Annotated in this window: 41 protein-coding genes and 1 tRNA gene (2 of these 42 cut by a window edge); 17 read left to right on the forward strand and 25 right to left on the reverse strand. The window is 71.5% G+C overall.

What is annotated here, in order from left to right; all coding sequences use genetic code 11:
* The 3 genes from ACIQGQ_RS29885 to ACIQGQ_RS29895 form a co-directional block, all read right to left on the reverse strand.
* Positions 1 to 866, reverse strand: the 5' end (the start) of a protein-coding gene (locus ACIQGQ_RS29885; protein WP_402401421.1) for a hypothetical protein. Its footprint begins 1,444 nt before the window's first position; 866 of the gene's 2,310 nt are visible here — the first part of the coding sequence; the start codon lies at positions 864 to 866; its stop codon lies off the left edge, out of view.
* Between the two features lie 3 nt (positions 867 to 869).
* Positions 870 to 941 (reverse strand) — tRNA-His (locus ACIQGQ_RS29890).
* A 99-nt stretch (positions 942 to 1,040) separates the two neighbouring features.
* Positions 1,041 to 2,210 carry a hypothetical protein gene (locus tag ACIQGQ_RS29895; protein WP_402401424.1) on the reverse strand — a complete coding sequence of 390 codons (1,170 nt, stop codon included), beginning with the start codon at positions 2,208 to 2,210 and terminating at the stop codon, positions 1,041 to 1,043.
* Between the two features lie 181 nt (positions 2,211 to 2,391).
* Here ACIQGQ_RS29895 and ACIQGQ_RS29900 point away from each other — a divergent pair, with 181 nt between their 5' ends.
* The gene (locus ACIQGQ_RS29900) at positions 2,392 to 2,958 is read left to right on the forward strand and encodes an O-methyltransferase (RefSeq protein WP_402401427.1); all 567 of its coding nucleotides are present in this window, start codon (positions 2,392 to 2,394) and stop codon (positions 2,956 to 2,958) included.
* Between the two features lie 12 nt (positions 2,959 to 2,970).
* On the opposite strand, the gene ACIQGQ_RS29905 is transcribed toward ACIQGQ_RS29900, so the two are convergent.
* Positions 2,971 to 3,564, reverse strand: a complete 594-nt coding sequence (locus ACIQGQ_RS29905; protein ID WP_402401431.1) for a CGNR zinc finger domain-containing protein — start codon at positions 3,562 to 3,564, stop codon at positions 2,971 to 2,973.
* 38 nt (positions 3,565 to 3,602) lie between these two features.
* On the opposite strand from ACIQGQ_RS29905, the gene ACIQGQ_RS29910 reads away from it, so the two are divergent.
* On the forward strand, positions 3,603 to 4,838 hold the full coding sequence (locus tag ACIQGQ_RS29910) for an MFS transporter (protein WP_402401434.1): 1,236 nt from the start codon (positions 3,603 to 3,605) through the stop codon (positions 4,836 to 4,838).
* Positions 4,839 to 4,871: 33 nt separating this feature from the next.
* Here the strand turns inward: ACIQGQ_RS29910 and ACIQGQ_RS29915 are convergent, their stop codons facing one another.
* From ACIQGQ_RS29915 to eccCa, 5 genes are all read right to left on the reverse strand, one after another.
* A complete protein-coding gene (locus tag ACIQGQ_RS29915; protein ID WP_402401437.1) occupies positions 4,872 to 5,690 on the reverse strand; it encodes a class I SAM-dependent methyltransferase in 819 nt (272 codons plus the stop codon).
* 48 nt (positions 5,691 to 5,738) lie between these two features.
* Positions 5,739 to 6,953, reverse strand: a complete 1,215-nt coding sequence (locus tag ACIQGQ_RS29920) for a S8 family serine peptidase (RefSeq protein ID WP_402401441.1) — start codon at positions 6,951 to 6,953, stop codon at positions 5,739 to 5,741.
* Positions 6,950 to 7,483, reverse strand: a complete 534-nt coding sequence (locus tag ACIQGQ_RS29925; protein WP_402401443.1) for a hypothetical protein — start codon at positions 7,481 to 7,483, stop codon at positions 6,950 to 6,952. The genes ACIQGQ_RS29920 and ACIQGQ_RS29925 overlap by 4 nt, the downstream gene beginning before the upstream one ends.
* Positions 7,480 to 10,767, reverse strand: coding sequence for an AAA family ATPase (locus ACIQGQ_RS29930; RefSeq protein ID WP_402401446.1), 3,288 nt, complete (start codon positions 10,765 to 10,767; stop codon positions 7,480 to 7,482). Before ACIQGQ_RS29930 ends, ACIQGQ_RS29925 begins: the two co-directional genes overlap by 4 nt.
* A gap of 142 nt (positions 10,768 to 10,909) precedes the next feature.
* On the reverse strand, positions 10,910 to 14,809 hold the full coding sequence (gene eccCa / locus ACIQGQ_RS29935) for a type VII secretion protein EccCa (RefSeq protein WP_402401449.1): 3,900 nt from the start codon (positions 14,807 to 14,809) through the stop codon (positions 10,910 to 10,912).
* Between the two features lie 212 nt (positions 14,810 to 15,021).
* Here eccCa and eccD point away from each other — a divergent pair, with 212 nt between their 5' ends.
* The 10 genes from eccD to ACIQGQ_RS29985 all read left to right on the forward strand — a co-directional run bounded on the left by eccD (position 15,022) and on the right by ACIQGQ_RS29985 (position 38,316).
* Positions 15,022 to 16,404 (forward strand): type VII secretion integral membrane protein EccD, encoded by a 1,383-nt coding sequence (gene eccD, locus ACIQGQ_RS29940; RefSeq protein WP_402401452.1) that lies wholly within the window; start codon positions 15,022 to 15,024, stop codon positions 16,402 to 16,404.
* 7 nt (positions 16,405 to 16,411) lie between these two features.
* On the forward strand, positions 16,412 to 17,902 hold the full coding sequence (gene eccB / locus ACIQGQ_RS29945; protein ID WP_402401455.1) for a type VII secretion protein EccB: 1,491 nt from the start codon (positions 16,412 to 16,414) through the stop codon (positions 17,900 to 17,902).
* A gap of 171 nt (positions 17,903 to 18,073) precedes the next feature.
* On the forward strand, positions 18,074 to 18,424 hold the full coding sequence (locus ACIQGQ_RS29950; RefSeq protein ID WP_402401458.1) for a hypothetical protein: 351 nt from the start codon (positions 18,074 to 18,076) through the stop codon (positions 18,422 to 18,424).
* A gap of 37 nt (positions 18,425 to 18,461) precedes the next feature.
* Complete coding sequence (locus ACIQGQ_RS29955) at positions 18,462 to 18,755, forward strand: hypothetical protein (protein ID WP_402401460.1); 294 nt, start codon at positions 18,462 to 18,464, stop codon at positions 18,753 to 18,755.
* A gap of 13 nt (positions 18,756 to 18,768) precedes the next feature.
* Positions 18,769 to 19,203 (forward strand): hypothetical protein, encoded by a 435-nt coding sequence (locus tag ACIQGQ_RS29960; RefSeq protein WP_402401463.1) that lies wholly within the window; start codon positions 18,769 to 18,771, stop codon positions 19,201 to 19,203.
* Positions 19,204 to 19,253: 50 nt separating this feature from the next.
* The gene (locus tag ACIQGQ_RS29965; RefSeq protein WP_402401466.1) at positions 19,254 to 21,227 is read left to right on the forward strand and encodes a hypothetical protein; all 1,974 of its coding nucleotides are present in this window, start codon (positions 19,254 to 19,256) and stop codon (positions 21,225 to 21,227) included.
* Positions 21,227 to 21,757: a YbaB/EbfC family nucleoid-associated protein gene (locus ACIQGQ_RS29970; protein WP_402401469.1), complete on the forward strand. Its 531-nt coding sequence runs from the start codon at positions 21,227 to 21,229 to the stop codon at positions 21,755 to 21,757. The genes ACIQGQ_RS29965 and ACIQGQ_RS29970 overlap by 1 nt, the downstream gene beginning before the upstream one ends.
* A complete protein-coding gene (locus ACIQGQ_RS29975) occupies positions 21,750 to 22,091 on the forward strand; it encodes a hypothetical protein (RefSeq protein ID WP_402401472.1) in 342 nt (113 codons plus the stop codon). The genes ACIQGQ_RS29970 and ACIQGQ_RS29975 overlap by 8 nt, the downstream gene beginning before the upstream one ends.
* A gap of 46 nt (positions 22,092 to 22,137) precedes the next feature.
* Positions 22,138 to 36,678 carry a hypothetical protein gene (locus ACIQGQ_RS29980; protein WP_402401475.1) on the forward strand — a complete coding sequence of 4,847 codons (14,541 nt, stop codon included), beginning with the start codon at positions 22,138 to 22,140 and terminating at the stop codon, positions 36,676 to 36,678.
* Positions 36,679 to 36,732: 54 nt separating this feature from the next.
* Positions 36,733 to 38,316, forward strand: coding sequence for a hypothetical protein (locus ACIQGQ_RS29985; RefSeq protein WP_402401478.1), 1,584 nt, complete (start codon positions 36,733 to 36,735; stop codon positions 38,314 to 38,316).
* Between the two features lie 81 nt (positions 38,317 to 38,397).
* On the opposite strand, the gene ACIQGQ_RS29990 is transcribed toward ACIQGQ_RS29985, so the two are convergent.
* From ACIQGQ_RS29990 to ACIQGQ_RS30010, 5 genes are all read right to left on the reverse strand, one after another.
* A complete protein-coding gene (locus ACIQGQ_RS29990) occupies positions 38,398 to 39,324 on the reverse strand; it encodes an RNA polymerase sigma-70 factor (RefSeq protein ID WP_402401481.1) in 927 nt (308 codons plus the stop codon).
* 56 nt (positions 39,325 to 39,380) lie between these two features.
* Positions 39,381 to 40,592 (reverse strand): NAD(P)/FAD-dependent oxidoreductase, encoded by a 1,212-nt coding sequence (locus ACIQGQ_RS29995; protein WP_402401483.1) that lies wholly within the window; start codon positions 40,590 to 40,592, stop codon positions 39,381 to 39,383.
* Positions 40,593 to 40,688: 96 nt separating this feature from the next.
* On the reverse strand, positions 40,689 to 41,081 hold the full coding sequence (locus ACIQGQ_RS30000) for a VOC family protein (RefSeq protein ID WP_402401486.1): 393 nt from the start codon (positions 41,079 to 41,081) through the stop codon (positions 40,689 to 40,691).
* 213 nt (positions 41,082 to 41,294) lie between these two features.
* A complete protein-coding gene (gene cpt, locus ACIQGQ_RS30005) occupies positions 41,295 to 41,828 on the reverse strand; it encodes a chloramphenicol phosphotransferase CPT (protein WP_402401489.1) in 534 nt (177 codons plus the stop codon).
* 153 nt (positions 41,829 to 41,981) lie between these two features.
* The gene (locus ACIQGQ_RS30010) at positions 41,982 to 42,635 is read right to left on the reverse strand and encodes a ScbR family autoregulator-binding transcription factor (RefSeq protein WP_402401492.1); all 654 of its coding nucleotides are present in this window, start codon (positions 42,633 to 42,635) and stop codon (positions 41,982 to 41,984) included.
* Between the two features lie 141 nt (positions 42,636 to 42,776).
* Between ACIQGQ_RS30010 and ACIQGQ_RS30015 the strand changes: the two genes are divergently transcribed.
* Complete coding sequence (locus tag ACIQGQ_RS30015) at positions 42,777 to 43,622, forward strand: NAD(P)H-binding protein (protein WP_402401495.1); 846 nt, start codon at positions 42,777 to 42,779, stop codon at positions 43,620 to 43,622.
* 131 nt (positions 43,623 to 43,753) lie between these two features.
* Here the strand turns inward: ACIQGQ_RS30015 and ACIQGQ_RS30020 are convergent, their stop codons facing one another.
* Complete coding sequence (locus ACIQGQ_RS30020) at positions 43,754 to 44,761, reverse strand: ScbA/BarX family gamma-butyrolactone biosynthesis protein (protein ID WP_402401497.1); 1,008 nt, start codon at positions 44,759 to 44,761, stop codon at positions 43,754 to 43,756.
* Positions 44,762 to 45,111: 350 nt separating this feature from the next.
* On the opposite strand from ACIQGQ_RS30020, the gene ACIQGQ_RS30025 reads away from it, so the two are divergent.
* Complete coding sequence (locus ACIQGQ_RS30025) at positions 45,112 to 45,753, forward strand: ScbR family autoregulator-binding transcription factor (RefSeq protein ID WP_402401500.1); 642 nt, start codon at positions 45,112 to 45,114, stop codon at positions 45,751 to 45,753.
* Positions 45,754 to 45,901: 148 nt separating this feature from the next.
* On the opposite strand, the gene ACIQGQ_RS30030 is transcribed toward ACIQGQ_RS30025, so the two are convergent.
* Positions 45,902 to 47,629: an ABC-F family ATP-binding cassette domain-containing protein gene (locus ACIQGQ_RS30030; RefSeq protein WP_402401502.1), complete on the reverse strand. Its 1,728-nt coding sequence runs from the start codon at positions 47,627 to 47,629 to the stop codon at positions 45,902 to 45,904.
* A 739-nt stretch (positions 47,630 to 48,368) separates the two neighbouring features.
* Between ACIQGQ_RS30030 and pip the strand changes: the two genes are divergently transcribed.
* Positions 48,369 to 49,328: a prolyl aminopeptidase gene (gene pip / locus ACIQGQ_RS30035; RefSeq protein ID WP_402401505.1), complete on the forward strand. Its 960-nt coding sequence runs from the start codon at positions 48,369 to 48,371 to the stop codon at positions 49,326 to 49,328.
* 25 nt (positions 49,329 to 49,353) lie between these two features.
* Here pip and ACIQGQ_RS30040 read toward each other — a convergent pair whose 3' ends face one another.
* Positions 49,354 to 50,196 (reverse strand): alpha/beta fold hydrolase, encoded by an 843-nt coding sequence (locus ACIQGQ_RS30040; RefSeq protein WP_402401508.1) that lies wholly within the window; start codon positions 50,194 to 50,196, stop codon positions 49,354 to 49,356.
* 80 nt (positions 50,197 to 50,276) lie between these two features.
* Between ACIQGQ_RS30040 and ACIQGQ_RS30045 the strand changes: the two genes are divergently transcribed.
* Positions 50,277 to 50,945, forward strand: coding sequence for a sigma-70 family RNA polymerase sigma factor (locus tag ACIQGQ_RS30045; RefSeq protein WP_402401511.1), 669 nt, complete (start codon positions 50,277 to 50,279; stop codon positions 50,943 to 50,945).
* 69 nt (positions 50,946 to 51,014) lie between these two features.
* Here the strand turns inward: ACIQGQ_RS30045 and ACIQGQ_RS30050 are convergent, their stop codons facing one another.
* From ACIQGQ_RS30050 to ACIQGQ_RS30070, 5 genes are all read right to left on the reverse strand, one after another.
* Positions 51,015 to 51,806, reverse strand: a complete 792-nt coding sequence (locus tag ACIQGQ_RS30050; RefSeq protein ID WP_402401514.1) for an ABC transporter permease — start codon at positions 51,804 to 51,806, stop codon at positions 51,015 to 51,017.
* Positions 51,806 to 52,831 carry an ATP-binding cassette domain-containing protein gene (locus ACIQGQ_RS30055; RefSeq protein ID WP_402401517.1) on the reverse strand — a complete coding sequence of 342 codons (1,026 nt, stop codon included), beginning with the start codon at positions 52,829 to 52,831 and terminating at the stop codon, positions 51,806 to 51,808. The genes ACIQGQ_RS30050 and ACIQGQ_RS30055 overlap by 1 nt, the downstream gene beginning before the upstream one ends.
* Positions 52,832 to 52,933: 102 nt before the next feature.
* A complete protein-coding gene (locus ACIQGQ_RS30060) occupies positions 52,934 to 53,824 on the reverse strand; it encodes a DUF4097 family beta strand repeat-containing protein (protein WP_402401520.1) in 891 nt (296 codons plus the stop codon).
* A gap of 245 nt (positions 53,825 to 54,069) precedes the next feature.
* A complete protein-coding gene (locus ACIQGQ_RS30065; protein ID WP_402401522.1) occupies positions 54,070 to 54,600 on the reverse strand; it encodes a hypothetical protein in 531 nt (176 codons plus the stop codon).
* 218 nt (positions 54,601 to 54,818) lie between these two features.
* Positions 54,819 to 55,172 (reverse strand): hypothetical protein, encoded by a 354-nt coding sequence (locus ACIQGQ_RS30070; protein ID WP_402401524.1) that lies wholly within the window; start codon positions 55,170 to 55,172, stop codon positions 54,819 to 54,821.
* A 160-nt stretch (positions 55,173 to 55,332) separates the two neighbouring features.
* Here ACIQGQ_RS30070 and ACIQGQ_RS30075 point away from each other — a divergent pair, with 160 nt between their 5' ends.
* Entirely contained in the window at positions 55,333 to 56,004 is a 672-nt protein-coding gene (locus ACIQGQ_RS30075) for a class I SAM-dependent DNA methyltransferase (protein ID WP_402401527.1), read from the forward strand.
* Here the strand turns inward: ACIQGQ_RS30075 and ACIQGQ_RS30080 are convergent.
* From ACIQGQ_RS30080 to ACIQGQ_RS30090, 3 genes are all read right to left on the reverse strand, one after another.
* Positions 55,980 to 56,516: a hypothetical protein gene (locus tag ACIQGQ_RS30080; RefSeq protein ID WP_402401529.1), complete on the reverse strand. Its 537-nt coding sequence runs from the start codon at positions 56,514 to 56,516 to the stop codon at positions 55,980 to 55,982. The two genes, ACIQGQ_RS30075 and ACIQGQ_RS30080, sit on opposite strands and share 25 nt — an antisense overlap.
* A 169-nt stretch (positions 56,517 to 56,685) precedes the next feature.
* Positions 56,686 to 57,450, reverse strand: a complete 765-nt coding sequence (locus tag ACIQGQ_RS30085; protein WP_402401531.1) for an SAM-dependent methyltransferase — start codon at positions 57,448 to 57,450, stop codon at positions 56,686 to 56,688.
* Positions 57,451 to 57,583: 133 nt separating this feature from the next.
* Positions 57,584 to 57,671: the 3' end of a hypothetical protein gene (locus tag ACIQGQ_RS30090; RefSeq protein ID WP_352279945.1), read on the reverse strand. Its footprint extends 449 nt past the window's final position; the window shows 88 of its 537 coding nt (coding positions 450–537); its start codon lies beyond the right edge, outside the window; the stop codon is at positions 57,584 to 57,586.

Genomic DNA, 57,671 nt, shown 5'->3' on the forward strand with positions numbered 1-57,671 from the left:
AGGATGCCCAGGTTCTCCTTCGGGTCGCGGTGCTTGGTGCAACGGGTGTGGGTGGCGGCCAACTGGCGGTAGCGCCGCAGGAGTTGGGTTCCCCGTTCCCGCCAGGCGTCGTCTGGGGCGCGGTCCAGCACGCGGCCGGAGCCCGCGGTCTCCAGCCAGTGCGACAGCAGCTCGTCCCCGAAGGGCTGCCAGACGGCCAGGGCCTCGCGCTGCGTCTCCACCGCGGCGTTGGGCCGCCGCGCGGACAGGGTGGACGCGGCGTCGCCGACCGTGTTCCGGTGGAGCGCCCGGACGTCCGGCGCGGGCAGCTCGGACGGGCGGGGCGTGAAGCGTAGTCGCCCGGCCCACGGCTCCAGCTCCTCGACGAGTTCCAGCGCGCCGGCCACGTCCCCGGCCCGTACCAGCCAGGCCACGGTCAGCAGCGCGGCCTCCTCGGGCACGGCGACCTCGTACCGTCCGCTGTCGAGCAGCGCGTACAGGCGTGCCAGCCCCGGTTCGGTGAGGCAGTACGCGAACAGGGCGCGACGCTCGGCGGGGATGCCCGCCAGGGCTATGGCTTCGTGCTCGTACGGCTGGAGCGGGCCTTCGGCGCTCGCCGCGGAGGTCGCGAAACCTCCCCGTACGACCTCCGGCGTCACCCACGCGGGCAGGTCCGCGACCGGGGTGCGCGAGCCGATGGCCAGGCGGCCGTCGGCCATCCCGTCGAGCACGGCCTGCCAGCGGCCGACCCGGTGCGCGGCACGCTCACGGGTGTTGGCCTCGTCGTGTGTCAGCCAGGTGAGGAAGGCTTTGGCCCGCATGGTCCCGGCGTAGCCCGAGGAGGGGGCCGGGGTCGAGGAGTGCTGCTGCTCAGCGTCGTCGTTCATAAGCCGACGTGGCAGGTTCCGCCCCTGCGCCCTCCGGGTCCATAGCCCGGTGCTCTGCTACTGAGCTACACGCCGATGGGGCATGACATTAGAACGCCGTATCGAACGCGGGCAACGGCTTTTCCGACCGGAGTGATGCGTCCAGCCGTCGGGTCCCACGCCCGACGAGGCGTTCTACGCGTCCGTCGCGTGGGTGGCGGGCGGGGTGGGGGCACCGCCCTGCGGGTGTTCGTTGCGGGCCGTGGCCCGCAGGAGGAGTGCGGCCACGGCTCCCGCCACCACCCCGAAGAGCAGGGCGGCCGGGACGTTGTTGCCCAGACCGGCCGCCAACTGCATCGGCCCCTGCCGGAAGTCCGCCCGGTCCACGGCCATCCGCAGGACCTGGCAGACCAGCAGCCCGAACACCGTCGCGCACACCGCTCCCGCCGCCATCGCCGGTACGGTGACCCGGGTGAGCAGCGAGGGAAGCCGCCTCAACGCCCACCACACCACGGCCAGCAGCAGCGCGTCGACGGCCCGGCGCAGCAGCCAGCCGCCGACCGGCGTGCCCGCCGGTCCCGACCACGCCCCGAGCAGAAGCCACTGGCGCAGCAGATCCCCCGGCTCGGCCAGTACCCCGATGCCCGGCGAGATCTCCTGGATGCGGGCGGTGACCGGCTGGTACGAGAGAACCACCAGCGACACCGCGACCACCAGGGTCCCGGCGGTGGCGGCCATGCGGGCGGAGCGCGCCGGGACCACCGTTCGCGCCGGTGGCTCGGCCTCCCGCGCGGTGATCCGGGCCAGGAGCACGGCCGCGCCCGCCGCGACCAGCGCGGTCACCACGACGATCTGCCGCCCGGAGGACATCGCCCCCGCCCACTGGGGCAGGAACCGGTAACTGCCGCGCCCCTGCGAGGCGATGAGCCAAGGGGCGGACACCGTCACCGCCAGCGTCCCGGCCACCAGACCCCAGGCCCACAGCGCGAGCGCCGTGGCCGGGGCCCGGCCGTTCACCGGCGGCAGCCTGCGGATCAGGAGCAGCGCCCCGGGCACGAAGAACACGAAGACCGCGGCGAACCGGATCTGCATCGCCGTCGTGTAGAGCGTGAGATAGCGGGAGCCGTCGCCCCCGGCCGTCCCGTCGAGCCCGCCGGACATCCCGGCGCCGAACCGGTACGCGGCCGGCGGGTCGTAGGACCAGGGAGTGAGCCAGTACCTCAGCTCGGTGGTGGTCCCACCACCGAGCACACCCGTGGTCCCCGGCAGCTCAAGAGCCTGCGCACTCGACCCCGCCCACCACAGGAGCGCCGTGAGGAGCAGCCCCGCGACCACCGCCGGTAGCGCCGCCTGCCGATACGTCATCTTCCGCCCCCGTAGCAACCGTTCATCGTGTGCGCCCCCGGACATGGAGCGTACGAGCCGCCGGTCACGTACGGATCACAGCCGCACCTCGACTTGTCCGGTTCCTCTCCGCCGGGGCATCGCGTGATGCGGCGAGCGAGTCGTATAGCGTCGTGCCCGACGACTACCGAGGGGGCTGCCCATGGCGGAACGTGTTGTGCCGGAGCGAGTGGTCGCGGCGGAGCGCATCGCCGCGGAGTTGGGTTTCACGAAGAGCTGCACCCGGGAGACGGGCAGGCTGCTCAGCACGGCCGCCGCCGCGAAGCCGCAGGGAGTCGTCGCGGAGAGCGGCACCGGAGCCGGGGTGGGCACCGCCTGGCTGCGCAGTGGACTCGGCACCGGCGCGTGCCTGATCACCGTGGAACGCGACGAGGAGCTGGCCCGCCGGGCCGCCGGTCTCTTCGCGGACGACGAAAGAGTCGGCGTGCTCACCGGGGACTGGCGGCTGCTCGAACGGCACGCCCCCTTCGACGTCTTCTTCTGCGACGGGGGTGGCAAACGGGACGACGGGCAGCGGGTGATCGAACTGCTCGCGCCCGGTGGCCTGCTCGTCATGGACGACTTCACCCCGTCGCCCCACTGGCCGCCCCGCTTCGAGGGCGAGGTGGACGAGCTGCGCCTCTTCTACCTCACGCATCCGGACCTGGAAGCCACCGAAGTGCTCACCACGCCGACGAGTTCGGCCGTCCTCGCGTCGCGGCGCCCGTAGGGCCTGGTGGCGTCAGCTCCCGTCGGGCCGCGGTGCCGCGCGGGAGCGGCGGTGGGCCGCCACGCGCTCGCGGGTGGCGCACCGGCGGGAGCAGTAGCGGCGCTCCGGCCCACTGCCCTGCCTGAGCAGGACGTTCCGGCAGGAGGCCGAGGCGCAGATCCTTCCGGGCGGCTGCTGCCGGTCCCAGACGAGGACCGCCAGGGCCACGCAGGACGAGGCGAGGAACCATTCGTCCCAGGGCGCGTCGTCGTCCCGGTCGAGATGGGGGTGCCAGGGCGTGGTGCTCCCGTGCGAGGTCAGCCGGAGCGGGCCGGTGTGGTCCCGCAGGAGGCGGTTGAGGACGGTGGCGGCCTCGTCGGTGCTCCCGGCGGCGAAGACCTCCCGCAGCAGAGCGGCGGCCGTGCGCATCCCGGCGACATCGTGAGCGGTGAGGCGGACGGGGTCCGCCTCACCGTGGGCGCGGAGCACGTCGGCGACCTCGGCCGGGTCGGGGGAGTCGCCGTCGAGCACGCTGACCAGCGCGGCCGTCCGCCGCGCCATGGCCAGCACGGAGTGCCGGGTGGACCAGTCGTCGACAGGAGGGAGCACCTCGGCAATGTAACGCATATTGCTGAGTTTTGAGTTACCTGAGTAACGTCCCCGCCATGTGGAAGCGTTACCCCCTCCGGCTGTACCTGGCCGGGGCGCTGGCGGCCCGCGCCGGTGACGAGATGTCGGGACCGGCACTGCTGCTGGTGGGCTTCACGGCGGCCGGATCGCCCGGTGACGCCTCCGCGTTGCTCGCGGGCATCACGATCGCCGCCGCGGTGGGCGGGCCGGTGCTCGGGGTGCTCCTCGACCGGGCGGAGCGGCCGGGGCGCCTGCTGGCCGTGGCCCTGGCGCTGTACGCGGCCGGTCTGGGGGCGGTGCTCGTGGCCCTGGGCCGGCTCCCGTTCGGTGTCACGGTCCTGATCGCGGCCTGCGCGGGACTGCTCGGGCCGGCGCTGTCGGGCGGGTGGACGGCGCAACTGCCCCGGGTGGCGGCGGGTGACCGCCTGCCCCGGGCGAACGCGCTGGACGCCATGACCTACGGCGCGGCGAGCCTGGTGGGCCCCGCGCTCGCGGGCGGCGCGGCGGAACTGCTGGGCGCGCCGATGGCCGTGGTGCTCGCCGCGGGGCTCATCGGGGCGGCGCTGCCGGCCGCGTGGCCGCTGCCCGCCGTCCCCGCCCGCAACGACCGGCCCCGGCCTGCGGCCCGTTCCGGGCGGAGGCTCCGGATCCGGTCGATCGGCGGCGAGACGGTCGCCGGGGCACGGGCCATCGCCGGGCGGCCGCAACTGGCCCGGGCCACCCTCGCCTCGGTCGTCTGCTGCGCGGCACAGGGCATGCTGGCGGTGTGCACCGCCCCGCTGGGCGAGCAGGTCCTCGGCGGTGCGGGACGCGGGGCGCTGCTGCTCGCCCTCGCGGCGGTCTCCGGGCTGGGCGCCAACGCCGTACTCGCACGGTTCCCGCACCGGGCCGCGCCCGCCACGGTGCTGGCGGCCGGTGCCCTGGCCCAGGCCGCGGCCCTGGCACTGGCGGCGTCGCTCCAGCCGGCCCTGCTGATCGTGGCGGCGCTCGTACTCGGGGCGGGCGAAGGCCCCCAGCTGACGGCTCTGTTCGCGATCCGTCACCGCGAGGCCCCGGAACGGCTGCGCGGCCAGATCTTCACCACCGGCGCCAGCCTGAAGATCACCGGATTCGCCCTGGGGGCCGCGGCCGCCGGGCCGCTCGCGCACTGGTCGCTCCCCGGCACGCTCCTGCTCGCCGCGAGCGCGTCGGTCCTCGGGGGCGCCCTGTCGAACGGGGGCGTACCGGGCATGTCACGTTCCACGAGGGCGCGCTCCCGGGAACATCCCTGACAGGTGTCCACGCGCGGGTCGGAGGGGCGGCGGTCAGGGGCGGCGCCCCCAGGCGGAGACCAGGGGAGCGGTGGCGAGGTCCAGGTCGCCGGAGGCCACGTTCGCCAGATGGCGGTCGATCTCCGCGTCGGTGGCGAGCCCTTCCGACACCAGCAGACCGCGGATCTGCCGTACGGTCGCGGCCTCCAGCACCGCGCAGGCGGGCGAGGTGATCGGGAAGTACGCATCGGCCTCGACGCCGGCCAGCCCCGCCTCGCGCAGCAGCCGGGGCAGCGTCCGCCCGTACGCGAGATCCGCGCCGCGCGCCGCCATCAGGGAACGGAAACCGGCCCGCAGCCGGTTCGCCAGCCGTTGCTCGGGGCCGGACTCGTCCGGGCACAGCAGCGGCTGCAGGCCGGGGTCGGCGTCCTCCAGGAGCAGCCGGCCACCGGGCCGCAGCGCCTGGACCATCCGGCGCAGCGCCTCGGCGCGGTCGGTGACGTGGACCAGGACGAGCCGGGCGTGGACGAGGTCGAAGCCGCCGGGCGGCGGCGGGTCGGCCGCCACGTCATGGCGGACCACCTCGACCACGCCGCCGACGTCCCCGGTCCACGACACGTCGATGTCGGTGGCGACCACCGCACCCGTCGGGCCGACCCGCTCGGCCAGCCCGAGCGGCACGGACGGGGAACCGGCACCGACCTCCCAGCACCGCATGCCGGTGGTGATGCCGAGCCGGTCGACATGCCGGAACGTCACCGGGTCGAACAGCTCGCTGAGGGCGCCGAAGCGGATCCCGGCCTCCGACTGCCGGTTGTCCAGCAGATATCCCTGGTCGGAGGGGGCGGGCTCAGCGGCGTCGTGGTCGGCCATGGGGCGATTCTGGCAGAGGGCGGGCGCCGCGCACCGGGCGGGCGGACGTCAGCCGGACTCCGGGGTTCCGGGGCGCCATCCCCGGCGGCGGCCCCGGGGCAGGGTGAACGCGACGAAACCCGTGACGAGGACGGCGACCCCGGCGGCGGAGGCGACGGCGACCGCCGTGGTCCGGCCGCCGTGCTCCGCGGGCGGCGGCATGCGCAGCGCGGCCGGGCCGGGCTGGGCCGGTGCGGCCGCGCCAGTGGCGAGGGGCGCGGTGACGGCCGCGACGGGGTCCACCGTGCCCGCGCCGACCAGCGCCTTCCCGGCCGGGATGTGGTAGGCCGTCGCGGTGAGCCGGTCGGTCAGCTGCGCGGGTGTCAGCTCAGGGTGCGCGGCGAGGGCGAGCGCGGCGGCCCCCGCGACGAAGGCGGTGGCCAGCTCGGCGCCGTCCCCCGTGAAGCTGCCCGTGCCACCGGGGCCGATGCTCATCACGGCAGTGCCGGGCGCCGCCAGGTCGGGCGCGGTACGGGGGGCGAGCCGCTGGTCGGGAACGCCTCCCGGCTCCAGCCCGGCCACGGCCAGGACGTCCGGCAGCGCCGCCGGGTAGGCGGCCGGTGCGGGCGTGTCCCCGGACCCGGTGAGCGATCTGTTCGAGGCGTACGCCGGGGCGATCACCAGCGCGCCGCTCCGCACCGCGCCGCGTACGGCCGCAGTGAGCGCCGGACCGCCCTTGGCCAGCGCGATCGGTACGGCGATGACGCGCGCGCGCCGGGCGACGGCCGCGTCGATCCCGGCGGCGACGCTGTTCGCGGTGGCGCTGCCGTCCGTGGCCGTGGCCCGGACCGCGACGATCCGGGCCTCCGGGGCGACCCCGGCGAAGCCAGTGCCGGAGCGCGGCGCGGCGGCGATCAGGCCCGCGACGAACGTACCGTGACCGATGCAGTCGGTTCCGGCCGCGTCCGACGCGGGCGTGACCCGGCCCGCCAGGGCCGGGCTGTTCCGGGCGTCCACGCCGGTGTCGACGACGGCGACGACGGCGCCCGCGCCACGGGTGGTCTCCCAGGCGCGGGACGGGGCGATGTACTGCTGCGGCCACGGGACATCGGCCGGGCGCTTCTTCGACGGCTTGACGCAGCCGCCGTCCCGCGGCGGGGCCGAGGAGATCCGGGGCAGCGCGGTGTCGGCGGCGGCCGGGGCGGAGGACACCGCGACGAGCGGCACCGCCACGGCCAGGGCGGCGGTCAGCAGCACAGGCACGGTTCGGGGCGGCCGGTTCATCGGGACGTACCCCCCTCCGTCGCCGGGGCCTCGGCCCTGCCGGGCGCCGCGGCCCCGGGGCGCGGGGCACGCCCCGGCGACGCACCGGGCGTCGTGGTACTCCGCCGGGCCGACGCACCGGGGGCGGGAGCCGCCGCGCCCGGGGCCGGCCGGGGCGCGGTGCGCTCCTGCCACGGGGACGGGGCACCGGACGCACCCGCCCTCGGACGGCGCGGGTCGCGCACCGGGGCGGAGCCGGACGGAGCGTCGACGGAACCCGACGGGGCGGCGGTGCCCCGGGAGCGGGGGGCGGCAGGGGGCTGCGCGCCGACCCTCGGGGTGACCTCGGCCCCGGGCACGCCGCCCACCTCGGACCCGGTGGTGGTCCGGGGCCGGGGCGCCGGCCGGACCGGCTCGGCCGCCTTCCGGGGCACCTCGACCGTCCCCTCGTCGAGCACCGCCCGGGGACAGGCGGGGTTGAACGCCTCGAAGCAGGTGGCACACCGGCCGGTGTCCCGGAGCCCGGCCGTCAGTTTGCGCTCGTCCGTCACGCCGTCACATCCTCGGGAAGCAGCAGCCGCAGCTGGTCCGTGTCCGCGTCCGGGAGGGACGCGAGCCGTCCGGCCTGGCGGGTCATCATCTGTTCGAGCACGGTGCGGGCGTAGCGCCCGTTCCCGAAGCTCGGGCCCCGGTCGACGCCGGCGAAGTGGCGGCGCAGCGCCTCCAGCGTGTCGGGCGCGCACACGTAGCCGTCCCGGGCGCTCTGCCGGTGCACGATCTCGACCAGCTCGTCCGCGTCGTACGAATCGAAGGTGACGGTGCGTCCGAACCGCGAGGCCAGGCCGGGGTTGGAGCCCAGGAAGCGGGCCATCTCGCCCTCGTAGCCCGCGGCCACCACGACCGTGTCGTCCCGGTGGTCCTCCATCAGCTTGAGGAGGGTGTCGACCGCCTCGCGCCCGAAGTCGGAGCCCGAACCGCCCTCGGGGGTGAGGGTGTACGCCTCGTCGATGAACAGCACCCCGCCCCGGGCCCGCGCGAACGTCTCCTTGGTGAGCTGCGCGGTGTGGCCCACGTAGCGGCCGACGAGATCGGCGCGGGAGACCTCCACCAGCTGGCCGCGCGGCAGCACCGACATCGCGCCCAGGAGCTCGCCGTACAGCCGCGCCACCGACGTCTTGCCGGTGCCGGGCGGGCCGGTGAAGACCAGGTGGTGGGCGACGGCCGGGGCGGGCAGCCCGGCGGCCTTGCGGCGGCGCGCCGCCGACACCAGGTTGACGACGTCGCGGACCTGCGCCTTGACCCCGTCCAGGCCGATCAGGCCGTCGAGTTCGGCGAGCAGAGCGGTGAGCCGGTCGGACCGGCCGTCCGCACCGCCCTCGCCCGCGACGGCGGCCGCTGCCTCCTCGCCGACATCGGTCGGGAGCAGGACGGTCAGGTCCTCCTCCGTGATGTCCGGGGACTCGGCGAGGCGGAACGCCTGGCGGTCCACCATCTCCTCGAACACCTTGCGGGCGGCGCGGGCGTTGCCGAACGACTCGTCCCGGTGCATCTGCTCGAAGTGATGGGTCAGCGCCCGCTCGGTGTCCTCGCGGAAGGTGAAGCGATTCTGCTCGCCCTGGCGCTTCACGATGGTGAGCAGCTCGTCCACGGAGTAGTTCTCGAACTCCAGCGTGCGGCTGAACCGGGAGCCCAGACCGGGGTTGGACTCCAGGAAGCTGTGCATCTGCCGCGAGTAGCCGGCGGCGATGACGACGACGTCCTCGCGGTGGTCCTCCATCAGCTTGACCAGGGTGTCGACGGCCTCCCGTCCGAAGTCGGGACCGCTGCCGCCGTCCGCGGTGAGGGTGTACGCCTCGTCGATGAACAGCACCCCGCCGAGGGCCTGCTCGAAGACCTCCGTGGTCTTGATGGCGGTGCCGCCGATGATCTTCGCGACGAGATCGGCGCGGGCCACCTCCACCAGATGCCCGGAACGCAGGACGCCGAGGGAGGCGAGGACCGAGCCGTAGAGCCGGGCGACCGTGGTCTTGCCGGTGCCGGGCGGACCGGCGAAGACCAGATGACGGGCGGTGGCCGGGACGGGCAGCCCCATCTCGCGGCGCCGCCGGGCCAGTTTGTTGAGGTTGACGAGCGTGGCGACCTGCTCCTTGACGGCCCGCAGCCCCACGAGCTCGTCGAGCCGGGCGAGCGGACCGGCCGGCCCCCCGCCCTCCGCGCCCTGGGCCTCCGGGGCGGCGGCACCGTCGCCCCGGAGGCCCAGGGCGTCGGGCTCGCCGTTGTCCTCGCTGGTCAGATCGTCCGCGGCGAGGCTGCCGCCCGGTGCGGTGTGGCGGACTCCGGCCCCGGTGTTGCCGGTGACGGTGCAGCCCGCGGCACGTACGGGGCGTTCGGTGGCGATCCGGATGCCGTCGGCCCTGCCGTCGGTGAACTCGCACTCGGTCAGCTCGGCGGTGGCACCCGTGCCGATGAGCGCGCCGTGGCTCCGGCTGCGCAGCACCCGGGCGCGGACGGCGGTCAGTCCGGCCCCGTCGTCGGTGACCGTGATGCCTTCGGCGCCGGAGTCCTCGATGAGGGTGTCGACGAGTTCGGGGGCGCACTTCCCGGCGGCCGCGAGTCCGGCGGCTCCGCTGCCCCGGACGGCGACGTCCTGGAAGGCGGGGCTCGCCCCGTCGATCCGGATGCCGCACTGCGCGGCGTCCTGGACCGTGGTCATCTCGATACGGCCGCGCGCCTCGTCGCGGGCGTGCAGCCCGTGGCCGCCGGCCTCGACGATCTCGACGTCCCGCAGCCGGGCCCGGTTGCCGCCGGTGAGGACGATGCCGTGGCCGCCCGCCCGGTGCACGGTCACCCGGTCGATGCGGGGCGCGCTGTCGGCGTCGAGGAGGATGCCCTCGGCCTTGCCGCCGGTGACGAGCGTGCGCTGGACGGTGGGCGCGGCGCTGCCCCGTACCAGGATCCCGGCGGCGAGCGAGTTCTCCACCAGGCAGTCGGAGAGGGTGCCGCGCGCCTGCTCGATCGCGACGATGCCGTTGCCGCCCGAGCCCCGGGCCTCCACGTTGTTGAGGGCGGGTGCGGTGGTGGCGGAGAGCAGCACCCCGTGGGTGGTGCTGTCGACGGCGGTGCAGCCGGTGAGGACGGGCAGCGCGGTCGAGGAGATGTGGAAGCCGATGGTGCAGCCGACGGCGTGCACGTCGGTGAGCCGGGTGGTGGCCTGCTCCTCCAGGGCGACCCCCGGCTTGGGGGTGCCGTCGACCGTGAGGCGCTCGACGGTGCCGCCCGCGCGTCCGTTGGCGAGGAGGCCGTTGCCCCGGGCGCCCCGGACCGCGCAGTCGCGGATCGACGGCGCGGAGTCGTCACCGAGCACCAGCCCGGAGCTGCCGAGGTCCTCGAAGACGCAGTCCTCGACGACGCTGGGTTCGGGGGAGAGGTCGACGAACCCGGCCCCCGACGGGTTGGTGACGACGCAGTCGCGCATGGCGAGGGAGCCGCGCTCGCGGGAGAGCAGCGCGGTCCACGAGTGGGCGTGCACCCGGCAGTTCTCCAGGGCCGCCTGGCCGCGCGGTACGTCGACGACGGGGGCGTCCTCGTCGCCGCCGCGCAGGATCAGCCCGGAGAGCTTGACGGCCTCGGCGACGACCTGCACGGCGCTGCCCGCGCGCGGGGATATCTCGGGCGGGTCGTCGGGGTCGTCGGCGACGATCGTGACCATCTTGGTGATGACCAGGCATTCGTCGTAGTGGCCGGGGCGGAGCCGGACCACACCTCCCGGGCGGGCGGCGGCGAGAGCCGACGCGATGCCCTGGTACGGGTCCGCGACGATGGTCTGGCGGGCCATGGCGTTCCTTTCTGCGTCGTCGTGGTCGGGCCCTTCGCCGTTGCCCCGGTGACCGGCCCCGCGACGGCCGCCCGCACCGTGGCGACGGTACGGGCGGCTCGGGTGCGCGGGGCCGAGTGGGCGGCGGGAGGGCGCCGGGCCGTCAGGACCGGTGTGCCGTCTGGATCTGCACCGTACGGCGGCGGGTGATGTACAGGCCCCGTCCCGCAGGCAGGATACGTGGCTTCGTACCGGCCACCACCTGCCCTTCCGCGGGTGGACAGCTCATCATCAGCACCGGGGTGTTGGCCTCGACCATGCGCCGCAGCAACTGGTCGGACATCATCGCCCGGCCGGAGCCGTTCGCGCTGCGGGCCACGACGATGTGCAGACCGATCTCGTCCGCCTGGGCGAGGAACTCGTGGAGCGGCCCGAACGGGTCGCCGCCGCTCATCCCGCCCGTGGAGACCAGCTCGTGGTCGTCGACGAGGAGGAAGAGACGGGGCCCGCTCCACCAGTCGCGCAGCCGCAGCCGGGCCGGGGCGATCTCCGGGCCGGGCACCCGGTCCTTCATCGCCCGCGCCACCCCGTCGACCATCTGCGCCAGCAGGTTGCCGCCGGTGGCGTAGCCCAGGCGGTGCGACTCGGGCACCGCCTCGGAGAGGCCGCGCCGGTAGTCGACGAGCACGACCCGGGCCTCGGCGGGGGAGTAGCGGGTACAGATCGCGTCGGCGACGTGGGCGAGCAGGTTCGACTTGCCGGACTCCACGTCACCGACGACCACCAGGTGCGGGTGCTCCTCGAAGTCGTGGTGGAACACGTCGAGCCGCTGGTCCTCCAGGCCGAGCGGGACACGCAGATCGCCGTCGGGGGCCGGGAGTTCGGCGGCCGGGAGGCTCATCGGGAGCATCCGGACCTTCGGCGCGGCCGGGCCGTCCCATCCGGCCGCGACCTCCCGTACGAGCGCGGCGACCCCGCCCGCGATGTTCTCCGTGTCAGGATCGCCGTCGTTGCGGGGGAGCGCGGTGAGGAAGTGCATCCGTTCGGCGGTCAGGCCCCGGCCCGGGATCGCCGGAACGGTCCCCGCCGCACGCATGTTGACCATCGAGTCCACCGGGTCGCCGAGCCGCAGCTCGAAACGGGTGCCCAACTGGTCGCGCAGGGCGGCCGAGATCTCCATCCAGCGGCCGGAGGCCACGATCAGGTGCACCCCGAAGTTGAGACCCCGGGAGGCGATCAGGTTGAAGGTGGGGGCGAGGTCCATGAAGTCCTGGCGGATGGTGTTCCAGCCGTCCACGACGAGGAAGACGTCGCCGTGCGCCTCGTCCGGGAACTCGCCGGCCGCCCGGCGGCGCCGGAAGTCGGCCATGGACTCCACGCCCCGCTCCGCGAAGAGGAGTTCGCGACGGGTGATGACCCCACTGACCTCGGCGATGGTACGGGCCATCCGCTCGGGGTCCAGACGCCCGGTGACACCGCCGACATGCGGCAGCCCGGTGAGCGAGGTGAGCGTGCCGCCGCCGAAGTCCAGGCAGTAGAACTGCACTTCGCGCGGGGTGTGGGTGAGCGCCAGCGCCGTGATGAGCGTACGGACCAGGGTGGACTTGCCGGACTGCGGACCGCCCGCGATCCCGACATGGCCGCCCGCTCCGGACAGATCGGCCACCAGCTCGTCGCGGCGCTGGTCGAAGGGGCGGTCGATGACACCGACCGGCACGGACAGGAACTTGTCCCGGGGCACGCCGGGCGGCGGCAGCAGGAGATCGAGCGTCGGGGGCTCGTCCAGCGGGGCCAGCCACACCTGGTGGGCGGGCGGTCCGGAGCGCTCCAGCTTGTCGACGGCGACGGTGAGCAGGCTCGGCCCGGAGGTGTTCTCCTCCTCCGGCTCGGTCTGCGGCTCCGTGTCCGGGGCGGCGGGCAGGTCGCGGGGCGGGACCCAGCCCGCCTCGAACGGCACCACCTGCCCGGCGACCACCGCCCGGCGCATCGCGGGACGGGAGGGCCGGTAGCGGCCCGACACGTAGGCGGCCTTGAAGCGGGTGAGCGAACCGACGTCGTTCTTCAGCAGGCCGCTGCCGGGCTGCGGCGGCAGCTCGTAGGCGTCCGGCACACCGAGCACCCCCCGGCTCTCCATCGCGGAGAAGGTGCGCAGCGCGATCCGGTAGGAGAGGTGCCCCTCCAGCTGGTTGATCCGGCCCTCGTCCAGCCGCTGCGAGGCGAGCAGCAGATGGACGGAGAGCGAACGGCCGAGCCGGCCGATCATCACGAAGAGGTCGAGGAAGTCGCGGTGCGCGGCCAGCAGCTCGCTGAACTCGTCGACCACGACGAACAGGGTGGGCAGCGGGGCGAGGTCGGCGCCGCCCGCCCGGGCCTCCTCGTACTCGCGGACGGACGAGTAGTTGCCGGCCTTGCGCAGCAGCTCCTGGCGGCGGACGAGTTCGCCGTGCAGGGCGTCCTTCATCCGCTCCACCAGCGCCGCCTCGTCGGCCAGGTTGGTGATGACGGCCGAGGTGTGCGGGAGCCGGTCCAGCCCCAGGAAGGTCGCGCCGCCCTTGAAGTCGGTGAGGACGAAGTTGAGCGTCTCGGAGGAGTGGGTGAGCGCCAGCGCGAGCACCAGGGTGCGCAGCAGCTCCGACTTGCCGGACCCGGTGGCACCGATCAGCATGCCGTGCGGGCCCATGCCGCCCTGCGCGGACTCCTTGAGGTCGAGATCGACGTGCGCGCCGTCCGAGCCGATGCCGATCGGCACCCGCATCCGCTCCGACGCGGCTCGGGGGCGGTGCAGTTCGGCCGCCTCGGTGGCGTGCAGATCGCGGATGCCGAGCAGGTCGGTGAGCTCCATGTCCTCCTGCAGCGGGCGTTCGGCCCGCGCCGCGGCGCCCAGCCGGAAGGGCGCGAGGACCGTGGCGAGGGCACGGGAGGCGTGCGGACCGAGCGCGTCCGGCCGGCCCAGCGCCGTCTCGGCCGGCTTGCCGTCCGGTGCGGTGGACAGCAGGGTCAGGGCGTCGGGCGCGACCCGCAGCCGCAGCGTGCCGCGCGTCTGGCAGGCGCCCTCCAGGGTCCCGCGGACATCGACGACGACCGTGTTCCGGTAGCCGGTCTCGGCGAGCCGGGCCCCGGGAGGCACGGACGCGGTGTCCAGGACGACGACGGTGAACGGCTCGTCGCGGCTCGGCTCCGCGCCGGGCTCGAACGCCGGCCGCCCGGCGAACTCCTCACCGAGCAGCGACTCCAGCTCCGAGACCGTCTCGGCCACCAGACGGGCCGGACCCGCTCCGTCGACATCGGCCTGGTGCTGTACGTGCGGCAGCCACTTCGCCCAGGACCAGGACGGCAGCGCGTCGCCGTCCGCGACCACGGCGATCGACAGGTCCTCCGGGGCGTGGGCCACCGCGAGCTGGGCGACCAGCGCCCGGGCAGCGGCCCGGGAGACCGCGCGGTGCTCGTCGGCGGAGACGAGCAGCACCCGGGCGAACGAGCGCAGCCGTACGGCCACCGGCTGGTCGCCGACCGTCGAGTAGGCGTGGATGAACCGGCGCAGGGCGTGCGCGGAGAGCGGCTCCAGGTCCTCGACCGGCTTGGTGGACAGCGGCAGGAGGGTGAGTGCGAGCTGCTGCTCACCGGTCCCGATCCGCGCCTCGCCGAAGTCGTCGTGGGTGGCGCGCCGTTCCCACAGGCGCCCGGTGCGGGCGACCGACCACAGGGCCCCGGGCAGCGGGTGGCGCCACTCCTGGGCCTGCCGCTGCTGCTCGACCACCTTGCGGATCCGGCGTCGGCTGGTCGTCAGGTACCGCAGGTAGTCCCGGCGTTCGGCGCGCAGCTTGCGCTTGCGGTCCCCGGCGGCCCGGAGGAACTGGGCGACCAGCATGCCGATGGCCGAGGCGCCCATCATGCCGACCGACACCCACATCAGCACCCCGTTGCCCTGGCCGGGCCGGATGAAGATGAGCACCATGCCGAGCGAGCTCAGCGCCATCGGCAGGTAGGTGATGATGCCGCCCATGGCACCCTGCGGCTCCGGCAGGGACGGCGGCTCCTGAAGCGTCAGTTCGCCCTCGGGCATGCGGGGACCGACCCGACGCGGGGGCCGCCGAAAAATGACCGTGCTCAAACCGGCTCCCGACTCGAAGTGTCGACGACTCGAAATCTGCGGCCCACACCGCCGATTTTCGGTTGGTCGCACGAACGTACAGTCATAACGAACTTCACGATAATGTGCACTCGTTCTCGGGTCGAATCCCGAACGGAAATACAGGCGGGAGTGAATCGCGCACCGTGGGCGACAAGACCGCCGGACTCTGCCGGATAACCGTCAGAAGTCCGGAGAAAACCTTCGAACTAGGCATACCCGTCGATGTTCCGCTCGCCGATCTGCTGCCGGTACTGGTCGAGTACGCCGGCGGGGACCTCGACGAACAGGGCCTGGAGCACGGCGGCTGGACCCTCCAACGGCTCGGTGCCGCACCCCTCGACGAGGAGCGCACCCCGGCCGAGGCGGAACTGCGCGACGGCGAGACCCTGTATCTGAGAGCTCGTCATGAAACGTTGCCGGAGGCCGACTTCGACGATCTGGTCGACGGCATCGGGGAGACCCTGCGGGCCCGGCCCGACACCTGGCGGCCCGAGCTGACACGCCGGCTGCTCATCGGATTCACCGTGACGGCGCTGGCCGCCGGGCTGATCACCGTGCTGCTGCCGGGCGCTGCGATGTGGCGGGCGGGCGCCGCCGGTGCCGTCGCCCTGCTGCTGGTGGCCGGCGGGCTGGCCGCCTCCCGGGCGGTCGGCGACGCCGGGGCCGGCGCGGCGCTCGGCGTACTGGCCGTTCCCTACCTGGCCGTCGCGGGCGCGCTGATCCCGGCCGCCGGGCACGGTGAGAACCTGCTCGGCCCGAGGCTGCTGGCCGGAGGCGCGGCCGGGGCCGGTGCCGCGATCATCGCGCTGGCCGCCGTCGGGGCGTTCGCCCCGCTCTTCCTCGGGGCGTTCGTGGTGGCCGTGTTCACCGCGGTGGCCGGTGCGGTCGCGCTGTCCGGGATGCCGATCGCCCAGGTGGCGGGGTGGCTGGCGGTCGTGGTCGTCCTCGCGGGCGGCTTCGTGCCCAGCCTGGCCTTCCGGTTCGCCGGTATGCGGATGCCGCCGCTGCCCTCCAACGCGGGCGAGCTCCAGGAGGGCATCGAGCCGTTCCCCGCCGCCCGGGTCCGCGAGCGCGCCGAGCTGGCCGACCGCTACCTGACCGGCATGTACGTGGCGCTCGGACTGCTGGCCGCGGCCTGCGAGACCGCGCTGCTCGCCACCGGCGGCGGCTGGACGGCCGAGCTGCTCGCCGTGGTGCTGAGCACGCTGCTGCTCCTGCACGTGCGCGTGGTCGGCGCCGTCCCGCACCGGCTCGCGACGGCGGTGCCGGGCGCGTACGGAATCGCCCTCGCGGGGGTGCTCCGCGCCATCGACCTGGGCCTTCCCGGGCGCCTGGAGATCACCGCGGCCTTCGCCGTGCTGGCCGCGGTCACCGCGATCGCCGCCTGGACCGTGCCGGGGCGACGGCTCGTCCCCTACTGGGGCCGGATCGCCGACCTCCTGCACACGCTCTGCGCGCTGGCGCTGCTGCCGCTCGCGGTGCTGCTCGCCGGGGTGTTCGGCGCTCTGCGCGGGATCAGGGGGTGAGGGGCTGATGGCGGTGCAGTCGCGCAAGGACCAGGTGCAGGCGCATCTGTACGTGATGGGCCGGCTCTCCAGCGGACTGCTGCGGGACGACCCCGACTCGCCCGACACCCCGACCGCGCGGACCTGGCGGGGTGTCCGCTGGGGGGCGCTGATCGTGGCGCTGGCCTGCGTGGTCACCGTGCTCTTCGGGCTGATCAAGCCGGGCGGAGGGACCTCCTGGCAGACGCCGGGCGCGCTGGTCGTGGTGAAGGAGACCGGTGCCCGTTACCTGAACGTCGGCGGGGTGCTGCACCCGGTGCTCAACCAGGCGTCCGCGCGGCTGGTCGCGGGCGGCCGGATGGCGGTGGAGGAGGTCGCGGAGGGCTCCATCGAGGACGCGCCGCGCGGTACCCCCATCGGGATCGTGGGTGCTCCGGACGGGCTGCCGCAGGCGCCCGGCGCCGGGGCCTGGGCGGTCTGCGCCGGTGTGCAGCCGTCCGGGCCGACGAGGACGAAGCCGCTGACCAGCGTGGTCGTGTCCGGTCCCGCGGACGCGGAGGACGGGCTCGGCTCCGACCGGGGCGTGCTGGTGACGGCTCCGGGGGAGGGGCGGCAACTGGTCTGGAACGGCCGCCGGTTCCGGATCGACACCGAGCACGGTACGGAGGCGGCGCTGGGCTGGGCGGGTGTCACGCCCGTACCGGTCGACGCGTCGTTCCTGACGGCGCTGGACGCGGGTCCGGGGATCGCCCCGCCGGAGATTCCCGGACGGGGGCGCCCGGGGCCGCGGCTGGCGGGTGAGGTCACCCGCGTCGGTCAGCTCTTCTCGGCCGGTGGACAGCACTATGTGCTGCGTACGGACGGGCTGGCCCCGCTGACCGGCCCGGCCCGCCGGCTGCTGCGCGGCGACCCGCGCACCCAGGAGCAGGCGTACGGCGGGAAGGCCGTGACCGAGCGCCCGGTGGGCCCGGCCGACCTGGCGGCCCACCAGGCGCCCGCGGCCGCGGCGCAGCAGCTGGCGGCGGGGCTGCCGGCCTCGGTGCCCCGGGTGTCGACGGTGGACCCGGCCCAGGAGCAGGTCTGCGTACGGGTGAAGCCGTCCTCCGGCGGCCACACGACGACGGTGTCCCTGCTGCCGTCGGACGGGGTCCCCGGCTCGCCGCCCGACCGGCAGCCGGGGGTGACGGCGGCGTGTGTGGCGGTGGACCGGATCTGGGTGCGCCCGGGAGCGGGGTCGCTGGTACGGGCCCGGTCCTCGGCGGGCACCGGCAACTCCCTTTATTTGGTGACGGATTCGGGCGTTTCCTATCCGGTGACAGCAGCGGGACTGAAACAGCTCGGGTATTCGGCGGGTGCCGCCGTGGATGTTCCGGGGCGATTGCTGAGCCTCCTGCCGAGTGGTCCGGTACTGGATCCTTCGGGGGTTTCGAGGAACGGAGTGGTGGACGCGGATGCCCGGGAGGAAGGGAAGGTTCCGCAGAAGAGAACACAACTCCGTGAACAATGCGGCGCGGGTTAGTGGGAGATGCTCAAGAAAAGCTCAAATAGCGGTGAACTACCCACCTCCACTGCTGACATCAATCTCATTGATCGGATAATCTCCCCGATGTAGATGGGGTTGGGGAGGACCCTGCGACGGATGGGTCGCGCCTTCCCGTAACCGATCAGGTTCCGACTGGAGGGACACAACGTGTCAGAGCTCGTCAAGGATGCTGCGGCGGCACGGAAGGCCATCGTCGCGCTCGACACCCACTTCGGCTTCATGAAGCAGGCCGGTGGCGCCGCCGAGAGCATCAGGAGCAACGTCGCGACGCACTACAGCACCTCGGACGGGTCGGCCGCGACCTTCCAGGACAAGTTCGCGACGTGGCAGCAGGGCTACACCAAGGCGATGGCGGCCGTCGACGACGTCTGGAACAAGCTGAACGAGCAGCAGAGCGTCCTCGACGCCGGTGAGCAGGCCGCTCTCCAGCACGCCAAGACCGGCTTCGAGGGCTCCGCCGTCTCCGACGGCATCACGAGCGTCCTCAACAACAACTGATCCGTCCTCATCCGTCGCAGGAAGAAAGGGGCACACCGTGTCCGGCGACATCCAGATCAACTGGGGCGGTCTCGGCGACGCCACCAACGACATGCAGCAGCTCACGGCGAATATGCGCAACGCGCTGGAGGAGCTGGTCGCGGGCGTCCAGGAACTCGCCAACACCGCCCAGGGCGATAGCGCCAACCAGTGGCGCGACGTGCAGACGAGGCTGAACACCTCGATCGACGAGATGGACAGCGCGTTCAACCAGGGCCACCAGACCCTGAACAACATGGGCAACACCCACCACGAGCATGACGGCCTCGGCGCCAAGCTCATGGCCGGCTGACGGAGGCTGACCCATGGCTGAGGACGGCGGCACCTACAAGATCTCGTCGGACTTCCTGCAGGGCTTCGCGCGGGACAGGATCAACGCCCAGTTCGTCGAGCAGTTCGACAAGCACCCGGACATCGTGCGGCTGCGGCTCTACGCCGCCGACGACTCCCTGCTCGCCGGCAACCCGAAGGCGAACATCCAGCAGACGGCGATGCTGCGGAAGAAGTTCAACTCCTTCGCCACGGGCATGGTGAAGCTCCTCGACGAGATGAAGGAAGGGATGCTGAAGCTCTCGGACAATCTGGTCGGCGTCGATCACATCACCCAGCAGGGCGAGCAGGACGCCAAGGACATCGCACTGCAGACGATGATGGACGACCTCAAGGTTCCGCTGAGCATCTTCGGTGGCAGTGGGGCCACCCAGTCGACCACGGAGAAGACGCCGACCACCGGCGTCTGATCCGTCGGGCGACACCGCGGTGGGGCAGGGCCGAGAGAAGGATTGACAGCATGGCGGTCACGAAGTGGGAAGAGGCTCTCGGCCTCGTCTCCGACCAGGAGGGCGGCCCGGTCGACCGGGCGGAGGTCACCAAGCTGAAGTGGCTCGGTGACACCTTCGTCGCTCCCCACCATCTGGAGGGGGTCGCGGGGACCGGTGGCGCGCCCGGTGGCTACGACCTGGGCTGGAACAAGCGCTGGTACAACGGCGCCTTCTACAACTACCAGGTCGGATTCAACGTCAGCGCCGACCTGAAGGACCCGCTGCCCCAGGACCAGGCGCTCTACAAGTGGCACTTCGGCGCCAGGGAACTCCTCGCCACTGCCCTCGGCGAAGTCGGCAACACCGTCTTCTCCCTGCACAGCTTCGACGACGCCAGCTGGACGGTCAAAGGCGTCCAGCGGTTCCTTGACGAGTGGTTCCACACCATCAAGGGCTGGTCCGAGGAGATCGACGTACCCGACTCCGAGATGCAGGGCACCGCCGCGGGGCAGTTCCGCAGCATGCTCATCGGGGTGGCGAACCAGTTCGGGAATCTGCACACCCAGATGACCAACCCGCGGGACTTCTCGAAGGAGATCGACGACGCCCGCCAGGAAGCCACCAGGCAGCTGCAGAGCCTGTACCAGGTGATCTTCGCCTACGGGACGGAGAACAACGCCTGGCCCTCCCAGATCCTGAGCGACCTCTTCCACGAGGAGTTCGCCGAGGGCGCCTACACGTTCGACAACGGTTGGCTGAAGACGTCGCTCGGCGACCCGCACGGGTCGGGATTCTGGGAGGCGTTCGAGGCCAAGGCCAAGCAGCGCTGGCTCGACCAGGTCGGCGCCAGCCTCGACGGCCCCGCCAGGGACGCGGGGAAGGCCATCGGCCTGGCCTACGGCCTGACCGAAGGAGCCATCCGGGTCCCGACCAAACCGCCCTGGGACGCCCCGGCCGGTGCCGACAAGGGCGGACTGAACCCGGACGGATCCACCACGTCCGACACCATCGCCGATCTGCTCAAGGGGCTGACGAACCCCACGGGCGACGACAAGGACCTGCCCGGCGGGGACAACACCGAACTCCAGAAAGAGGATTCGCCCGGAGCGTTCAGCGACGGCGACTCCTCCGGACAGAGCGGCCTGGACAAGGACGGCCCCGGCTCGACGCTCCAGGACCAGCTCAAGAACCTGAACGCCTCGGGCCCGGGGAGCTTCGGCACCGACAACGTCACGGGCAACGGCGGCTCCGGTCTCGGCAACAACGGCCTCGGCAACAACGGAACCGACACCGACCAGAACACCAGCGGCCCGGGCGCGTTCGGTTCCGGCGGCCTGATGAACATCCCGCCCGGCTCCGTCCTCAACAAGAACGGCACCGTCACCGGCCCGGACGGGAAGCTCCTCAAGAACTCCGACGGCTCCCTCTACAAGACGTCACCCGGAGCGTTCCAGCAACAGCAGAAGCAGCAGAGCCAGCAGGAGACGCTGCGCCGTCAGGCCGAGGCGGAGCAGAAGGCGTACCAGCAGCAGGCCAAGGAACAGCAGGAGGCGCAGCGGCGGGCCGAGCAGCAGCGGCGGGAGAACGAGAAGGCGCTGACCCGCATCCGCGAGACCTCCCGGCTCTCCAGCGACCACTCCGGGCTTCGCACCGGCGGCGAAGGCGGATCGCAGCAGAGCAAGGGCGTGTTCAAGGTCCGCAACCCCGACGGTACGTTCTCCGAGTACACGAGCGGCAAGGGCGGCAGGACCGGCGTCGGTGTCGAGCCGACCGGCAAGGTCCGGACCACCTCCGTCGACCCCAGTGCCAAGGTCGTCGAGGAGGCGGCCGGGACCGGGCGGCGCACCTCCTCCCAGTCGCCGATGATGCCGCCGCCCGGCGCGGGTGCGGGAGCCGGTGCGGGCGCCGGCCAGGACCAGCACCGGGAGCGGAAGAGCTACCTGGACGAGGACGAAGAGACGTGGGGCACCCAGGAGTGCACCACCACGGGAGTGATCGGCTGATGGGGTACCAGAGCGGCGGGACGGCCCGCGACAGCGGCGGCACACGCGACGGGGGTGACAACCGGTCCCCGATGTCCGCGCGCGAGCAGTTCGAGTCGATCCTCGGCTCGACGCTCCAGGAACAGTTCGGCGAGATGCAGCAGCAGGTCCGCGAGCACGCCGAGCGGCTCGCGGCGGTCCAGCGCGAGCTGGCCGCCCGTACCTCCACGGTGCGCTCCAAGGACCGCTCGGTCAGCGTCACGGTGGGCGCCCGGGGCGACGTCCGCGAGATCAAGTTCCACACCGAGGACTACCGGCAGATGGACCCGGTCCGTCTCGGGAAGACGCTGGTGGACCTCATCGGCAAGGCGCAGACCGAAAGCGGCGAGGCCGCGCGCGAGGCGTTCGAGCCCCTGCGCGGCAAGGGCGACGAGATGCGCCGTTCGATGCTGGCCGGCACCCCCGTCGAGGAGTTCCTGGCCCCGCTCCGCGAGATGGCGAAGGGCGCCGCGGAGGCGTCCGGGTCCCGGAGAGGGAAGCACGATGACTGAGGGGAACGAGCTGAAGGCCGGCGCCGCGACCTGGAAGGGCATCGACGAGTACGGGAAACTCGGCAAGACCCTCGCGGACACGCACGCCCACCTCGAATCCATCAACGGCCTCAACACGCGGGGCGGCGGCGACGGCCAGGACGACTCCTCGAAGCAGTACCTCGAAGTGATCGGGACGGGCATGCCGCCGCTCACCGACACCCTGAAGATGCTCGACTTCCTGATCACCCGGCTGGGCGAGGACGGTCAGGACGTGAAGAAGCTCTTCGCCGGCGCCGAGGACCTGGCCACCCAGATCGCCAAGGACTGGAAGGCGGCTGGAGGGGACCAGTGACGCGCACCACCACCGGCCCGGCTCCGGCGGAACGGGCGGGCTGCCCGTGCTGACCCCGTCGCCCGAGGCGCAGACGCTGCTCATGGTCTTCTCGGGCGAGAAGTGGCCCTCCATCAACGAGGACCTGCTGCGCGAGGCCGCCGGCTACTACGACAAGCTGATCGACGACTTCAAGGACCTGCAGACGTATCTCGTCGCCGTCCAGAACTATGTCGGTGAGAGCTTCTCCGGGCAGAGCGCGGAGGAGTTCCAGAAGTATGCCCAGTACCTGTCGGGTGGTGGCGACGCATCGATCCTGATGGCCTGCGCCGATCAGGCCAAGAACCTCGCCAAGATCGCCCGGGACACCGCCAACCAGGCCGAGTACTCGAAGTGGATGATCCTGGGCCAGGTCATCCAGCTGATGGCCGAAATGGCGTTCGAGGCGGCGGTGAGCTGGATTCCCGGCCTGAACGCGGCCGCGCATGCCAACACCGTCGCCGCGGAGATCACCCTCCGGATCGTGGCCCAGCAGATCATCAAGGCCCTGATCAAGAGCATCATGATCCACACCGCCATGAGTGTGGTGATCGGCGAGGCGATGGACGTCGCCATCCAGCTGATCCAGAAGGGCATGGGCAACCGCACCGAATGGGACCTGGACGCGACGAAGAGCGCTCTCGGGTTCGGCGCGTTGCAGGGCTTGTTCGGCGGCGTCTTCAGCCCGATCGGCGGTGCGCTCGGCAAGAAGATCGGCAACGCGATCGGCAGCGACGCAGCCAAGTGGCTCGGGTCGCAGATCGGCAAACACCTCGACGACCTGGGCGTCAAGACGGGCGCGAAGGCGGGTGCGAGCAAGGGGCTGGCGACCTCGCTGGGCAGCATCCTCGGCGGGACCGAGAGCGAGCTGGCCAAGAGTCTGAACAAGAGCGCCGGGAAGGCGGTCACCGACAGCTTCGTCGACAAGGTGGGCAACGCTTTCGCGAAGTACGGCTTCCACAACCTCCAGGGCGACGCGGCCCGCAGCCTCGGCAAGGCATGGGCGAGCTCGCTCAACAAGCACTGGGCGCCGGGTGCCGCCTCCGACGTGGTGTCCGGCAACATCGCCAAGGATCTGGCGGCGGCCGCCAAGACCCTGGCGAAGAACGGCGGCGCCCAGGTCGACGACGCCGCACTGAACGTGCTGTCGCACACCATCACCAAGGATCTGTCCACCTCGCTCAGCGCGAAGGAGATGTCCGAGGTACTGACCCGGACGCAGAAGTTCGGCTACGCGGCGGGCGTGTACGGGACGTCGACGTTCATCGACGCGGGTGCGCAGAACCTCGCCGAGGGCACGTACAACTCGATGACGCAGGGCGAGTTCACCACGAGCTGGCAGACGTTCGTCTCCGGCGTCGCGCCGACCATGTTCAGCCATGTGATGCGGCACACCGTCGTGCACCCGCTGCTCGCCCCGTCCAACTCCGCGTTCGCCAACTTGATCAAGGGCATCCAGAGCAAGTTCGAGACCCCCATCGGCATCCCGGCGGAACTCGGGCTGAACGGGGCGGGCAACGGTTCCCCGCCTGCGGCCGTGCCGAACGACACCGCTGTACCGCCCGTGCCGACCGCGGGTGACCTGGTGACCTCCACTTCGGACGACGGCCCCGTGGCGAAGGCCGACCCGGAGAGCAAGGCCGAGGAGTTCGAGGAGAAGCAGGAGCAGCAGTCCGCGATCCCGCCCGTCGCCCCGGTCGTGACGCAGACACCGACCGACACCTCGGCGACGAAGGTCACCGAGTCGCCCTCCACGACGACTCCAACGACTCCGACGAATACGGCGAACCAGCCGGGGACGTCCCGGACGGTCACACAGGTGCTGAACCAGTCACCGAGCACCACCCCCACCGTGGCCACGAACAACGCGGGTACGCCCCCGCCGGGACAGCACACCCAGCGCCGTACGGAGTCGAACCCACTCGGCCCCGACGCCAACAGCGTGCCGCACTACAGCGCGGTGAACCCCATCCCGACACAGTCGGACGAGGTCATCGAGCAGCACGCCGCCGTGATGCAGAACCTGATGGTGTCGACGGATCCGACCACGACGGCGTCCGACGACATCGACGGCGCGCCCGTCAACAACGAGGACAACGTCGCCGGAATCGACCGGACCGAGGTCGTCACCGGCGACGACACCACCGTCAGGATCGAGAACGAGCGGACCGAGGACCTGGACGAACAGGTCCAGGAGAGCACCCAGCAGGTCTCCGGAACGGACGACACCACCGCCACTCCGACCGTTGAGATAACCGACTCCGAGGGCAACAGCAAGACCCTGAAGATCCCCGGCTTCCTCGACGACGTCTCCACCTACGCCGAGGACGGTGAGCAAACCCCCTTCACGGGTGCGGTCGGGGGGCATCACGTCGTCCAGCTCACCCACGACAGGGACGCCAGGAAGCTCGCCGGCGAGCTGGCCGACACGGCCAAGGTGACCTTGAAGGACCCGTCGGAGCTCTCCTCCGCCCTGGCGCATCAGGCGAACACCTTCCTCGGCGACGGCCGCCGCTTCGTCGTCACGGAAGGCGGCCGGACACGGGAACTGCGCGTCAAGGCGGTCCCGGACCGGAACGGCTGGGAAGGCACCCCCGAGGACGCCGGCAAGCTGGACAGCATCGCGCGCAACCAGCAGACCGAGGGCTACTCCGTCTCCGATTCCAGCACCGTCCAGGCCGCGATCACCGCCGCGGTCACGGGCGGCGGAGCAACGGGCAAGGTGACGGTCGCGCCCGCGCTGGGGACGAGCCGGGACTCCAACCTCAACACCCAGCAGCTCTCCCAGCGGGAGACCCGCAGCCACGGCCCTTCCGTCAAGCTGACCACGAACGTGACGTACGAGCTGTCCCTCCATGACATTCCCACCCCTGGTTCCGACGCCGGCGGGAACACCTCCGTCGCCCCGGAGCCCATCAGGCACACCGTCTCGAAGGGCCTCACGGTCCAGGTTCCCGAGTCGCACACCACCAGCGAACGACCCGATCCGCGCAAGGACCGGGTGCCGCTCAAGTTCGAGACGAAGAACGGCGAGCGGGCGGACATCGAGCACACCGAGTCGTACTTCAACCTCGACCCGATGACCGACTGGGTACTCCAGCACACCGACTCGGCGATCGGCAGCGACAACTACAAGGCCGTCGTCAACCACTTCTCCGCCGAGCACTTCACCCAGATCGACGGCCGGGACCCCGTGCCTCCGCTGCGTCTGCACAACAAGGACGGCTCGGCGGCCGGCACCGTCACCATCGGGACCCCGAAGCCCAAACGCCACTGGGTGATCGACTCCGCGACCGACTTCGAACTGCGGGACACCAACCAGTTCGGCGAGAAGAACGAGAGCAGCACCACCAGGACCCACACCCTCGACATCTCGGCGTTCGCGGGCGGGACGACCGACCCCACCGGATACTCCGAGGCGTTCGCCTTTCCGCGGGCCCAGGCGGGTGGCGTCGTGGGCTACAACCACTCCTCCACCAACACGGCCAACTTCGGCGGCACCGCCGGAGCCAAGAACGCCGAGCGATCCCCGAAGGACGCCCGCACCGTACTCGTGATGCGTGAGTCGGACGTCACGGTGGAGACGCCGGACGGCAGGACCAAGAAGTTCACCGTCGGCAGCCTGGTGCGGATGCCGGTCGGCGAGGCCCAGCGGCTGGCCGGCTGGGACAACCAGGAACAGCTGCGCGTCGGCGAGAACGAGCCGAAGAAGCCCGCCTACTGGAACGCCGGGAACAGCGGCGACGGCAAGGTGACCATGCTCGGCCCCGGGCGGCCCGGCAGGATCAGATTCGGCACGGAGACGTCGGACCAGGCCCCACTGGACCGGAGCGCGTCGAATCAGGACGACTCGAACGGGAGCCACCCGAACGACAACACCCGGAGCGAGGACGACCAGAACGAGGCCGTCCCGGGCACGAACGCCGAGGAGCAGCCCCCCAACGCCGGGAACACACTGGAGAAGGACCCCCGCGAGGGGGAGATGAAGCTGGTCGATTCCCTCATCGACGACCTGAGGAAGGAGGATCCGACCCTTCCCCTCGCCACCCGGGACGAGGTGAAGAACGCCGACAGGCAGCGCAGCTGGTTCAACCGGATCTTCCGTCGCGGCGGGGCCTCCGTCATCGCGGTGTCGAACACCCGTTCCCTGATGGTCGCGGTCGCCAAACAGGGGATGGAACAGCGCATGCACCAGGCGGCTGCCCAGGAGGGGATCCGGGTGCAGCTGCGCGGCTCGTCGTTCACCCGGGAGCGCGGCTACACCCTGACGATCCGGGCCGATCTCGACCAGCCCACGTACGTCGGCAGCGCCCGCCGCACCACGACCCAGGCGTTCGGAGGAGGGGAGCGGCTCGACACCGCGCAGCAGGTCACGCACACCACGAGCGGCGGCGCGGAGGCTACGTTCACGGCCTTCCGGAACGAGAAGGACGCGTTCGGCGCACCTGTGGGCACCGGCTCCGGCGGCGTCAACGCGCGCGGCATGTACCGGTCCACGCGGCAGACGAAGTCCGGGGCGACGGCCACCCGCGAGGATCTGTTCGCGCCCGGTACGGGCACCGACTACTACGACTTCAGCGGCAACCTGACCTTCGAGCTGCAGCGCTCGTCCTTCCCGCAACCGTTGATCCAGGCGGTCACGCTGGGCGGCTGGCGGGCACTGGCGCGGTACGGCGACGCCTCGAAGTTCCCGGCGGTGAAGTGGCTCCACCAGAAGAGCGGGCTGGGCGGCATCGGTGAGACGCGGGAGGACGGGAGCAGATCCGTGTTCCTCACCCCGCACCCGATCGCCTTCACCTTCGGGGTGCCGGACGGCCTCTCGAAGACCGGTGAGATGCCGATGGCCGACCAGGATCTGATCGCCGGAAGAACCGAATCGTCAGTGCTGTCGGTGAACGAGGCACAGAAGGCGGACCAGATCTCCTCCAAGGGGCTCACCACCGTCACCCTCGCGGCCCGGTCCGACCAGACGCTCTTCGGCCGGGTGAACGATCTCATCAAGGAGACCTCCGGGAACGCCTGGCGGCTGACCGATGCGGGCGCGTTCATGTCGGAACGGGTCCGCCGGATCTTCGGACAGCACTCCTTCACCGCCCTCTCCGACCAGGTGTTCTCGCCGGGCGGCCACACCGTCGCGAATCTGCACGACAAGGGAACGCTGTCCGCGGGGGAGGAATCGCTCTCGGTCGCCGGCACCCGGCACAACCTGAAAGTCGTGGGCGAGTCGTTCACCGCGTCGCCCGAGACGAACACCGCTCTGGAGCAGGCGTTCGGCTTCAACAAGGGCGGAGCCGCGGGCGGCAGCTTCGGAACCAGCGGAGCGGGTGGCGCACTGCAGGGGGTCGGCGATGTGAACTTCAGCGGCCAGGGCGGTATGTCCAACAACTGGCTGCAGAAGATCCGGAGCTGGGGCACCAGCTCGTCCGTCACCTCCATGCGTGACCTCAACCAGGTGCTGGGCAGCGACCGTTGGGTCATGGTCGTCGCCGACACCGACTACCGGGTAGCGGCCCACCACAAACCCCTGGGCCTCTTCGGCCGGCCGTTCGGGAGTACCCGGGACGCCGAGACGCATGTGATCCGCAAGCCGGGCGGCTGGATCGGGCTGATGCGGGAGAGCGACGCCGTGAAGGCCGGACTCATCAAGGACGACCTGGGCGAGGGCCCCGAGGGCGCCCCCGGGAACGTGGAGTGGCAGGACCGTGAGGGCTTCGGCGACGCGAAGCGAGGCGATTTCGCGCACAACGCCCCGCAGGACGCCGACCAGGTGAAGAAGCTCAAGAAGGAGCTGCGGAAGGCCGGTGTGGCCGAGCAGACCCTGCACACGGTCAGCGGCATGGTGTCCGCCCGCTCCGGACGGTCGGCCATCCAGAGCGGCGACCCTCTGATCTCCCGCGGCCGCACGTCCGCGCTGACCCACGTCAAGAAGCTGAACATCCTGGGCAAGGACGTGACGATCAACGTCCAGCACCGGCGCCTCGCCCCTCCCAAGGTCGTCGACACCCTGTTCGCCGACCACGAGTTCGGGGCCGGGCGCAACACCGCCCAGGACGTTGCGCAGTCGACGACGACGTCCAACGCGCACTCCGTTAACGGCGGCGAGACGGTACGCGGCCCGGGTGGCGCCGGCGGTCTCAACGGAGCGGGCGGAGGCGGCCTCGGCGACACCCACTCCGCGACGGACTCCACCTCCGGGGTGGTCACCCAGGTCACCACCCTTCCCGGGGCCAAGGCGGTGATGGAGAACGAGTGGGAGACCGTCGTCACCGTCACCTACTCCGACGGCTCCCATGTCATCGAACCGGTGAAGTGGAAAGCCACCGTCACCACGTCGGAGTCGTACCTCTTCCTGGAGCCGAAGGCCGGGAGCGGCACGCCGCGGAGCACGAGCCTGCGGCCGGCCCCCGGTATAGCGGTGGCGAAGCCGGAGAAGGGCAAGGGCTTCACCGAGATCCTGGAAGAGACCGTGGACAAGAACGCCCCGTCGGCCCGCAAGGGCGACGGAGGACTCCACATCCACGAGGTCATCGGCGCCGAACAGGTGCAGAAGCTCGGCAAACTGCTCGTCGCCAGGTCCCGCAGCGACGACCGGAGCACCTACAATGACAACGAGGACCACAAGGAAGGCAAGGGCGACAAGGGCGACAGGCGCATCCGTGCCAGCGACACGGTGAAGCCCGGAAAGTCCGGGGCCGACGCGCTCGACGTCGCGCTGAACGACATATCGCTCACCGCTGCGCTCTCCTCGGGGCATGCCCAGAACGGTCAGCACACCGTTACCGTCAGCAACAACAGCATCGTCGGTGGCGTCGACACCACACTCGCGGTCGCCACACACCTCGACTTCACGTCCCCGAAGGTGCGCCGCCTCGCCGTCACCAGCCATATACGGTTCGACGACCTCACCGGCTCCGGCACGGGCGGCGAGCGCTCCGACACCACCAGCACGAACTCCGCAGGAGGCCCCGGCACCACCGAGACCGTGGCCAAGAACGGTGTCACCACCGCACCCGGCATCCCTGTCGTCGGCGTCAGCAACGCCAGCGGCGAGACGCACAAGCTCGGTCAGGCCGAGCAGTCCCGGCAGAACCTCAAACCTCCCGCCGGGCATGGACACCTCTACGCGGTCCCCGCCACCTTCCACCTGGCCGCAGGCTCCCAGCACCACGTCAAGAACAACGTCATGCACCTCCCGTCGAGCCCGCTGCAGTCCGGGACGACGGAGGCGACCGTACTCGTGTGGCTGAGCGACGAGCGGGTCAGGGAACTGGGGCTGCACGAGCTGACCGAGGACGAGAAGAACGCGGCCAAGGCGATGAAGCAGGCCGAGGAGGCGTGGGAGGCCAACTACAAGGAGTACTGGGAGCAGCGCCGCAGGACGAGAGAGCTGAAGGCCGAGGTGTCGGATCGCCTGGCGGTGCTGGACGCCGAGGCATCGGCGCGCCCGGAGGAGCCGGAAGCCGAGGCGTCGGCGCGGCGGACGGAGAAGGCGCGCCTGGAGAAGCTGGAGACCGAGGCGCTGGATCGCCTGGAGGCGCTGAAGAAGAAGGTCGCCGAGGCCGGTGACGAGTACATGCGCCTCCGCAACCTCACCGACCCGATGTTCCGCACCCCGAATTCCACGGCCGCGGAGCCCATCACGTTCAAGGAGGACGTCCGCCACGACCACGGCAAGCCGAAGGCCGAGGCCGACTTCAAGGAAGTCACAAGCGAGGACGGAACCCCGACCGCCATCACGATCGCCGGCACGACCCACCCGCTGACGGACGTCGAGAACGACGGCAACGGGTTCTTCAACGCGCTGGCGGAGGGGTACAGCCAGAGCGGGAAGGCGAACCTCCCGCAGGGCAACGGCATGGATCTCCGCCACGTTCTGGCCGAGAAACTGCGAGCCGAGGCGGACAACACGGCCGGGAACGGCGGGACGCCCACGAACGATCACTTCTCGGACCTGGCGAAATGGATGCTGCCCGACCTCACGGACGCGTTCGGCGAGGCCGACGTACGCGCGGCCGGACTGGACGCGCTCGTCGACGATCCGACGAGCATGGCCGGCAAGGAGTTCCGGGACCGCGGAGCCGTACCGCCGATGAAGGACGCGCTGACGGAGCAGCAGCGCCGGGAACTCACCTCGCGCTCGGCCGAACGGGAAGGCGACGGTGAGGACCGGGAGAAGGACCGCGGGACGCTGACCGGCCATGGCACCGCGGACTACTACCCGGCACTGGCGGCGGCCCTGTGGAAGGTACCGGTGACCGTGGCGAACGGCACGAGGCTGCACACCTTCATGCCGAACGGTGGTGAGGCGAGGCCCGAGGACGTGAAGGAAGGCGTCCTGCTGCACCTGAAGGACGGGAAGTACCGGCACGTCGACCGGAACGTGACCCTCACCATGCCTGACGAGACGATCCAGGAGGGCGTACCGGGGGAGACGGCCCCCGAGCTCACGAAACCGGAGATCCCGCAGCAGACCCAGACGGATCCCCAGGCGGAGACCAAGGCTCGGATCCAGCCCCCGCCGGAGAGCTCCGTCCCGGTTCACGGGTCCACCGAGACGAAGGAGACCACCGGCTCACTCGGTGACAGCACCCTCTCCCAGAACATCTTCGAGGCCCTCAGCTCCTCCGGAACCAGCTCCTCCGAAACCCCCGAACGCGACGCGGAACTCGATCATCTGGCTTCGCAGTTGGGACTCACGGAGAAGGCGGCGACCGACCTCGACCAGAATCTGAAGAGCCTGAGCATCTCCCGCGCGGACTGGTACGCCTTCGACGGCCACCTGGCCCGCAACGGCTCCTCGTTGTCCGCACTCGCCGCATCCGGCGGCGCGGCCCGCATCCGCGAAGCGGTCGTCGACTGGCTCGGCCGGCCCGTCCACACGCCGCCGCTCTCGGTCCTGCGCGCCGCGCACGCGTTCTGGGGAATGTCCCCGGACCACCTGGAACGGCTGCTGCGCGTCCATGAACTCCACGACGTCTCCGGCCTCGTGGAAGCGACCCAGAAGGGCACACCGCAGCCCACCGTCACCGAAGCCGCCCACCTCGTCGAGTGGTTCGCCACCCACCCCGACGCCATCGCGGAGCTCCGGGACCAGCAGGACGCCGAACGGCTCGCGGCCACGATGCACCACCTCGCCGTCACCGCACCGGACACTGCGACGCCCGACACCGCACCGGACACCGCGACGCCCGTCACTGCGACGCCCGACGAATCACCGCTCGCCGCGTTCCGCCGCTGGTCCGAGGAGAACGGGGACGTGCAACACCTGGCGCTCATCACCGACGAGCAACTGCGGGACGCGGTCGCACGCTGGAACCTCGAAACCCGCTACGGCCTCCGGGACCTCCCCGCCGACGTACACGCGCTTCTCCGGCTCGGCCAGGCGGCCGAGGCCGCGGGCACGACAACGCGGTTCCGTGAGAGCGTCGCCCACCACCTTGCCGAGGGGACCCTCGCGGACGCCGTGGAGCTCGCCGACACGATCGGAAACGACGCCGGTCTCCACGGAGTCGACGCGTTGGCGGACGCGCTGGGCACCGATGCCACCGCGCTGCGACCGTTCGGGAAGATGCTCGGCCGCCGTTTCGCCCAGCACGCCGGGGCACCCGACGGCATCCAGGCGACCGCTGACTCCTTCCGGACCGATCTCGCACACCACGGCTTCGGCACGGCCGACCTCACCATGCTCACCATGGAGGGGGCCGGACACACGAAGACCGACCCCATCGGGACCGAGGAACTCGGTTCCTTCGCCCGCTACCTCGCCCACCAGCGGCTGCTCGGAGCCACACCGCACGCGGCGATCCGAGGCTGGCGCGAACTGCCCACCGAGGAGGCGGCGGCCTACGTCGAGACCTGGCGCGGGAACGACACCGCGGCGGGGAGGTCCCTCGGCACCATCGACATCCGGCCCCCGAGCGAAGGGGAGTACCGGTTGCTCAACTACCTCGGCCCCAATGCGCTGCGGACCTTCCGGGTGGAGCGGGTGGAACTCCCCAACGGGGACATCCGGTCCGACATCGTCCTCCCCGTCAAGCTGCTCCACGAGCCCGGTCAGGAGCATCTCGCCGAAGCCGCCAGGAAGGTCGCCCAGACCGCTCTCGACCAGTACCTCAACGCCCCGCGCTACCGGCTCTCCAACGGCGATCTGCTCCATGTCTCGGTGGAGTTCACCGATGCCGACGTACCCGTGGAGCGCTGGCCGAACGGAGTGCTGAAGAGCCCTCAGGACGGCATCCACCTCGTCGACCTCGCCTACGGGCCCGGCGGCCGCATGGAGGCCCGGAGCTGGAAGCTGCCCAGCGACCACCTCTCCGTGTTCGCCCATGAGATGACCCACCTCCTCGGCCCGTGGGACTACTACCGGGAGCACGCGAACCTCCTGCGTCCGGTCTACACCGACCGGGCCCTGATGGGCGGTCCGGTGTTCGGCGACGCCTTCGGGAACGTCCCGGTGGGCTCGCTCCAGCCGCAGACCGGAAGACTCCACAACCAGCGGATGATGCCCCGCGACCTGAGCCTGCTCGGATCGGTGATCGAGAAGACCTGGAAGAGCTCCGGACACCCGGCCGCCCCGCACGACGGGCTGATCTCCAAGCTGCCGTTGAATGTCGCCGAAGAGGCCGTGCGGGGCAATCGGTCCACCGGCAAGGCCGGTCACCTGGCGCCCACCGGCAACGCCGGCCGCGTACGCCCCGAGCCGATCGGGGACATCAACCCCAACGGCACCTACCGCGCGTCCGGAGGCGGACCCGACAACGGGCCCCACATGATGTTCCCCGACCACTGGTCGCTGGAGGAGGTCACCGAAGCAGCCGTCCACGTCCACCGCGACCAGCTGCGGTACGGGAACATCGGCCCGGACGGCGCGTTCGAGGGCGTCCACCACGGGGTACGGATCCGTGGCCACGCGCGCCCCGACGGCACCATCACCCACTTCGAACCGTCGGAATGGCAGGGCGATCTGGCTCCCCGCCCGCTCGCCGATCCGGCCTTCGAGCCGAAGCCGAGGCCTTTCACCGAGACCGGGACCCCGGTCCCCACCAACCAGATGTGGGACTTCCTGGAGATCGGTGACCGGCTCAACCACACCGGCGGCCATGTGCGTCCCCGCTCCGAGATCGAACGGAACGACGACACACCTCCGTCCAGAAAGGCCGTGACCTACGACCTGTTCACCGACGAGACGTCCCGGGGCGGAGCCCGCCGAGGCGCCGCGTACGCCCTCGATCTCACCCAGCAGCCGCCGCACCAGAAGATCAGGTCCCACCTGACCTCCCCGGGGCCGGCCGTCGCCGTGGCCGACGGAGTGAGCGGCCTCAACACCCTCTTCCCGGACGGCTGGACCGGCTACGACCTGAACTACGCCATCGAGGCGGCCCACAGGAACGCCCTTGAATCCGGCGACTTCACGATGCTGCCGACCGGTGGCTACCTCTGGCACGGCTCCTCCTGGAGCGTGCCGGTGCACGGGCAGGTCCTCGACGGCCGGCACCAGTGGGTGCGGCCCTCCTGGGGCCAGCTGAAGCAGGCGTCGGAGGGAAGCCACTCGGTGCTGGCCCTCGCGGAAGGCATCGAGTTCCACACCGCCGACGGCGCCCACTACCGGATGGACCGCAGGCTGTACGAGAACGGCGAACAGGAGACCACTCTCCACCGCGTCCTGCATCTGTCGCCCGAGGACAGCGCGAGCATGAAGGCCGAGTCACTGCGGGGCACCTCGCTGATGGTCGGCTCCCTCCCCGGTCTCGGCCTGACCAGCGTCGTCATCGATGTCGGGGAGAGCGCCCCGGTGCCCGGCACCGGCGACGGACCGGAACACAGTGCCGACACGGACCTGTTCAACAGGGCGGAACCCGGGATGCGGGACGTCCGCTCCCTGCTCGGCCCCGGGTACGACATGATGACCCTGTCCGCCCCGCGCAACCTCACCGCGGACCAGTGGACCGGACCTCGCGCGACGGTCGACGAACAGGCCTGGCGCGCCCACCTCACCGCGGTAATCGACCGATACGGGCCGGACGCCCTGACCCACGAGCCCGGCGCCGACGCACTCGTACAGCTGCACACCGCCCAGAAGCTGGCACCGCACGCCGACCGCGCACACAGCGAGCGGCAACTGGTCGATGCCACCGGCCGACTGTTCCACGCGGGCGCCGGAGACGGCCTGACCGTCCCCGAGAGTCTGCGACGCGACTGGACGCCGGACCGCGTACGGCTGGCCGCACTCCAGTACTCCTCGCACGGCCGTCCCGTGGAGGGGCGGTCGAGCGCGGACACGCTGGTGACGGAGGCGTTTCCCGAGCCGGGCGTCCGCCTGGAGATCCGCCACGAGCTCGGCGACGACGGACAGTGGAAGATCGCCGACTACACGATCCAAACCCACGAGGGCACCGGAACGGAGCCGTTGTGGCAGCCCGACGAGAGCTTGGCGCAGGCGGCGGCCGACATGGGTGTCCACCCCGGGCACCTTGCCGTTCTCGGCACGGAACTGGGGCTGGGCCCCCAGGACCTGTCGAGTGCGGGGTCGCTCCTGCGCGGCCTCGGGGACCCGCACGCCGTCGTCCGGGAACTGCGGCTGATGTCCGAGAGCCTGGGTGCCGAGGACGCGAAGTCCCTGACGGAGCGGATGACCGCGTTCGGAATCGGCGCCGAGCACTGGTGGGACCTCGCCGCCCATCTGCAGTACTACGGGCACACCCTGCCCGAACTGATCGAAGCGGGACCCGGCAGCGGGCTCGACATCGCATGGCAGCAGCGCGAGCAGCGGCCGGTGCCCCGGGACGTGGTGACGAAGGCGCTCGCGCTGGGTGTCCATCCGCGCCGGCTGGAAATGGTGATGAACACCGCGCTGATCAGCGACCCGAATCTGGTCCCCCTCGACAACCTGGAGGTGTGGAAGAACGGCCGGACCCCGCAGGAGACCGCGAGTGACCTCTTCTTCGAGAAGTGGGCCAGCAGCTTCGACGAAATGGCGGTCCAGGTCGGCTTCCTGTCGGGGCAATGGAGCGCGAGGGACGGCTTCCTCGAGTGGCTCCGGCGCTCCGGAGCCCCCGCGCTCGGCACCTTCGAGGACCTGACACGCGCCGTGGCGCTGTGGCGGATCGGGCGGCAGAGCCCGGCCGACCGACTCCCCGACGGCTCGGACCCCCGCCCGCTCGCCCTGATGGTCTCAAGGCTCGGGATGTCGGTGATGCACGCCAACGCCTTCATCGACGGTCCGGGCAGGGAGACCGGCTCCTTCCCGATGGCCACGCACCTGGAACAGCGGTACCTCGCCGCCTCGCGGGCCGGCGCCGAGCTGAAACATCCCGTGGGGTTGGCACCGATGCCCGGCATGACGCTGCTCCAGGTCGCCGACGTCCTCAACATCGACCCCCACCTCCTGCCCAGGATGGCGGAGCTCGTCCTGGCCGACGGGCGGAACTTCCGGGACACGCTCTGGAGCGGAGCCGACCCGTTCCCCGTCGCCGAGGCGGTGCGCGTGCACCTCGGCGAGCTCCGACTCGGCCCTCGCGAACTGTCCTGGTTCCAGGGCCTGTCGGTGACGAAGGAGAACGTCACGGCGTTCTGGGACTACGTCGAACAACACCGGGACGAGGACACCGACCTGGCGGCGCTGCTCGACGGCGACCGGGAGAAGGGGCCGGCGGCGGTACGGAAGTGGACCGAGCACGAAGGAACGGAGCCGCGCGGTGCCACGACGGCCCCTCCGACGTCGCAGGAACCACAGGAACAGAACGCCATGGCGCACCACGCCTCCGCGCCGAACGGCCCGCCCGTGACCGAGCCGCGCCCCGGACAGGAAGGGGCACTGCCCGACACCCTGCTGGCCCTGGCCAAACAGCTCAGCAGCGCCGGTGCGGGCGACCGGACCGGACTGGCCGACGCGGAACTGTTCCAGGGGTCCACACCCGTGGCACGGGAGACGAGGCTCTCCGCCTTCCGGAGCATGATCGACCGGGCCGGGGCCGTCACCGACCTGGACGAACGGGCCGCACGCATCGCCTCGGACATCAAGTCGAGTCAGTACTTCACCGACGGCAACACCAGAACGGCGACCACCGCTGTCTTCCTCACCTACGCGGCGGCAGGCGCGGGCCTCGGGGCGACGCCGCTGGAGGTCTTCGCGGCGATCGGCGAGGCCGAGGTGAACCCGCGTTTCGACCTGGCCGAGTGGCTCAGTGAGCACCGTACGGACGACGGTCCCGCGACGGTCCCGTCCCTGGAGGCACTGGAGAGGATCAGCGTCGTCGCGGGACAACTGGCGGTCATGGAGATCGAACTCCAGCGCATCGGCGGATACTGGCGCGACTACCTGAGCAAGCACCCGGACGAATCGGCGGAGACGGCCCAGGAGGACTTCCTGGGGGACCTGCTCGCCGACTCCGAGTCCGACTACGACCTGTGGACGGAGCGCGAGGAGTTCGCGCGTGCGATCGACCTCATCCGCCCCGGCGGCAAGTCGGGATTCCTGGAAACGGTGCACGGACAGCGGGCCCCGGAGGAAGGCGAGACCTTCGTCGAGGAGATCGAGCGCCTCATGGAGGAGCTCGGACTCGACGACTGACCCGGCACACCCCACATCAGTACGCAGCGACAAGAGCAACGAGGAGAGGCAGCAGTGGCAGTCACCCAGACGCAGGGCGGTACCCCCGACGGCGCCGACGGGGCCGGACCGGAGGAGACCGGCGCCCCGACGGCGGCACGGCCCCGCGCCACGGCGTCCGTCAACAGCGGCGTGATCGGCGTGGATCCGGAGGAACCGCAGACCGCCCCGGAGAAGACCTCCGGAGCCGAATCCGAGGCCGGCGCCGAGGGGGAGACGGCGGTCGCGGTGACGGAGGAGGCCGGCACCGGAGCCGGGGCCGCGTCGGAGGGGGAGACGGCCGAGGGCGTCGCCTCCGCGCTGCGCGGCAGCGGTACGGCCGAAGCGCCGAAGGCAGAGGCGGAAGCCGGAGCAGCGGCGGCGGGGACGGGGCCCGCCACCGAGCCCCGCACCGAGCCCCGCACCGAGTCGCCCGCCGGAGCCACGGAAACCACTGGCACGGCTGCGACCACCGAGGAGTCCGCCGCGCCCGCGGCCACGGTCACCGCCACCGCGACCACGGCCGCCGCTCCGGCCACGGCGTCCAACGGCCGCTTCTCCTGGCTGCGCGGCGGACGTGCCGCCACGGCCGCCGCGGCCGGCGGCTCGGGCGACGGCGGTGCGGACGCGGAGGCCGCGGGAGTGCCGGGCAACCCGAACCGGATATCCCGCCCCATGGTCGCGGCCGCCGCGATCGGCGGTGTGGTCCTGCTCGCCGCCCCGTTCATCATCAGCGCCACGTCGGGCGACGACCCGAAGGACGGCAAGGAGCGGGCCGCGGCCGCCGGATACGACGGCCCGAGCACCTCGCCGGACGGCTACGTGCCCAGCGCCGAGCAGGACGGCGGAAAGGCCCCCGGCGGCAAGACCTCCGGAAACACCGCACCGGCCGGCAGGAAGGACGCCTCCGGGAAGATGCCGGACGGCCCGGTGAACGACTCCGTCGCCGACGCCGGTGGAAAGGTCCGGGCCGACGACAAGCCGTCCTCCGGCGAGAAGAGCAAGGCCCCCGCCACATCCGGGTCCGGTACCTCGTCCTCCTCGTCGTCCTCCAGCACCGGAGGAAAGGCGACGGACACCACCGCCAAGTCCGCCACCACGCAGAAGTTCTCCGGCTACGCGGGACCGCACTGCTCGGGCCCCGGGGTCTCCTACACCGAGCACGGCTCGTCCAGGGTCGCCAACGACGACGACCTGTGGACGACGGCCGTCGGCGGGTACGCGTCCAACGGCTGCACCGGCCGGTACCGCTCCGTCCCGATGTCCGGGGACAACAGCGACGCGGGCAACTACGCCACCTGGTCGTTCAACACCGGTGCCGTCACCTCGGGTACCTGCCGCATCAGTGTGCACGTCCCCGGATCCGGTGACATCCGGCATGTCGGCGGAGCCCCGTCCTACTACACCATCCATGCCGGAAGCAGCGCCTCCGGCGCACAGCTGGCGAGCTTCACCGTCAACCAGGTCGGCCACCAGGGCCAGTGGGTCGCTGCCCCGAGCGTGAAGATAAATGGCGGGCGGGTGTCGGTGGTGCTGCACGACCGGGGCAAGGACTGGAACAACAAGGGCCCGACGGACGCACACCACGCCGCGGACGCCATCTACGCGAGCTGCAGCTGACCGTCCGGCATACGCGCCGGGACCCGGGCCTGACCCGGGCCCCGGCGCGTGTCCCGCGTACCGCAGGCCACCGCCTACCGCCTACCGCAGGGTGAGCGGCGTCTCGGACTCCACGCGGTGCAGTTTCTCGGGATTGCGGACGTAGTAGAGACCGGTGATGCGGCCGTCCGACACATGGGCCGCCAGTACGCCGTCGATCTCGTCGCCCCGCCGGACGAGCAGCGCCGGACTGCCGTTGACCGAGGTGGGGGCGAAACTCGGCGGAACGTCGTTCTTGCCGAGCGCCCCGATCATGAAACGGGCCACCTTGTCGGCCCCGACGGTGGGCCGCCGCGCGGCCCGCCTGATTCCCCCGCCATCGCCCACCAGCACGACCTCGGGTGCGAGGACGTCGAGCAGACCCTGGAGATCCCCGGTCTCCAGCACTCGCTGGAACGATTCCAGGGCCGTCCGGGTCTCCGTCGCGGAGACCGCCTTGCGGGGACGGCGCGCATCGACGTGCTTCCGGGCCCGGTGCGCGATCTGGCGTACGGCCGCGGCGTTCTTGCCGACGGCGGCCGCGATGTCCTCGTACCCAACGTCGAAGACCTCACGCAGCACGAAGACGGCACGCTCGGTCGGCGACAGCGTTTCGAGGACGAGCATCATCGCCATCGACACGCTCTCGGCCAACTCGGCCGCCTGGGCCACGTCCGGCGTCGTGGCCAACGGCTCCGGCAGCCAGGGGCCGACGTACGTCTCCCTCCGGCGCTTCATGGCGCGCAGCCGGTTCAGGGCCTGCCGGGTCGTGATCCGCACGAGGAAGGCACGGTGGTCGAGCACCCGGGACAGATCGACCTCGACCCATCGCAGCCAGGTCTCCTGGAGCACGTCCTCGGCGTCGGCGGCCGAGCCGAGCATCTCGTACGCGACGGTGAAGAGCAGAGGGCGATGGGCGACGAACGTATCGGTGGCCGGATCGGCGATCCGCCCGCCGTCCGCCTCTGTGTCCTCTGCGCGCGAATTCACGTCAACTCCCTTTCCTCCTGTGCTGTTCCGTGGACACATGAGCGCGGGCAAACAGCTCAGGAGGCCCGCTCAGCCGTGCGCCGCGACGGCATCCCGTCGTTCCCGGCGCGGAGCAGCTGACGATGCCTGGCGTTGCCCGGCATGCGGTGCAGCCGGTACGAACCGGGCTTCTCCGCCTCCCCGGCCAGATGCTTGATGATGCCCTCGCACACGATCTTCTTGACCTTCGCCCCGGAGCGGCCTGCCAGGTGCAGCCACAGCGCGACATCGTCCCGGCGCGCGAACTGGAAGATGCCGTCGTCGCGCCCCAGGCTGACGCACTGGGCGGCGAACGCCTGGACGAGCGGCGCAGGCCGCTCACCCGCGATCCGGCTCAGCACCGTGTCGGCGGCCCGCGCCCCCAGGGGGATCGCCGCCTGGCAGCTCATGCGCAGTGCCACGTCCGACGGTGCCGCGGAGTCGCCCGCCCCGACGATGCGCGGGTCGTCCACGCTCGTCAACGTCTCGTCCGTCAGCAGCCGGCCCTCGGCGTCGGTGCTCAGTCCGCTGCGTACGGCCAGGTCGGGCACGCCGAATCCGGCGGTCCAGACGGTCACCCCACCCGGGATCCATCGGCCGTCGGCGAGCCGGACCCCGTCCCGGAACACCTCCGTCACCCGACTGCCCGGGCCGTCGAGCACGGTCACCCCGAGCCCGGCCAGCCGCCCGGCGACCGAACGCCGGCCCCGCGGATGCAGGTACGGGCCGAGCGGACCGCCACAGAGCAGGGTCACGCCCCGCCCCGTCCCCGCCAGTTCGGCGGCGATCTCGATACCGGTCGGGCCGGCCCCGACCACCGTCACCCCGGCCGTCGCGGGCGCGGCGTCCAGGGCGGTCCGCAGCCGGTCGGCCTCCTCCATGGTGGCGAGCGGGTGGCCGAACTCGGCGGCGCCGGGCACCTGCGGCAAGGCGCTCCCGCTGCCCACCGCGTAGACCAGATAGTCGTAGCCGACCGTGCCCCCGCTCGCCAGTGCCACGCCGCGCCCGGCCGCGTCGATCCGGGACACGGTGTCGGTCACGACGCGGACCCGCTCGCCGAGGACCTCCCCGTAGTCGACGACCGCGTCCCCGGTGCCGCCCACCCACTCGTGCAGACGGACCCGATGGACGAACCGCGGGCGGGGGTTGATCAGCGTCACGGTCACGCCGTCCTGCTTCGTCAGCCGATTGGCCGCCATGACACCGGCGTATCCGCCGCCGATCACGACCACCTCGATGTGCTGAGCCATGGTGTCTCCTCCGGATCCTCAGGGTCTCGGCCTCAAGACACCGGCTGCCCGGCCCCTGTGACACCCTGTGACGCGGATCACGAAGCGGGGCGGCTTTCAGCGCGGCTGTGTCGCGATCTGGATCAGGTTGCCGCAGGTGTCGTCGAGGACGGCGGTGGTGACGGGCCCCATCTCGGTCGGATCCTGAACGAAGCGGACACCGAGGGCGCTCAGCCGTTCGTGCTCCGCGCGTACGTCGTCGACGGCGAACTGGGCGAGCGGGATGCCGTCCGCCACGAGCGCGTCACGGTATGTCCTGGCGGCCGGGTGTCCCGCGGGTTCCAGGAGGAGTTCGGTGCCGTCGGGGTCCTCGGGTGAGACCACGGTCAGCCACCGGTCCGTCCCGCCCAGGGGGACGTCGTGCTTCTTCGTGAAGCCGAGGATCTCGGTGTAGAAGCGCAGGGCACGGGCCTGGTCGTCGACGAAAACACTGGTCAGATGAATTCTCATCGATATTCTCTCTTCTCGCGTCGAGATATTGATGGACGGTCGCCCATGTTACTTCGGCCGATCAGATGCGGGGATTCATCCTTGGGCTCATCGACGGCACGTGGCGATCGGGCTCGACGGAGGTGAATACGCCTTCGGCTGCGACGGTTCGAGAAGCAGTGCGAGCCTGGCGGTATTCCAGGGGAATGTGCCCGGATATCCGCAGCCGGTCGGTCAGTCGACGCGCGTGGCGATGGCCCGTGCGCACTCCATCGACTCGGTATGCGTGGTGTCCACCTCCAGGTCGTAGACCATGCCCCGGTGGACCACGTCCGCCTGGGACGCCGCCATTCCGCCGATCCGATCACCCCGGGCGACCTCGCGGCCTGCGGCGACCGCACTGTCGCACCGGACTCCGACCCACAGCACGTCCAGTCCGTCCAGGGCCTTCTGCCATCGCCTCTGTGAGTCCACTCCGCCGAGGAAGACCTCGTCGACGACGATCCGGGCGCCCGCCCGCGCCATCGCGGCGACACCCTCGATCCACGCCGCCTCCAGCGCCCGGAATTCCGGTCCGACGGTCACCTGCCCGTCCGGAGCGAACTCGATCCCGGCATCCGATGCCCGCATGGACGCGGGCATGGCGTCAACCAGTGTGTCCGTCCCCAGCGCCAGCCACGGATCCGGCAGACACGCTTGCAGACACCGGGCAATGCCGGACTTCCCCGAGCTGGAACCACCGTTGAGAACGATCATGTGGACTGTCATCGCGCCACAGTATCGGCACCCTGCCGGTGCCCGACCGGAACCCCGCGGATCGCCGTACTCCGTCGAGCCCTCCCCGTCACACGTCCAACATCCGTTGCTCGGTGTGCTGTTGCCCCGCATGGGAGCGGAGCTGTCGATGCCGGGGCGGGGCCGTCACTGCACGGGCTGCGGTGTTGCCAGGGTTTCGGCCTGCACGGCCGCTCCGCGGCCTTCGGTGAGATCGAGCGTGGTGAGGACGGCGGGGGTGACGGCGCTGGGGAGTATGTGGCGCATGAGGGCGGATACCCGTGTGGTGAGGTCGCGGTATTCGCAGAGGGCCTGGGACATGGATTGGATACCGGCGAAGGAACCCACGATGATGTCGGCTGTTTCGGCGGGGTCGATATGCGGGAGAAGTTCGCCCTGGCTCTTTGCCTGCTGGAGAAGGGTGATGCCGACATTGCCCCAGCGGAGAAAGGGGCCGCTGCGATCGAGGTTGCGCGCTGACTGGTCCATGGAAAGTCGTACGCCGGCGCGGACCATGGGGTCGGTCTGGAGCCGGTGGGCATGGAGCATGACGGCGTCGACGACCTCCTGGACCTTGGAGGTGCGGCTGGGGGTGGTGACATGTTGGTCTTGTTCGGAGAGAACGCCCTGGGCGAGGTCTTCCTTCGACTGGAAGTGGAAATACAGGGCGCCTTTGGTGACTCCGGCCTCGGCGAGGATCTGGGAGATGGTGGCCGCCTGGTAACCGCGCTCTTCGAAGATTTTGGCTGCTGCGGTGAGAATGGTCTGGCGAGTCCGGATGGCGCGTTGCTGTTCAGCCACTTTGTCTCCTTCCTCCTCGGGGCGATGGGGTGTCGGGAGGGCGATGAAGAAACCGTCCGGTTCGTATCTTACAGGTTGCGTTCAGGGATGTTCCGTTCGTCTTTGTGCGTACGGGAGTTGCAGGCAAGGGGTGAGGGGTTCGTGATTCTGGTGACCGGCGCGACGGGGACGGTGGGGCGTGAGGTGGTGCGAAGTCTCCCGGCGGGGGCGGAGGTTCGTGTGATGGCGAGGAATCCGGGACGGGTCGTGGGGGCGCCCGAGGGGACCGAGGTGGTGTCGGGGGACTTCGGCATCGAGGGGTCGTCGGCGCGTGCTCTGCGCGGGGTGCGTGCGGTGTTCTTGCTGACGGTTCCTGGCGGGGGTGACGACGGGGCGTTCCTGCGGGCGGCGCGGGAGGCGGGGGTACGCCATGTGGTGAAGCTGTCCGCCGCCGCGGTCAGGGACGACGGGGCGGTGGATCTGATCACCCGGTGGCAGCGACGCAATGAGGAGTTGCTGCGGGGATCGGGCATGGAGTGGACGCTGCTGCGGCCGCGCGCGTTCATGTCAAACACGCTTTCGTGGGCGGGGTCGGTCCGTGCTGAGGGAGTGGTGCGGGCGTTGTACGGGGAGTCGGCGAACGCGTGCGTCGACCCGCGCGATGTCGCGGAGGTGGCGGTGCGCGCCCTGACGGAGGACGGCCACAGAGGCCGGATCCACACGTTGACGGGGCCGGAGCCGCTGAGCGCGGTGCGGCAGACGGCCCTGCTCGGTGAGTTGCTGGGGCGGCGGCTGCGGTTCGAGGAACTGGAGCCGGAGCAGGTGCGTGCCGCGTGGGGTGCGCGTTACCCGGCGCGGTTCGTCGAGGCGCTGCTGGAGAGCGCGGAGCGCGGCCGGGAGGGTTCGAAGGCGGAGGTCCACGGTACGGTGCCCGCGCTGCTGGGCCGGCCCGCGAGGACATTCCGGCAGTGGGCCGAGGACCATCTGGAGGCGTTCGGCGCCGCGTGAGCGAGGTGCGGTGGGTGTCCGCCGACCGTGCGGCCGGGCGGGGGTGCGCGGGCCGTCGGCCTCCTCGGGCCTCCACCCGCCGTCGTTCCGCGGGGGACGTCCCGGGCCGCGGGCGGATACATGACGAGGTGTCAGAGGTGATGTGCTCCGGTCGTGACGGTGGAGCGGAAGACGGTTTCGCCGTTCTGGTGGGCGGTCACCAGAACACTCTGCTCGGGGTGTCCGTTCGGCGGGTTCTGGGACTGTGCGCCGGGCAGCGGGGTGGCCTGGACGGTGCAGGGGGCGTCGAGTTCGACGTACCGGGCGAAGGTGTTGCTGATCTGGAGAGGGAGGTAGGAGGCGCGGCCGAGGGAGGACGCTGCGGCCTGGCGCGCGGCTTCGATCAGCAGCATGCCCGGAACGTGGTCGCCGGGATGCTCGAAGAGCACCGGGTGGCGGGTGTCTGCCCGGAGCAGCCAGTGGTCCGTTCTGTCGGTGGGTGACAGGACGACGTCGTGGGGCGAGACGCGTCCCACGGCCCGGGGATCGGCGGGGCGCGGTGGGCGGGTGTGGTCCTGGCTGGGCACACGTCCCTGGCGTACCCGGTGATAGGCCGCGGGGGAGATGCAGGAGAGGCTGCCGCCGCCGGTCGCGACGGTTTCGCCGTCGCGGCGGATGACCACGCCCAGGCGCAGTCCGGCCAGGTTCCTGCCGCGCCAGTGGATCTGCGTGCAGTGGGCGTCGGCCGTGAGGATGGTGGGACCGGGGCCGTGCCCCGTCGCCATCTGGTCGGGGCGCACGGTGATATCGAGGTCCCAGACGACGAACTGGTGGCCGAGCGGGACTCCGTACGCCGCGTGCCCCAGGAGTATGCCGGTCTGGCGGATCGTTTCGCAGCCGAGGAGCGGGTCGTGGTAGCCGCCGGCGACCGGAGTGAAGAAGGGGTGGTCGTGCGGCCACCGGGCGGTCACGGTGAAGCGGTCGTCACCGGTCCGGGCCCATTCCATGAGCATGACCTCGGCCGCGGAGGACCGGTGCACGAACTGCCCGGGGACCCTGACGGGTGCTCCGGGTGTGCCGGCGTGGTGGACGGGCGGCTCGGCGTTCCGCCCGTCCCTGCCGGGCAGGGGGAGTCCGGTTCGGAAGGCGCTCGTGGACATTGATCCCCCTGGTGGCTGGTACGGGACATGCGACGTCAAAGGCTGACTCTGGCCCGAAAGTACATACCAACCGGTTTAATTTCTAGTGCCTCCGGGGCCCCTTTTGTCTCATGGTCCGGAAGAGGGCGGTGTGGCGGGGGGTGCTTTACGGGGGTGCGGGTGCTGGCGCTCCCGGGCTCTTCCCGCTCTCCGTCCAGGTGTGCGCGAGGGGTACGGGGTCCGGGCGCGGATCGTGCGGATGGGGGCAGGAGGGGGTAAGAAACCGCACGGGCGGTTGGTTTATAGTCGTTGCCTGTTCTCCGGCAGGCACAGCGGTTCCCGGTAATCCCCCGGCAGTATCGGAGCAGTTGATGGTCAAGCAGGAACGTGCGGCACGCACGCGGGACTCCCTGATCCGGTCCGCGGCCGAGGTCTTCGACCAGGGCGGTTCGTCGGCGCCGTCGCTCACCCTGATCAGTTCACGGGCCGGGGTGAGCAACGGCGCGCTGCATTTCCATTTCGCGAGCAAGGCCGCCCTGGTGGACGCGGTCGGTGAATCGGCGCTGGTCCGGCTGCTGGCCGTGGCCAACGGCGCGCGACAGCCGGGCCAGGGCCAGGTGCAGCTTCTCGTCGACGCGACCCACGCGCTGGCCGGCGCACTGCGTGCCGACGTGGTGCTGCGGGTGGGATTCGCGCTGAGCGGGGATGCGTCGCGCGCGGCGGGGACGGATCTGCGGCAGCACTGGAGGAGCTGGGTCGAGCGGACGGTGCGGCAGGCCGAGGCCAGGGGCGAACTGCGCCGCGGGGCCGGGGTGCGCGAGGCGGTGATGGCCGTGGTGGCGGTGACGATGGGGTTCGAGGTGCTCGGAACCCGGGACGCGGCGTGGCTCTCGGCATCGACGGTCGCGGGGTTCTGGCAACTGCTGCTCCCGACGCTCGTGTCCGCGGACGTTCTCGCCGCGATCGACGCCGACGGAAGCCACGGCGTCCGGGCCCTGTACGGGGTTCGGTGAGCGGTGAACGGCAGGGGCTGCTGAGAACAGGGTGAGGGGTCTCTGTCCGGACCCAGCCGGGGGCCCACGCCCAGAAGTACCGCACCCCACCGCGCCGCCGTCGCGCGGGAACGGCTCCTGTCCGGGCTCCCGGCCGGTCCGGAAGAAGCTAGGCCCGGCCCTCGGCGGTCGTGCTGTCCGCCGGGCCAGGGGGTTCGGGGCACTCCGCTCCGACAGGTGCCCGGTGTACGGGGGACCGGTCGGGGAGGCGGAGTTCGTGGTTCTGCCAGCGGGCGCGGAGCCAGCGGTCGTGACTGGCCACGACGACCGCGCCGGGCCCGGTGCCCAGGGCGGCCTCCAGCTCGTCGCACAACCGCGGGGACAGGTGGTTGGTGGGTTCGTCGAGCAGAAGGAGCTGTGGCGGTCGTGCCACCAGTAGAGCCAGGGCGAGCCGACGGCGTTGGCCGGCCGAGAGATGGCCGACCGGTTTGTCGAGGTCCGTGGTGTGCAGCAGGCCCAGTGAGTCCAGCGGGAGAGCCTGGGCCCGGTCGAAGCCCAGGACCTGCGCGTAGGTTGCCCGCGCGGTTTGTTCCGGTCGGGCGAAGGCGGTGTCCTGGGCGAGGAGTCCGACGGTCAGCCCGGCACGCCGTTGAACGGTACCCAGCGCCGTGAGCTGTCCGGCGAGCACGGACAGCAGTGTCGATTTGCCGGTTCCGTTGTCTCCTGTGACGAGAAGGCGCCCGCTCGCGGTGATGTCCAGGTGGCCGAGGGAGAGCCGGCCCGGCACCCGTACGTCGCGCAGGGAGACGAATACACCGTCCGGGAGGTCCTCGCCGACCGGAGCCGTGACGGTGGCGGTGGTGAGCGCGGTGGGGTGGAAGCGCAACGGCCGCGGTGGTTGTGGGACCTGCTCGCGCCGGAGCGTCTCCAGCCTGCGGGCGGCGTTCCGTACCCGGCGCGAGACCTGGTTCTGGACGCGGCCGCCCCGGTGGCCGTAGCCCATCTTCTCGTTGTCGCGCCGTTCCCGGTCGGGTGCCACCCGGTGCGCGGTCACCTCGGTCGCGTGGCGCAGCGCTGCCAGCTCTTCCTGCTCTTCGGCGTAACGGCGTTCCCAGCGCTCCCGTTCGGCGTGCTTGCGCGCGAGGTAGGCGGTGTAGTTGCCGCCGTAGCGGACCGGGCCGTCCGCCGCGGGGTCGAGGTCGATCAGGTCGGTGCAGACGGCGTCGAGGAAGGCCCGGTCGTGGCTGGCGATCACGACGACTCCGGGCAGGGCGCGCACCTGTTCTTCCAGGAACGCGGCGGCATGGTCGTCGAGGTGATTGGTCGGTTCGTCCAGGAGCAGGGCCGGAGGGCGCCGTACGAGCAGGGCGGCGAGTGCGAGACGGCCCCGCTGGCCACCGGAGAGGGAGTCGAGCCGCCTGCCGTGCGCGAGTGCACCGAGGCCGAGCCCGTCGAGTACGGCCGCTGCGTGCCGGTCCGCGTCCCAGGATTCCCGTTCCTCGGCCTGTTCGAGCCGGCGGCCGTAGGTGTCGAGGAGTTCGGCGAGGCCGGGGGAGTCCTGTGGGGTGAGGGCGATCAGGTCGGCGAGGCGCTCGAGTTCGGCGAGGTCCTCGCGGGCCTCGCGCAGGGCGTCGTCCAGGACCTCGGTGATCGTCGACGCGGCGTCGAAGGGCAGTTCCTGGTGCAGGAAGCCCGTTCCGGGCGGTCGGGTGACGGTTCCGGAGTCGGGTTCGTCGATTCCGGCGAGCAGCCGGAGCAGGGTTGTCTTGCCGGCACCGTTCTCCCCGATCAGGCCGATGCGGTGGCCGGGGGAGGCGGTGAGGGTGATGCCGTCGACGACTCGCCGGGTACCCAGGGTGCGGACGAGGTCGGTGGCGGTCAGGGCTGGTCGGGACATGGTGATCCACCTGAGGTGAGGAGTGTGCGGCCCGCCGGGCGGTTGTTCCGCCTCGGGCGCGGGCCCGGTCGCGGCCCGCGTTCACATGCCCGGTCCCCCCGCTCCGGCCCGCCAGCCGTGGTCGGTGCACGGCCGTCCGTCCACTCCGGGCCGGAGGACCGGTCGTGACCGCGGGCGGCGGGACGTGAAGGCGGCAGAGCTTCCTGCGCCGGTGCCTTCCCGGCAGCGGGAACGGCGGGTACGGGCAACGACGGAGGGGAGGCCGACAGAGTCCGACCGGGCGGAAACCGGGTCGGGGCAGACGGAAAGCACGGCAAGGGCAGCGGGCACGGGGAGACCTCGAAGAACGTACGGGCAGGCGGGGACCGCTGCCCGGGACACGGACAAGAGCGAGGGGAACGACTGAACGGCCGCGGCGACGATGCTCCTGGGCATCGGCCGACGGCCCGACCGTTCGGGGTATCACCCCGAGATGTCGTCGTCGCCCGCCATGTCTGGTCTCCTCGAATCCGGTACGGTGTATGGCCGGTTGCCCCTGTGGGCGGCCTACACCGGGCGAGCCTAACAGCCCCGGCACACGAGAGACCGTTCCACGGCGACGGGCGGGTCCCGCCCCCGCGCCTGGCCCGCCCGCTTCCCTTTCCGTCCCGGCTTGCCGGGCGCCTCCGCGCGCACGCGGCACGCATCCCGACGTACTTCAGTACCCCGCTTCCCGAGGACCGATGAAGGAGACCCGGACATGACAGCCCCCTACGCGCCGAACGACCCCTACGACCACGGCATGCTCGACACCGGCGACGGCAATCTCGTCTACTGGGAGACCTGCGGGAACCCCGACGGCAAACCCGCCCTTGTCGTCCACGGCGGCCCCGGTTCGGGCTGCCCGGCCGGACTGCGCGGCTACTTCGACCCCGCGTACTACCGGACCGTCCTGTTCGACCAGCGCGGATGCGGCCGCAGCACCCCCCATGCCGCCGACCCCACCACCGACCTGACCCACAACACCACGGAGCATCTGATCGCCGACATGGAACGGCTGCGCCGTCACCTGGGCATCGACAAGTGGCTGCTGTACGGCGGCTCCTGGGGCTCCACGCTCATCCTGGCGTACGCCGAACGCCACCCGGAACGGGTCTCGGAGATCGTGATCGCCTCCGTCACCACCACTCGCCGCAGTGAGATCGACTGGCTCTACCGGGGTTCAGGCCGCTTCTTCCCCGAGGCGTGGCAGCGATTCAGGGACGGGGTCCCCGAGGCCGGGCAGGACGGCGACCTCGTCGCCGCGTACGCCCGCCGGGTGAACAGCCCCGACCCGGAGGTACGGGCCAAGGCCACGGCCGACTGGTGCGCCTGGGAGGACGCCGTCCTGTCCGGCGAACCCAACGGCGCACCCGATCCGTACAGCGGCAGGCCGCCCCGGGCCAGGCTGGGCCTGGTGAGGATCTGCTCGCACTACTTCGCCCATGGTGCCTGGCTGGAGGAAGGGCAGCTGATCCGCGAGGCGGGGCGGCTGGCCGGCATTCCCGGCGTCCTGATCCACGGCCGCCTCGACATCAGCGGCCCCCTCGGCACAGCCTGGGACCTCGCCCGTGCCTGGCCCGACGCGGAACTCGTGGTCATCGAGGACGCCGGGCACAAGGGCAGCGTCGCCATGGACGCCGCGCTGCTCACGGCACTCGACGGATTCGCCCGGCGGTAGGCCGCCCGGACGCCCCGCCCCGGCATCAGCGGTCGGCGCGTCGCTCCAGGAACGCCGCGACCACCGACGTGAACCGGTCCGCGTCGTCGACCCACGGGCTGTGACCGGCTCCCGGCTGCACCGCGAGCACCCCGTGGGGGAACAGCCCGGCGGCCTCGGCGACCGCTTTCGGCGGGCTGTTCAGATCGAACTCCCCGGCCAGCAGCAGGACGGGGGCGTCGAGAGCGGTGAGTGCCGCACGGGTGGCCGGGGGCGCGAAGGCGCCGTCGGCCCCGAAGTTCGCGACGGCCTGCGTGTTGACCGGGCGGCCCGCCGCACGGTGCTGCCGTGCGGCCTCGTCCCACCGGCCGCAGAAGAACGGGTCGACGGCCGCCCAGTCGCCACCGGTGCCCGCCATGACCGCCTCCAGGGCGGCGAACGCCGAAGGGAACCACGGCTCGTCCCTCCGCAGCCGCGCCAGTGCGCGCCGGTCCTCGGCGGTGACCGTGATACTCAACGCCCGGGCACCGGGGGTGACCAGGACGAGCCGGCCGACGTTCTCCGGGCGGCGCGCCGCGTACCGCGTCACGACATCCGCCCCGGCCGAGTGGCCGAGCAGATCGACCGTCGCCAGGCCGAGATGGACACGGAGTGCCTCGACGTCCTCGGCGAGACGGTCGCACCGGTAGGAGGAGACGTCCTCGGGCGGCGCCGACCGCCCCGTCCCTCGCAGGTCCAGGACGATCAGCCGGCGGTGCGCCGACAGCCCGCCGAGATCACCGAGGTAGCGGGAGTCGGCCGGGCCGCCGGGTACGCAGACGAGCGGAGCGCCGTCCCCGAGCACACGGTAGGCGAGCAGGGTTCCGTCGGACGCGCGAAATGTTGGCATGACACGGACCCTGACAGTTATAACCACGTTGTACAACCTGGTTATGGTGGGGCGGGGAAGCGGAGGGAGAGGGGCAGGCCATGACGGACGGAGAAAGGCACCGGACCGGCGGGGAGCACGCCGACGACCGGGCCGGAGGCCGGATCGGGAAACCGATGGGGGGACAGTCCGGGGGACTGACCGAGGAACAGGCCGGGCTGATGCTCGCCGGGATGAACGAGGCCGTCCGCGCGGGCGAGGAGGCACGTCGGCAGCGCACCGCCTTGATCGCGCTGCTGACCGGTCTGGGCTGGACGCAGGAACGGATCGCCCGCCTCGCGGACATGAGCCAGCCCGCAGTCTCCAAACACGTGGCGAAATCCCGGGCGGACGGCCCGAGTTCCCCGATGGACCTCTCCCCGGAGCAGAGCGACGCCCCCTGGCTCGAAGGACGGCTGTGGGCCCTGGCCGAGACGGTTTCGGACATCCTCGGAGGCGCCGCCCGCTGCACCCGGCACACCGAGGCACTCGCCCGCGGCAGGAAGCACTTCACCCCCGAAACCGTCGACGAGCTGCGCCGACTCGTCGAGGAGGACCTGCGCCTGCACCGCGACGCACTCCCCGCCGTATTCCGGGATGTGTACGACCGCATCGGCCGCGCCCTGGACGTCCCACCGAAGACGGCCCCGGTCCCGGCCGCCGCCCAGCCCTCCGTACGCCGTGCGCTCGCCCACCGTATCCAGCGGGACCTGCTCGCGGGTACGGCCTGAACCCTTCCCGGCGGCCCGGTGCGGGGCGGGAAGGGTTCGGACCGTGCCCGCCCGTGGGGGCGGCGGTGGTTACCGCGTTGCGGCGGCCTTGAAGGCGCGACGGGCCCAGACATAGCCGATGAGGGTGAGAGCCAGGCACCAGGTGAGGGCGACGGCCGCGCTGGAGCCGATCTCGGTGCCGAGCCACAGGCCGCGCAGGGTTTCGATGACCGGGGTGAAGGGCTGGTGGTCGGCGAACCAGCGCAGTCCGGAGGGCATGGAGTCGGTCGGCACGATGGCGCTGCCGAGGAACGGCAGGAACGTGATCGGCATCGGGATGTTGCTGGCGGTCTCCACGGTCTTGGCGGCCAGGCCGATGGCGGCGGAGAGCCAGGTGAGCGCGGTGGTGAGCAGGGTGAGCAGGCCGATGGCGGCGAGCCATTCGACGGGGGTCGCGTCGGGGCGGAAGCCCAGGAGGAGGGCGACACCGATGACCAGGGCGATGCTGGCCATCGTCTGGATCACACCGCCCACGACATGACCGGTGAGGAAGGACGCCTGGGAGATCGGCATGGTGCGGAAGCGGCTGACGATGCCTTCGGTCTTGTCGACGCAGACGCTGACCGCGGCGGTCAGGGAGCCGGAGGTGGCGGCCATCAGGATGATGCCGGGCGCCACGTAGTCGATGTAGGAGCCGCTGCCGGTGGGCAGTTGGCTGATGCCGTCGCCGAGGGCGTTGCCGAAGGCGTAGTTGAACAGCAGCAGCATCATGAGGGGCATGATGACGACGGTGAGCGTCAGGGCCGGGTAGCGCAGGGCCTTCTTGAGGCTGCGCCGCAGCATCGTCCGTGAGTCCCGGACGGCGTAGGACAGGGTGGCCATCAGACGTTCTCCTTCGACGGCACGGGAACGGCGGTGGTGGTCGCGGGTCCGTCCACGGGGCGGGGACGGCCGGTGAGGGTCAGGAAGACGTCGTCCAGGTCAGGAGTGTGGACGGTGAGGGACTCGGCCGGAACGCCAGTGGCTTCCAGGGCATCCAGGACGGCCCGCAGGCCGGTCACGGAGCCGTCGCCGGGGATCCGCAGGGTGAGGGACTCCTCGTCGCGGGCGGCGGTGCTGAAGATGGCCGCGGCGGCCTCCAGGTCCCGGATCCCGGCGAACCGCACCTGGATGTGGCCGCCGGGGACGAGCCGCTTCAGCTCGTCGGCGGTGCCCTCGGCGATCAGTCTGCCGTGGTCCAGTACCGCGATGCGGTCGGCGAGCTGATCGGCCTCCTCCAGGTACTGGGTGGTCAGGAAGACGGTCACGCCCTCGTCCTTGACCAGGCTGTGGATGATGTCCCACATGGTGCGTCGGCTGCGGGGGTCGAGTCCGGTCGTGGGTTCGTCGAGGAAGATGACCTGCGGATCACCGACCAGCGTCATCGCCAGGTCGAGCTTGCGGCGCATGCCGCCGGAGAAGGTGGCGGCGGTCCTGCCCGCCGCGTCGGACAGTTCGAAGCGGCGCAGCAGTTCCGTGGCCCGCCGCCTGCCCTCGGGCCGGGCCAGGTGGTACAGGTCGGCCATCAGGAGCAGGTTCTCCTCGGCGGTCAGCAGGTTGTCGACGGCCGAGAACTGGCCGGTGACGCCGATCGAGGAACGTACGCCCTCGGCGTCCCGGGCCAGGTCGTGGCCGACTATGCGGGCCGTGCCCGCGTCGGGGCGCAGCAGGGTGGAGAGGATCTCCACGGTGGTGGTCTTGCCGGCACCGTTGGGCCCGAGCAGCGCGAAGACGGAGCCTTCGGCGATGTCCAGGTCGATGCCGTCCAGTACGACTTTGTCGCCGTAGGACTTGCGCAGTCCGGTGGCGCTGATCGCCGGGGACTTTGCGGTCGCCGTGGTCGGCGCGGATGTCTGGGCAGCGGTCATGCCGCTCTCCTTCCGGGAGGGGCGGGACGAGCAGGACGGGCGGAACAGGCAGTGCGGGTGGTGCTGCTGGAACAGGTGGCGCGGTAGGGCTGTTGGGGCGGGTCAGGCGCGGCGGACGACGATGTTGCCGACCGAGGTCCGCGCGTGGACCTCGGCGGTCTCGTCGCTGCCCGAGGGGCCGGAGGAGGCGCTGAGCGAGCTGTGCACCGTTCCGTACTTCGCGTTCAGGTCCAGCCAGGCGGCGGTGCCGTCGTGGATGCCGATGTCGAGGTCGCCAACGGTGGCGTGCAGTTCGATCCGGCCGCGGACCACGTCGCCGACGGTGATGCGGCCGTTGGCGGTCGTGGCGTCGACACCGGCGCGGGCGGTGCCGATCTCGATCCGGCCGTTCGCGGACTTCGCGGTGACCGTGCCGTGCGCGGTGCCCACGGAGATGTCGCCGTTGGCGGCCTGGCACTTCAGGGCACCGGTGACCTCGTCGATCCCGGTGGCACCGTTGCTGTTCTTCACGGTCGCCGAGCCGGTGACCGTACCGATCTCGATGCGACCCGAGCCGGTGATCTCGATGTCCCCGGACGAGCGGGTGAGGCGGATGTCGCCGTGATCGGTCCTGAGGGCGGCACCCGCCGCCTCGTCGGCCCGGATGTCGCCGAGCGAGGTGCGCAGCGTGACGTTCCCGAGCGGGCCCGCGCAGACGAAGTCGCCCATGCCGGAGGTGCCCTGGACCTCGGACCCCGAGGGAAGCTCGACGGTCACCTCGATGGCACCGGGCTTCCCGAACAAGGACCGCCTTCTCGGAGTCCGCACGGTGAGGCGGCCGTCCTCGCAGGTGACCCGGGTCTGCTGCACGGCGCGTACGTCGTTGTCGTCGGACCCGTCGCGCGGCAGCACCTCCACGACCGTGTCGGTGCGCTGGCCGGCGGTGATGCGGGCGGTGCCGACCTCCAGCTCGAAGGCGGCGAGGATCGGTTCGGGGGTGTCGAAAGAAGGCATGGCTGTCCCGTCCTATTGGCGTGTGCCGGTGAACCCGCAGGTGGGGCGGGTGAGGTGTGGTCGCGTCGGTGGACCGTTGATCCGTCTGTGCGGAGCTGGGAGAGGTGGGGGAGGAAGCGGTGGCCGGTGCGTGCGATCGCAAGGCGGAGGATCGTCCCCGTACTGGGCGTACGGGGATGACTCCGACAACGCGGCGAGCGTGCGGGCCGGGCGCCGCACGGCAGACGGCAGTTTGAAGACAGGGCCTAGCGGACCCAGCCGGTGAAGCCTCGTCCGCCCGGGGTGGTGGAGCGGGCGGCCGGGCCGGTGTTCCCGGCACCGTCGAGCGCGAGCGAAACGGCGCGTACGAGCCAGGCGTTGACCGACAGGCCCTCCGCCGCCGCGGCACCCTCGGCGCGGCTCTTGAGATGGGCGGGCAGCCGGAAGTTGATCCGCGCCATCGCACCGTCGTCGGTGTCCGCGGGCGACAGGGGCGGTACGGGGGTGGTGGCTGCCGCGACCGGTTCCCCCGCTTCCTGGAGCGGTTCGGGCGCGGGCGGCTGCGTCACGACGAACTCGGGGTCGATCCCGCGCAGCCGCACGTCGACCGAACCGGGCGCCAGCTCCCGGGTGACCTCGCCCATGGCCGCGGACAGCGCGTTGAGCAGGGTCAGCCGGGCGGCGGACTCCAGCGGGGCGGTGAGCCGCTCGGCCAGGGCGCGGGCTTCGTCGCCGCCGGCATCCGCTGCCACGGCAAGTTCTCGGCGGAGGTTGTCCACGTAGGGCGTGAGGTCCATGACGCCATGATGGCACATGGATGGCGCCATGGCGAGTCAATGTGGTGCCTCGGTGGCGCCTATGTCGATGACCTGCGGTTTCTTGGCTCTCCCGAATTCGTCTGGCACCCTGTGGCGCATGCTGGCGTCACCGTGGCGACTGCATGGCGCCATCTGGTGTCACGTGTGTGCCATGGTGCGGGTGTGGTGGTGTCGCGGGTGGTGCGGTGTGCCCCGGATCAGGCGGCGGCCCAGGGGACGCGGCAGACGTGGGCCGTGTCCGCCGGGCACAGGGCGCCGGTGACCGCCTTGCGGACCGCCCGCCAGGTCCGCAGGGAGCACGCCATGCGGACGCGCAGTTCGACCGGCTCCCGGGCGCCGCTGTCCAGGCAGGGGTTCTCCCAGGCCCACTGCTCGGCCAGGAGGTCGTACGCCTCGGCGGTCGTCAGCTCACTGCCCGGCAGCGTGCGCAGCACCGCGATCTCGTGGCCCCGCACGGCCCGGGAGGCCATGGCCTCGTCGACAAGCCCCCGGACCCAGGCCAGTCCCTGTGCGTCCGCGTAGAGGCCGAATCGCATCACGCGTGTTCTCATCGTCGCGCTCCTCCCGTTCCTGGTCTTCGCGGTCCCGCCGGTCCGCCGGTCCGCCTGTCCACCGCCCTGTGGTCGTGCTGCGCGGGCGTCCGTCTCCGCCCCCGCGTCCGTGGCGTGAAGCGGCCGCCGACATGGCGCGAGGGCCGTAGGGTCCTCGTCCATGACCGACTTCGCTCCTCCCTCCTCCTCGTACCTGGCGACCACGGCGGACGCCTACGGCGCCGTCGCCTCCCTCTACGCCGACCTCGTCCAGGACTCGCTGGCCACGCTGCCGCTGGACCGTTCGTTCCTGACCGTGTTCGCCGAGCTCGTGACGGCCGCGGGCGGCGGGCCCGTCGCCGAGCTGGGGTGCGGTCCCGGATACCTCACCGCGCATCTGCGGGACCTGGGGCTGGACGCGTTCGGCGTGGACCTGTCGCCGACGATGATCGGACTCGCCCGCGAGACATACCGTGACCTGCGGTTCGAGGTCGGTTCGATGCAGGCCCTCGACCTGCCCTCCGGTGAGCTGGCCGGGATCGCTTCCTGGTACTCGGTCATTCACACTCCGCCGGGCGAACTTCCGCCCTACTTCGCCGAGTTCCAACGGCTCCTCGCGCCCGGCGGCCATCTCCTGCTCGCGTTCTTCGAATCGGAGGGCGGGCCGGTCACCGCGTTCGACCACAAGGTGACGACAGCCTATCGGTGGCCGGTCGACGGCCTCGCGGACATGGCCCGCGAGGCCGGGTTCACCGAGGTCGGCCGGATGCTGCGAGAGCCGTGCGAGGGCGAACGGTTCCGCCGCGGCCACCTGCTGATGCGCCGCGCCTACGGCGAGGGGAACGAGAAGTAGAGCGCGTCGCTGTAGAAGGAGGCGAAGTGCTGCTCCCAGTCGTCCCGGACGGAGGCCAGCCACGCCTCGTCCCGACCGGACACCGCCGCCTCGGCGCGGGCCACCGCGTCGGGTATGTCGTGGGCGACCAGGGATCCCACCGCCGCCTCGGGATCCTCGTCGTTGAGGGAGACCATCTCCCCGGTCTCCAGCACGAAGAACCGGTCCCGCTGCTTGTCCAGGTGAGCCGTGGTCCGGGCGACGCACTCGGCGAAGCCGCCGTCGTCCTCAAGACCCTGCCCGACCACGCGCAGGAGGCCGAGGAGCAGGTCGGCACCGCCGTCGAAGTCGGCGGCGATGCCGATCCGCGGGTTCCAGATCATGGAAGGGACCACGGACGTCCCGCGGCCGACGAGCAGTTGGTGCGCCAGCGGAATGCTCCAGTTGTGCTCGGAGACGCAGCGGATCCTCTGCGGGACCGCGTCCGCGGTGGGCGGTGTGTTCGTGGAGTAGAGATAAGAGCGGTTGGCCATGGCGGCGACTCTAGCCCCGGGCTCTGACATCGATACCCGTAGCGGGTCCGGTGGTCGTGGCTCAGGATCTGGCCGACGTCAGCGCTTCATGAGTACGGCCGTCCCGTCCCGGTGCGCCACTGTGTGTTTCCGGGGCGGGACGGCCATGCCGGGCCGTGTACCGGAGTGTTCAGTCCACTGGGACGAGGGTGAGGTAGGCCATGCCGAGCACGCCCCGGTAGCCGCGCAGCCAACTCTCCCGGTGCCGGTCGGCACGTTCGCGGGTCTCCTGGGCCAGCGGGTGGTGGGGGTGGGCGGCCAGCCACTCCTCCACGTCCGCGCGGTAGCCGGACTCGAAGTGCTCCCACTCGTCGTCGCCGGCCGTCTCGATCCAGGCGGGGCGGAACCCGGCGGACACCGCGAGATCGGCGATCCCGGCCAGGTCGTGGTACTCGTCGGCGCGCGCGTCCGGCCACATGACGGCCAACTCGGCGCTGGTGGGGGAGCGTTGCCAGAATCCTTCGGCCAGCAGGACCCGGCCCCCCGGTCGGACGCATCGGCGCAGGGCGGCGAGGGCTTCGGCGGTGTGGGGCGGGGCGGACGCGTCGCTGAATGCGTGGCTGGCGCCCAGGCACAGGACGAGGTCGGCGGGCTCGTACTCGGCCTCGGTGGCGGACTTCTCGATGAACTCCACCCGGCTCTCCAGCCCGCGGGCCCTGGCGTTCGCCCGTCCTCGGGCGAGGTCCTCGGCGTTGAGGTCGATCCCCACCCCGCTCGCCCCCGGCACCGCGTCGAGAACGCGGAGCATGAGCTCTCCCCAGCCGCACCCGATGTCCAGCACCCGTGCGGGGGAGGCCCGGGCGAGTCGGCTGACGATCTGTTCGGCCCTAGCCTCGGAGAGGGGCCCGCAGAAGGTGAGTCGGGTCAGGCGGGGTGGGGTGTCGGTTCCGGTCATGCGGAGCATGTTAGGTGTGTCCGGCGGGCGACCCCGTCCGGCAGGCGCGCCCTGGCGCCGTCGGTCCGGCCGGTGGCACCGATCCCGGTCCGCCCCGCGCGGCGGCCCGTCCTGTTGTCCGGCGCCGACGGTGCTATTCGTGATCGGCTGCGGACAGGGCCTCGGTGACCATACGGGTGGCGAAGTCGTGGTCGTCGGTGAGGCGGTTGATGTGCTCCGCG

It is taken from the genome of Streptomyces sp. NPDC092952 (assembly GCF_044754785.1).
GTDB lineage: Bacteria > Actinomycetota > Actinomycetes > Streptomycetales > Streptomycetaceae > Streptomyces.

Excerpts from the sequence above, each read along its gene's own strand:
- ACIQGQ_RS30060 (WP_402401520.1), bottom strand. The coding sequence starts at position 53,824 with ATGCCTTCTTTCGACACCCCCGAACCGATCCTCGCCGCCTTCGAGCTG.
- ACIQGQ_RS29920 (WP_402401441.1), bottom strand. The coding sequence starts at position 6,953 with ATGAACCGGCCGCCCCGAACCGTGCCTGTGCTGCTGACCGCCGCCCTG.
- cpt (WP_402401489.1), bottom strand. The coding sequence starts at position 41,828 with ATGACAGTCCACATGATCGTTCTCAACGGTGGTTCCAGCTCGGGGAAG.
- ACIQGQ_RS30020 (WP_402401497.1), bottom strand. The coding sequence starts at position 44,761 with ATGTCCACGAGCGCCTTCCGAACCGGACTCCCCCTGCCCGGCAGGGAC.
- ACIQGQ_RS29995 (WP_402401483.1), bottom strand. The coding sequence starts at position 40,592 with ATGGCTCAGCACATCGAGGTGGTCGTGATCGGCGGCGGATACGCCGGT.
- ACIQGQ_RS30050 (WP_402401514.1), bottom strand. The coding sequence starts at position 51,806 with ATGGCCACCCTGTCCTACGCCGTCCGGGACTCACGGACGATGCTGCGG.
- ACIQGQ_RS30030 (WP_402401502.1), bottom strand. The coding sequence starts at position 47,629 with ATGTCCCGACCAGCCCTGACCGCCACCGACCTCGTCCGCACCCTGGGT.
- ACIQGQ_RS29895 (WP_402401424.1), bottom strand. The coding sequence starts at position 2,210 with ATGACGTATCGGCAGGCGGCGCTACCGGCGGTGGTCGCGGGGCTGCTC.
- ACIQGQ_RS29900 (WP_402401427.1), top strand. The coding sequence starts at position 2,392 with ATGGCGGAACGTGTTGTGCCGGAGCGAGTGGTCGCGGCGGAGCGCATC.
- ACIQGQ_RS30070 (WP_402401524.1), bottom strand. The coding sequence starts at position 55,172 with ATGAGAACACGCGTGATGCGATTCGGCCTCTACGCGGACGCACAGGGA.
- ACIQGQ_RS30075 (WP_402401527.1), top strand. The coding sequence starts at position 55,333 with ATGACCGACTTCGCTCCTCCCTCCTCCTCGTACCTGGCGACCACGGCG.
- ACIQGQ_RS30045 (WP_402401511.1), top strand. The coding sequence starts at position 50,277 with ATGACGGACGGAGAAAGGCACCGGACCGGCGGGGAGCACGCCGACGAC.
- ACIQGQ_RS29975 (WP_402401472.1), top strand. The coding sequence starts at position 21,750 with ATGACTGAGGGGAACGAGCTGAAGGCCGGCGCCGCGACCTGGAAGGGC.
- ACIQGQ_RS29970 (WP_402401469.1), top strand. The coding sequence starts at position 21,227 with ATGGGGTACCAGAGCGGCGGGACGGCCCGCGACAGCGGCGGCACACGC.
- ACIQGQ_RS29910 (WP_402401434.1), top strand. The coding sequence starts at position 3,603 with ATGTGGAAGCGTTACCCCCTCCGGCTGTACCTGGCCGGGGCGCTGGCG.
- ACIQGQ_RS29905 (WP_402401431.1), bottom strand. The coding sequence starts at position 3,564 with ATGCGTTACATTGCCGAGGTGCTCCCTCCTGTCGACGACTGGTCCACC.
- eccB (WP_402401455.1), top strand. The coding sequence starts at position 16,412 with ATGGCGGTGCAGTCGCGCAAGGACCAGGTGCAGGCGCATCTGTACGTG.
- ACIQGQ_RS30040 (WP_402401508.1), bottom strand. The coding sequence starts at position 50,196 with ATGCCAACATTTCGCGCGTCCGACGGAACCCTGCTCGCCTACCGTGTG.
- ACIQGQ_RS29930 (WP_402401446.1), bottom strand. The coding sequence starts at position 10,767 with ATGGCCCGCCAGACCATCGTCGCGGACCCGTACCAGGGCATCGCGTCG.
- ACIQGQ_RS30065 (WP_402401522.1), bottom strand. The coding sequence starts at position 54,600 with ATGGACCTCACGCCCTACGTGGACAACCTCCGCCGAGAACTTGCCGTG.
- eccCa (WP_402401449.1), bottom strand. The coding sequence starts at position 14,809 with ATGCCCGAGGGCGAACTGACGCTTCAGGAGCCGCCGTCCCTGCCGGAG.
- ACIQGQ_RS30080 (WP_402401529.1), bottom strand. The coding sequence starts at position 56,516 with ATGGCCAACCGCTCTTATCTCTACTCCACGAACACACCGCCCACCGCG.
- ACIQGQ_RS29960 (WP_402401463.1), top strand. The coding sequence starts at position 18,769 with ATGGCTGAGGACGGCGGCACCTACAAGATCTCGTCGGACTTCCTGCAG.
- ACIQGQ_RS30055 (WP_402401517.1), bottom strand. The coding sequence starts at position 52,831 with ATGACCGCTGCCCAGACATCCGCGCCGACCACGGCGACCGCAAAGTCC.
- pip (WP_402401505.1), top strand. The coding sequence starts at position 48,369 with ATGACAGCCCCCTACGCGCCGAACGACCCCTACGACCACGGCATGCTC.
- ACIQGQ_RS29915 (WP_402401437.1), bottom strand. The coding sequence starts at position 5,690 with ATGGCCGACCACGACGCCGCTGAGCCCGCCCCCTCCGACCAGGGATAT.
- ACIQGQ_RS30085 (WP_402401531.1), bottom strand. The coding sequence starts at position 57,450 with ATGACCGGAACCGACACCCCACCCCGCCTGACCCGACTCACCTTCTGC.
- ACIQGQ_RS29965 (WP_402401466.1), top strand. The coding sequence starts at position 19,254 with ATGGCGGTCACGAAGTGGGAAGAGGCTCTCGGCCTCGTCTCCGACCAG.
- ACIQGQ_RS30000 (WP_402401486.1), bottom strand. The coding sequence starts at position 41,081 with ATGAGAATTCATCTGACCAGTGTTTTCGTCGACGACCAGGCCCGTGCC.
- ACIQGQ_RS30025 (WP_402401500.1), top strand. The coding sequence starts at position 45,112 with ATGGTCAAGCAGGAACGTGCGGCACGCACGCGGGACTCCCTGATCCGG.